Genomic DNA, 56,252 nt, shown 5'->3' with positions numbered 1-56,252 from the left:
AGATCAACACCACCGAGGGCCGCGCCGTGCTGCACACCGCGCTGCGCGCCCCGGAGTCCGCCGTCGTCAAGGTCGACGGCGAGAACGTGGTCCCGGCGGTCCACGCCGTGCTGCGCAAGATGCAGGTCTTCACCGACCGGGTGCGCAGCGGCGACTGGAAGGGCCACACCGGAAAGCGCGTCAAGAACATCGTCAACATCGGTATCGGCGGCTCCGACCTCGGTCCGGCGATGGCCTACGAGGCGCTGCGCGCCTACACCGCCCGCGACCTGACGTTCCGTTTCGTCTCCAACGTGGACGGCGCGGACCTGCACGAGGCCCTGCGTGACCTGGACGCCGCCGAGACGCTGTTCATCGTCGCCTCCAAGACGTTCACGACGATCGAGACCATCACCAACGCCACCTCCGCGCGGAACTGGCTGCTGGAGCGGCTGGGCGCCGGCGAGGAGGCCGTCGCCAAGCACTTCGTGGCCCTGTCGACGAACGAGGAGAAGGTCTCCGAGTTCGGCATCGACACGGCCAACATGTTCGAGTTCTGGGACTGGGTCGGCGGCCGCTACTCCTACGACTCGGCCATCGGGCTCTCCCTGATGCTCGCCGTCGGCCCGGACCACTTCCGCGAGATGCTCGCCGGCTTCCACCTCGTCGACGAGCACTTCCGCACCGCCCCGCCGGAGGAGAACGCCCCGCTGCTGCTCGGCCTCCTCGGCATCTGGTACGGCAACTTCCACGACGCGCAGTCGCACGCCGTGCTGCCCTACAGCCACTACCTGTCGAAGTTCGCGGCCTACCTGCAGCAGCTGGACATGGAGTCCAACGGCAAGTCCGTCGACCGCGAGGGACGGCCCGTCAACTGGCAGACCGGGCCCGTCGTGTGGGGCACGCCGGGCACCAACGGCCAGCATGCGTATTACCAGTTGATCCACCAGGGCACGAAGCTGATCCCCGCGGACCTCATCGGCTTCGCCAAGCCCGTGGACGACCTGGAGCCGGGGCTGGTGGCCCAGCACGACCTGCTGATGGCGAACCTGTTCGCCCAGGGGCAGGCGCTGGCCTTCGGCAAGACGCCGGAGGAGGTCGCGGCGGAGGGCGTGCCGGCCGAGCTCGTCGCGCACAAGACCTTCCGGGGGAACCGCCCCACGACGACGATCCTCGCGGGCGAGCTGAGCCCGTCCGTGCTCGGTCAGCTCATCGCGCTGTACGAGCACAAGGTCTTCGTCCAGGGCGCGATCTGGAACATCGACTCCTTCGACCAGTGGGGCGTCGAGCTCGGCAAGGTCCTCGCGAAGCGGGTGGAGCCGGCGCTCACGGAGGGCGCGGAGGTCGCGGGGCTGGACGCGTCCACGGCGGCGCTGGTCGCGCGCTACCGGGAGCTCCGGGGTCGCTGAGCCTTTGACTGAGGCGGGTCCGGCACCGCCGGATACGTCGGCTCGTGGTCACGCGCCGTTGCGGCGGGAGGGGAGGCCCCGGACCCACCCCTTCACCGTTTCCCCCTGCGGGGGGCTGGGGGCTTGCCCCCAGGAAACGGTGAGAGGGCGGGAGCGGGGCCCTGCCCGCCGCCGCAGCGGCGCGCAACCACCGCGGTGGTGTCCGGCGGTGCCGAACCACGCCGACACGGCAGTGGCCCGCTCCCTCACTGGAGGGAGCGGGCCACTGCCGTACAACGGGTCGCTTACGGCGAAGCCGGCGGGTACAGCCCCCGCGGCAGCCGTGCCGCCGCGGCCGCGTCCAGCAGCCACAGCGTGCGGCTGCGACCGTACGCACCCGCGGCGGGTGCCTGGATCTCGCCCGCACCGCTGAGCGCGAGTGCAACGGCGTTCGCCTTGTCCTCGCCCGCGGCGAGGAGCCAGACCTCCCGGGCCGCCCGGATCGCCGGCAGCGTCAGGGAGACACGGGTCGGCGGCGGCTTCGGCGCGCCGTGGACGCCCACGACCGTGCGCTCGGTCTCCCGGACGCCCGGGAGCTCCGGGAAGAGCGAGGCGACGTGCGTGTCCGGGCCGACGCCCAGCAGGAGGACGTCGAAGGACGGCACGGGGCCGTGGTCCTCCGGGCGCGCCGCCGCGGCCAGCTCCGCCGCGTACGCCTCGGCCGCCGCGTCCGCGTCGTCGTGCTTCCCGTCCGCCGCGGGCATGTAGTGCACCCGCGCCGGGTCGAGGTCCACGGCGTCCAGCAGGGCCTCGCGGGCCTGCGTGGCGTTGCGCTCGGCGTCGCCCTCGGGCAGGAAGCGCTCGTCTCCCCACCACAGGTCGAGCCGGGACCAGTCGACCGCGTCCCGGGCGGGCGCGGCGGCGAGGGCCGCGAGCAGCCCGTTGCCGTTGCGCCCGCCGGTGAGGACGACGGAGGCCGAGCCGCGGGCGGACTGGGCGTCCACGATCTTCGTGATCAGCCGGGCCGCCGCGGCGCGGGCCATCAGCTCCTTGTCCCGGTGGACGACGATCTGCGGGGTGCTCACTTGCCGGCCGCCTTCTTGCTGCCGGCCTTCTTGGCGGGGGCCGGGGCGGGCTTCTCCCCGGCTTCCGGAGCCTCGGCGGCGGCCGGAGCCTCGGCTTCCGGAGCTTCGGCGGCCTCGGCGGCCGGGGCCTGCGCAGCCGGCGTCGCAGCCGGTGCGTGCTTCAGCCGGTCCACGCCGTACTTCAGCGCCGACTCGTAGATGTCGTCCGGGTCGAGCCGCCGCAGCTCCTCCGCGAGGAGCTCCGCCGTCTCGCGCCGCTGGAGTGCGACGGCGCGGTCGGGCTGGCCGGGCATGGAGAGCGTGGCCAGGGAGCCGTCCGGGCGGTCCAGGACGACGGGGCCGTTCCTGGTCTCCAGGCGGACGGCCGTGAGGCCGGGGCCGTCGGAGACGGTGCGCCGCACCGGGACGCCGAGGCGGTCGGCGAGCCACAGGGCGAGGAGCTCGGCGCTGGGGTTGTAGCCCTCGCCCTCGACCTCCGCGGAGACGACGTCGGCGTGCTGCTGGTCCAGGGCGGCCGCGAGCATGGAGCGCCACGGCGTGATCCTGGCCCAGGCGAGGTCGGTGTCGCCGGGCGTGTAGTGCGCCGAGCGGGCCGAGATCTCCTTGACCGGGTCCTCGGCGGCGTACGCGTCGGTGACGCGGCGCTGGCCGAGCGCGCCGAGGGGGTCCTTGTCGGGGTCGACCGGGGAGCCGACCGGCCACCAGACCACCACGGGGGCGTCGGGCAGCAGCAGCGGCAGGACGACCGACTGGGCGTGGTCTATCACCTCGCCGTACAGGCGCAGCACGACGGTCTCGCCGGTGCCCGCGGAGGTGCCGACCCGGACCTCGGCGTCGAGGCGGGCCTTGGCGCGGTCGCGCGGGGAGCGGCTGACGCGCTTGATGACGACGAGCTTGCGCGAGGGGTGCTCGCGGGACGCCTCGTTGGCGGCCTTGAGCGCGTCGTAGGCGTGCTCCTCGTCGGTGACGATGACCAGGGTGAGGACCATGCCGATGGCGGGGGTGCCGATGGCGCGGCGGCCCTGGACCAGCGCGTTGTTGATCTTGCTGGAGGTGGTGTCCGTAAGGTCGATCTTCATGGCCGGCGCCAGCTCCGTCCGTCTCGTGCGAGCATCTCGTCCGCTTCGACCGGTCCCCAGGTGCCGGCCGGGTAGGACGCGGGCTTGCCGTTGCTCTCCCAGTACTGCTCGATCGGGTCGAGGATCTGCCAGGAGAGCTCGACCTCCTTCAGGCGCGGGAAGAGGTTGGCGTCACCCAGCAGCACATCGAGGATGAGCCGCTCGTAGGCCTCGGGGCTGGACTCGGTGAAGGACTCGCCGTAGGCGAAGTCCATCGACACGTCCCGGACCTCCATCTGGGTGCCGGGCACCTTGGAGCCGAACCGCATGGTGACGCCCTCGTCCGGCTGCACCCGGATGACCAGGGCGTTCTGCCCCAGCTCCTCGGTCGCGGTGTGGTCGAAGGGGGAGTGCGGGGCGCGCTGGAAGACGACCGCGATCTCGGTGACGCGGCGGCCCAGGCGCTTGCCGGTGCGCAGGTAGAAGGGGACGCCCGCCCAGCGGCGGTTGTCGATCTCCAGCTTGATCGCGGCGTAGGTGTCGGTCTTGGAGCCGGGGTCGATGCCCTCTTCCTCCAGGTAGCCGACGACCTCTTCGCCGCCCTGCCAGCCGTGCGCGTACTGGCCGCGGACGGTCTCCTTGCCGAGGTCCTTGGGCAGCCGGACGGCGCCCAGCACCTTGGTCTTCTCGGCGACCAGCGCGTCCGCGTCGAAGGAGGCGGGCTCCTCCATGGCGGTCAGCGCGAGCAGCTGGAGCAGGTGGTTCTGGATGACGTCACGGGCGGCGCCGATGCCGTCGTAGTAGCCGGCGCGGCCGCCGATGCCGATGTCCTCGGCCATGGTGATCTGCACGTGGTCGACGTAGGACCGGTTCCAGATCGGCTCGAAGAGGGTGTTGGCGAAGCGGAGCGCCAGGATGTTCTGGACGGTCTCCTTGCCCAGGTAGTGGTCGATCCGGAAGACCTCTTCGGTCGGGAAGACCTCGTGGACGACCTTGTTGAGCTCCTGGGCGCTGGCCAGGTCGTGGCCGAAGGGCTTCTCGATGACGGCGCGCCGCCAGGAGCCCTCCTTCTGGTCGGCCAGCCCGTGCTTCTTCAGCTGCTGGACGACCTTGGGGAACCACTTGGGCGGCACCGAGAGGTAGAAGGCGAAGTTGCCGCCGGTTCCCTGGGCCGCATCGAGCTCATGGATGGTGCTCTTGAGCGTCTCGAAGGCGGCGTCGTCGTCGAAGTCGCCCTGCACGAAGCGGCAGCCCTGCACCAGCTGCTGCCAGACCTCCTCGCGGAAGGGCGTGCGGGAGTGCTCCTTGACGGCGTCGTGGACGATCTGGGCGAAGTCCTCGTTCTCCCAGTCGCGGCGCGCGAAGCCGATGAGCGAGAAGCCCGGCGGCAGCAGCCCGCGGTTGGCGAGGTCGTAGACCGCCGGCATCAGCTTTTTCCTGGACAAATCGCCCGTGACGCCAAAGATGACCAGGCCCGACGGCCCCGCGATACGCGGGAGCCGTCGGTCCAGAGCGTCACGCAGCGGATTGCTGCTTGTGCTCAATTCACGCCTCCGGAGCGAGGCGCTTGAGCTCCGCCTCGGTGGACTTCAGCAGGTCGTTCCAGGACTGCTCGAACTTGTCGACGCCCTCGTCCTCCAGGAGCTGCACGACCTCGTCGTACGAGATCCCGGCCTTGGCGATCGCGTCGAGCTCGGCCTTGGCCTGCTCGTACGTGCCGCGCACCGTGTCACCGGTGATCCGCCCGTGGTCGGCCGTGGCCTCCAGGGTGGCCTCCGGCATGGTGTTGACCGTGTTCGGGGCGACCAGGTCGTCCACGTACAGCGTGTCCTTGTAGGCCGGGTCCTTGACGCCGGTCGAGGCCCACAGCGGACGCTGCTTGTTGGCGCCGGCCTTCTCCAGGGCGGCCCAGCGGTCCGAGGAGAAGACCTCCTCGTACGCCTGGTAGGCCAGGCGGGCGTTGGCCAGGGCGGCCTTGCCGCGCAGCGCCTTCGCCTCGTCGGTGCCCACGGCGTCCAGGCGCTTGTCGATCTCGGTGTCCACGCGGGAGACGAAGAAGGACGCGACCGAGTGGATCAGGGACAGGTCCAGGCCCGCGGCCTTGGCCTGCTCCAGACCGGTCAGGTAGGCGTCCATGACCGCGCGGTAGCGCTCGAGGGAGAAGATCAGCGTGACGTTGACGCTGATGCCCTTGCCGATCACGTCGGCGATGGCCGGCAGGCCCGCCTTGGTGGCCGGAATCTTGATCAGCGTGTTGGGGCGGTCCACCAGCCAGGCCAGCTGCTTGGCCTCGGCGACGGTGGCCGCGGTGTTGTGCGCGAGGCGCGGGTCGACCTCGATGGAGACCCGGCCGTCCTGGCCGTCCGTCGCGTCGAAGACCGGGCGCAGGATGTCGGCGGCGTCGCGGACGTCCGCCGTGGTGATCATGCGGATGGCCTCGTCCACGGTGACCTTGCGGGCCGCGAGGTCGGCGAGCTGCGCCTCGTAGCCGTCGCCGCCCGAGATCGCCTTCTGGAAGATCGACGGGTTGGTCGTGACGCCCACGACGTGGCTCTGGTCGATCAGCTCGGCCAGGTTGCCGGACGTGATGCGCTTGCGGGACAGGTCGTCCAGCCAGATCGCGACGCCTTCGTCGGAGAGGCGCTTGAGTGCGTCTGTCATGGGTTCTGCATCTCCTACTTGCTCGTAAAGGGGCGTCAGCGCCGGGCGGCGTCGGCGTGCTCGATCGACTCGCGCGCGGCCGCGACGACGGCCTCGGTGGTCAGACCGAACTCGCGGTAGAGCACCTTGTAGTCGGCGGAGGCGCCGAAGTGCTCCAGCGACACGATGCGGCCGGACTCGCCGACGTAGCGGTGCCAGGTCAGGCCGATGCCGGCCTCGACGGCCACGCGGGCCTTGACGTCCGGCAGCAGCACGCCGTCGCGGTACGCCTGGTCCTGCTCCTCGAACCACTCGACGGACGGCATGGAGACCACGCGGGTCGGGATGCCCTCGGCCTGGAGCTGCTCGCGGGCCTCGACGGCCAGCTGCACCTCGGAGCCGGTGCCGATCAGGATCACCTGCGGACGGCCGCCCTCGGCCTCGAACAGGACGTAGCCACCCTTGGCCGTGCCCTCGTTCGCCTCGTACGTCGGGACGTTCTGGCGGGTGAGGGCCAGACCGTGCGGCGCGGGCTTGACGGTGTGGCGCTTGGTGATCTCGCGCCAGGCGATCGCCGTCTCGTTGGCGTCGGCCGGGCGGACCATGTTCAGGCCCGGGATGGCGCGCAGGGCGGCCATGTGCTCGACCGGCTGGTGGGTCGGGCCGTCCTCGCCGAGGCCGATGGAGTCGTGCGTCCACACGTAGGTGACCGGCAGCTTCATCAGGGCGGCGAGACGCACGGCCGGGCGCATGTAGTCGGAGAACACCAGGAAGGTGCCGCCGTAGACGCGGGTGTTGCCGTGCAGCGCGATGCCGTTCATGGTCGAGCCCATGGCGTGCTCGCGGATGCCGAAGTGGATCGTGCGGCCGTAGGGGTTCGCCTCCGGCAGCGGGTTGCCCTTCGGGAGGAAGGACGACGACGGGTCGATCGTGGTGTTGTTCGAGCCGGCGAGGTCGGCGGAGCCGCCCCACAGCTCGGGGATCACGCCGCCCAGCGCCTTGAGGACCTCGCCCGACGCCTTGCGGGTCGCGACGTCCTTGCCGGCCGGGAAGACCGGGAGGGCCTTCTCCCAGCCGTCGGGCAGCTCGCCCGAGGCGATGCGGTCGAACTCCGCGGCGCGCTCCGGGTTGGCCTCGCGCCACTCCTGGATGCGCTTGTCCCACGTGGCGTGGGCCTCGCGGCCGCGGTCGACGACCTTGCGGACGTGGGTGAAGACCTCGTCCTCGACCTGGAAGTCCTGCTCCGGGTCGAAGCCCATGACGCGCTTGGTCGCGGCGACCTCCGCGGCGCCCAGCGCCGAGCCGTGCGAGGCCTCGGTGTTCTGGGCGTTCGGGGCCGGCCAGGCGATGATCGTGCGCGCGGCGATGAGCGAGGGACGCTCGGTCTCCTCCTGCGCGGCCTTCAGCGCGGCGTGCAGGGCGTGGACGTCGAAGTCGCCGTTGGCGGCCTGCTCGATGCGCTGGACGTGCCAGCCGTAGGCCTCGTAGCGCCCCAGGACGTCCTCGGAGAAGGCGGTCTCGGTGTCGCCCTCGATCGAGATGTGGTTGTCGTCGTAGAGCGCGACGATGTTGCCGAGCTTCTGGTGGCCGGCGAGCGAGGAGGCCTCCGCGGAGATGCCCTCCTCCAGGTCGCCGTCGGAGACGATCGCCCAGACGGTGTGGTCGAACGGGGAGGTGCCCTCGGGGGCCTCCGGGTCGAACAGGCCGCGCTCGTAGCGGGCGGCCATGGCCATGCCCACGGCGTTGGCGATGCCCTGGCCCAGCGGGCCGGTCGTCGTCTCGACGCCACGCGTGTGACCGTGCTCCGGGTGGCCGGGGGTCTTGCTGTCCCAGGTGCGGAAGGACTTCAGGTCCGACAGCTCCAGGCCGTAGCCCGCCATGAACAGCTGGACGTACAGCGTCAGGCTGGTGTGGCCCGGGGAGAGGACGAACCGGTCGCGGCCGGTCCAGTCGGCGTCACTGGGGTCGTGGCGCATCATCTTCTGGAACAGCAGATAGGCGGCGGGGGCCAGGCTCATGGCCGTGCCCGGATGGCCGTTGCCGACCTTCTGCACGGAGTCCATGGCCAGGACGCGGGCGGTATCGACGGCCCGCTGGTCCAGTTCGGTCCATTCGAGGTCTGTGGTGGTCGGCTTGGTGCTCACCCTTGGATCAGGGCTCCTCTCCACATGGTCTTATCTGCCGGGGGCGGTATGTTCCGCCACGACGCGGCGTGGTCGAGCCTACCCCTGTGGGGACGTGCATCTTTTCGACGTACAGTCGGCTGCCCGCTTACGGGCAGCCGAATCGCGGCGGCAGGGATTCCCGCCGCGGGTGCGGCGCCCTGTTCACAGCCTGCCGGGCAGGGCGGCCGCCCGCCTCCCGAACGCGACCGTTCCGTCATGTCCGGGGGCTCTGCGGTCGCGTCCGGGTGGTGCGGGGGCGCCTTCTTGATCCCTTCGGTGCGCCCTCAACACGACCCACCCCGGCGGAGGCCGCGCCATCCCCTGCGTCTAAAGTGGCGTGGTACGCGCAAGTCTTTACCGGGCTTTTCGTCCCGGATGTGCTTGCTGGCCTTATCTCTGTCAGGGGTGTGCGTGACGGCCGTCGAATCCCGTCCTGCGGATGGGGGTACCGCCCATGCCGTTCAGGCTATGGGGGAGCTCGTGGAGAGCCCCGGTCACCGGCCGTTCGGGGCCCGTGCCAAGGCGTTCGTGGCGCTGACCAAGCCGCGTGTCATCGAGCTGCTGCTGATGACGACGGTGCCGGTGATGTTCCTCGCGGCCGAGGGCGTGCCCGACCTGTGGCTGGTCCTGGCCACCTGCATCGGCGGCTACCTGTCCGCGGGCGGTGCCGGTGCGTTCAACATGTGGTACGACCGCGACATCGACGCCCTGATGGACCGCACGTCGCAGCGGCCGGTGGTGACCGGCATGGTCTCCCCGCGCGAGTGCCTGGTCTTCGCCTCCGCGCTGACCGTCGGCTCCACCTTGTGGTTCTGGTTCCTGGTCAACCCGCTGTCGGCGATGCTCTCCCTGGGCGCCAACGCCTTCTACGTCGTCGTCTACACGATGATCCTCAAGCGCCGCACCGCGCAGAACATCGTCTGGGGCGGCATCGCGGGCTGCATGCCGGTCGTCATCGGCTGGTCGGCCGTCACGAACTCCGTCTCCTGGGCCGCACTCGTCCTCTTCCTGGTCATCTTCTTCTGGACGCCGCCGCACTACTGGCCGCTGTCGATGAAGGTCAAGGACGACTACGAGCGCGTCGGCGTGCCGATGCTGCCCGTCATCGCGGGCAACAAGGCGGTCGCCAAGCAGATCGTCCTCTACAGCTGGGTGATGGTCGCCGTCTCGCTCGTGCTGCAGCCGCTCGGCTACACCGGCTGGTTCTACACGGTGGTGGCGGCCGCGCTCGGCGGCTTCTGGCTGAAGGAGGCCCACGCCCTGCAGGCCCGGGCCAAGGCCGGCATCACGGGCGCGAAGCTCAAGGAGATGCGGCTGTTCCACTGGTCCATCACCTACGTGTCGCTGCTGTTCGTGGCGGTGGCCGTGGACCCCTTCCTGCGCTGACCGCTTCTTCCTGCGCCGGTCCTTTCTTCCTGCGCCGGTCCCTTCCTTCGTTAATTACCGCTCGGTAGCATCTGGGTATGGCAGATGACACCACCCCGCAGGACGGCGCGGCCGAGAAGGCCGCGCCCTCCGACGCCCGGGCGGACCGCAAGGCCGCCCGGCTCGAACGCCGGCTCGCTCAGCAGATCAGGGCCTTCGCCAAGAGCCACGGCGGCTCCGCCGAGGGCCAGCTGGCCCACATCGCCCGTGGCAGCGCCCGCATCGCCCTGGTGGGCGCCAACGGCGAGTGGGGCAACCTCGTCGCCCCCTCCATGGACGTCGCCCGCAAGGCCGCCGACCAGGCCGGGATCACCCTCCACGACGACTTCGACGGCGAGCTCGCCGCCAAGGTCCGCACCGGCCCGTACGAGTGGTCGCGCATGGCAGGCATCCAGCTCGGCGGGCCGGCCAACCCCGCCGATAACTGACGCGCCCCTCGGCCGTTAGACCCGCGGGGAGCGGCCGCACACGCGCCGCTCGGGGGGTACGGCACGAGGGGGGCGGATGGACGGCTTGCCGCTGCTCGTCGACCAGCACAGCCACGGCGCGGTCCACGAAGAGCTGGGGCTCGGCGGGTTCGAGGCGCACCTGGCCGCGGCCGCGGGGGCCGCGGGCCCCGCGCCGCCCGGCACCACCTTCTTCGACAGCCGCGCCGGCCTCGCCCTGCGCCGCTGGTGCCCGCCGCTGCTGGGCCTGGACCCGCACTGCCCGCCCGTGCGCTACCTGGCCCGCCGCCGCGAGCTGGGCGCCTACCGCGCGGGGCGGCTGCTGCTGCGCGGCGCGGGTATCGGCACCTTCCTGCTGGAGACGGGGGAGCCGAGCGGCCTCACCTCGGCCGCCGAGCTCGCCGGGGCCGCGGACGGCAGGGCCTACGAGGTCGTCCGGCTCGAACCGCTCGCCGAGCAGGTCGCCGACACCTCCGGAAGCGCGGACTCCTTCACGGCCTACCTGGCCGAGGCGCTCTACGCGGCCGCCCTGAGCGCCACCGCGTTCGCCTGCGCCGTCCCCTTCTGCGACGGCAGCCCGCCGGGCCTCGCGGAAGTGCGCAAGGCCGCGGGCCGGTGGCTGAGGACGCGCCGCCCGGGCGGCAGGCTGGACGATCCGGTGCTCGCCCGCCATCTGCTGTGGAGCGCGCTCGCCGCCGGGCTGCCCGTCCAGCTGCACTGCCCCGACCCGCTGCGGCTCTCCCGCTTCCTGCGGGCCACCGCGGGCCTGGGTGCCGATCTGGTGCTGCTGCCGGACCCGTGGCACCACCGGGAGGCCGCGCAGCTCGCGGGGGCCTTCCCGCACGTGTACGCGGACGTGGGCGCCCGGCCCGAGGAGACGCTGCGCGAGGCGCCCTTCGGCAAGCTGCTGTTCTCCAGCGGCGCGCGCGGCCCGGCCGAGCTCTACGTGGTCGCCGCCCGGTCGTTCTCGCAGGCCATGAACGGGCTGATGAACGAGTGGGTCGCCGACGGCTGGTGCCGGTGGGCGGACGCGCGCAGGATCGCCTCGCTCGTCGCCGCCGGCACCGCCCGCAGGATCTACCGGCTGGACGCGGAGGCGGCGACCTGAAGGGCCTCGTGCTCGCCCGAGGGGGCGGGCAGGGTGGCCGCCTCGCCCCGCTCCCGCAGCGACAGGAACACCCGCAGCACGGCGATCCACACCAGGCAGGAGCCGAACATGTGGGCGCCGACGACCAGCTCCGGCTCGTCGTTGAAGTACTGCACGTAGCCGATGACGCCCTGGAACATGAGCACGGCGAACAGCTCGACCACGCGGCGGCGCGGCACGGCCGGCGCCTTCACGGCCCGCAGCACGAACCACAGGGCGACGGTCAGGCCGACCACGATGTAGACGAAGTCGACGTGCAGCTGGGCGACCTCGCGCCAGTCCAGCGGGATGCGGTGGACGTCCTTCGAGGCGTCACCCGCGTGCCGGCCGGAGCCGGTGACCACCGTGCCGGCCAGGATCAGCAGGACGGTCGCCCCGATCAGGACCCAGCTGAGCTGCCGCACCGGACGCGCCACCAGGTCGCGCGGCTCGTCGTCGCCCTCGGCCGAGCGGTGCCACATCACCACGGCCACCGTCAGCAGCGCGGTCGCCGCCAGGAAGTGGGTGGCCACGATGTACGGGTTGAGGCCCGTCAGCACGGTGATGCCGCCGATGATGCCGTTGCTCGCGATGAGCCAGAACTGGGCCCACCCCAGGCGCGTGAGGGAGCGGCGGCGCGGGGCACGCGCGCGTGCCGCCACGATCGCGACGCCGACGATCGCGCAGAGCACGTACGTCAGCATGCGGTTGGTGAACTCGATGACGCCGTTGATACCCATCTCCGGGGTCGGCGTCAGGCTGTCCTCGGTGCAGGTGGGCCACGTGGGGCAGCCGAGCCCCGACTGGGTGAGCCGGACCGCGCCGCCCGTGACCACGATGACCACGGCCATCACCACGCAGGCGAGGGCCGCCCGCCGGACGAAGCGCGCGGAGGGCTGCCAGCGGTCGGCGACGATCTGGAGGGGGTTCAGCGTTTTCGGCACGGGCTCATCGTAAAGGGGAGCTTGTGCACGGATTCACGAGGGGTGGGCAGTACGGCGGGTCCCGCCGTAGGCCTCCCTCGCGCTCACTCCCAGCGGAAGAGCTTCGCCGCCGCACCCAGGCCCAGCACCGCCCACACGGCGAGGATGCCGAGGTCGCCCCAGGGCATGCCCGCGCCGTGCTGCAGGACGTCCCGCAGGCCGTCCGAGAGCGCCGAGATCGGCAGCAGCTCCAGTGCCGCCCGCACCCCGCCGGGGAACTTCTCCATCGGCACGATCACCCCGCCGCCGACCAGCAGCAGGAGGAAGACGAGGTTCGCCGCGGCCAGCGTCACCTCGGCCTTGAGCGTGCCGGCCATCAGCAGCCCGAGCCCGGAGAAGGCCGCCGTGCCCAGGACGAGCAGCAGCAGGACCGCGACGGGGTTGCCCTGCGGCGACCAGCCCAGCGAGAAGGCAATCACCGTCAGCAGCACGATCTGCAGCACCTCGGTGACCAGCACTGAGCAGGTCTTCGCCGTCATCAGCGCCCAGCGCGGCAGCGGCGAGGCGCCGAGCCGCTTGAGCACGCCGTAGCGCCGCTCGAAGCCGGTGGCGATGGCCTGGCCGGTGAACGCCGTGGACATCACGGCCAGCGCCAGCACGCCCGGGGCCAGGAAGTCGACGGCCTTGCCTTCACCGCCCGCTGTCTCAGTAGGCACAGCGACGATGTCGACGGCGCTGAAGAGGACCAGCAGCAGGGTGGGGATGACGACCGTCAGCAGCAGCTGCTCGCCGTTGCGCAGCAGCATGCGGGTCTCCAGCGCGGCCTGCGCGCGGATCATCCGGGAGAGGCGTGCGGCGCCGGGCCGCGGGGCGAAGGCCCCGTTGCCCGTCAAGGTCACATCACTCATGCCCGCAGCTCCTTACCGGTCAGCTCCAAGAAGACGTCCTCCAGCGTGTGCCGCTCGACCGCGATGCGGTCCGGCATGACGCCGTTCTGCGCACACCACGTGGTCACCGTGGCGAGCAGCTGCGGGTCGATGCGGCCGCCGACGCGGTACGTGCCCGGGGTGAGCTCCGCCGCCGTCGAGTCGGCGGGCAGGGCCTTCAGGAGCGAGCCGAGGTCCAGGCCTGGCCGGCCGCTGAAGCGCAGGGTGTTCTCCGCGCCGCCCCGGCACAGCTCCTCGGGGCTGCCCTGGGCGATGACCCTGCCGCTGTCGATGATGGCGACGTCGTCGGCCAGGGCCTCGGCCTCGTCCATGTAGTGCGTGGTGAGGACGACGGTGACGCCGTCGGCGCGCAGCTCGCGCACCAGGTCCCAGGTGGCGTGCCGGGCCTGCGGGTCGAGGCCGGCCGTCGGCTCGTCGAGGAAGACCAGCTCGGGGCGGCCGACGACGGCCATGGCGAGCGCGAGGCGCTGCTGCTGGCCGCCGGACAGCCGCCGGTAGGCCGTCCGGCCGCAGCCGCCCAGGCCCAGCCGGTCTATGAGAGAGGGGACGTCGAGGGGGTGGGCGTGCAGGGAGGCGACGTGGCGCAGCATCTCCTCCGCGCGCGCCCCCGCGTACACCCCTCCGCTCTGCAGCATCACGCCGACGCGGGGCCGCAGGGCCGCGGAGTCGGCGACGGGGTCGAGCCCGAGGACGCGGACGGTGCCGGCGTCGGGGCGGCGGTAGCCCTCGCAGGTCTCGATCGTGGTGGTCTTGCCGGCCCCGTTGGGGCCGAGGACGGCGGTGAGGCCGCCGCGGGCGACGGACAGGTCGAGTCCGTCCACCGCGGCCTTGTGTCCGTACCGCTTCACCAGCCCGCGGACCTCGACCGCGGGCGGGCCGGGGGCCTCGGGGGTGTCCCCCGGGAAGACGCTGCGCATGGCGGGAAGTCTACGAAGCCCGGCGTGTCCCCGGATGCCCCGGGGTGGAACCCGTTTCCGGACGGGCGGCCGCGGGCCCGGGCAGACCAAGATCGACGGGTGGCGGTTAGGTAACCCTTAGTGATCGAGGACACCGCCGGGCGGACCGGACCGGGCTTGTCCGCCTCCACGTAATTACGCAACAATGGTGTTGTGAAATACGCGCGCGAGGTCCCGCAGGACCCCGCGGCCAGTCCGGAGGGATCCGTGGCCGCCGGGTCGCAGCAGGCTGCGCCCGTGCCCCCCCGCGCCGACGAGCGCGGTCACGACGAGCAGCGCGGCACCCGCAATCGCGTCGCCCGTTCCATCCTCGACCACGGTCCGTCCACCGCGGGTGAGCTGGCCGTGCGCCTGGAGCTCACCCAGGCCGCCGTCCGCCGCCACCTCGACACCCTCGTCGCCGAGGGTGTCGTCGAGCCCCGCGAGAAGCGGGTCTACGGCGCGCGCGGCCGCGGCCGCCCCGCCAAGGCCTTCGCCCTGACCGACTGCGGCCGGGACGCCTTCGACCAGGCCTACGACCAGCTCGCCGGGGACGCCCTGCGCTGGATCGCGCAGGCCGCCGGGGGCGGGGAGATGGGCGAGGCCGCCGTCGCCGCCTTCGCCCGGGCCCGCATGGCCGCCCAGGCCGAGGGCTACCGCAAGGCGCTCGAGGCCACCGCACCCGAGTCGCGTACCGAGGCCCTTGCCAGGGCATTGACCGCGGACGGGTACGCTGCTACGGCGCGTAGCGCGCCGGTCGGCGAACAGCTTTGCCAGCACCACTGCCCGGTCGCCCATGTCGCCGAGCAGTTCCCGCAGCTGTGCGAGGCGGAGACCGAGGTCTTCTCCCGCCTGCTCGGGACTCATGTGCAGCGTCTTGCCACCATCGCCCACGGCGACGGGGTGTGCACGACGTTCATCCCGAAGAGCAAGACCAAGACCACCACAGCATCCGCCAGCACGGCCGGGAGGAACCCCGCATGACTCTCCCCACGGAGACTGCCCACCCTGAGCTCGAAGGCCTGGGCACGTACGAATACGGCTGGGCCGACTCCGACGTGGCCGGTGCCGCAGCCAAGCGCGGCCTCTCCGAGGAAGTCGTCCGCGACATCTCGGCCAAGAAGTCCGAGCCGGAGTGGATGCTCAAGCTGCGTCTGAAGGGCCTGAAGCTCTTCGACAAGAAGCCCATGCCGACCTGGGGCTCCGACCTCTCCGGCATCGACTTCGACAACATCAAGTACTTCGTCCGCTCCACCGAGAAGCAGGCCGCCACCTGGGAGGACCTGCCGGAGGACATCAAGAACACCTACGACAAGCTGGGCATCCCGGAGGCCGAGAAGCAGCGCCTCGTCGCCGGTGTCGCCGCGCAGTACGAGTCGGAGGTCGTCTACCACCAGATCCGTGAGGACCTGGAGGCCCAGGGCGTCATCTTCCTGGACACCGACACGGCCCTGAAGGAGCACCCCGAGCTCTTCCAGGAGTACTTCGGCACGGTCATCCCCGTCGGCGACAACAAGTTCGCCTCGCTGAACACCGCCGTGTGGTCCGGCGGCTCCTTCATCTACGTCCCGAAGGGTGTCCACGTCGACATCCCGCTGCAGGCCTACTTCCGTATCAACACGGAGAACATGGGCCAGTTCGAGCGGACGCTGATCATCGTCGACGAGGACGCCTACGTCCACTACGTCGAGGGCTGCACCGCCCCGATCTACTCCTCGGACTCGCTGCACAGCGCCGTCGTGGAGATCATCGTCAAGAAGGGCGGCCGCTGCCGCTACACGACCATCCAGAACTGGTCGAACAACGTCTACAACCTGGTCACCAAGCGCGCCGTGGCCTACGAGGGCGCGACCATGGAGTGGGTCGACGGCAACATCGGCTCCAAGGTGACGATGAAGTACCCGGCCGTCTACCTGATGGGCGAGCACGCCAAGGGCGAGACGCTCTCCATCGCCTTCTCCGGCGAGGGCCAGCACCAGGACGCCGGCGCCAAGATGGTCCACATGGCGCCGAACACCTCCTCCAACATCGTCTCCAAGTCGGTGGCGCGAGGCGGCGGCCGCACCTCCTACCGCGGTCTGATCGAGATCGGCGAGGGCGCCCACGGCTCCAAGTCGAACGTGCTCTGCGACGCCCTGCTCGTGGACACCATCTCCCGCTCGGACACCTACCCCTACGTCGACGTCCGCGAGGACGACGTCTCCATGGGCCACGAGGCGACCGTCTCCAAGGTCAGCGACGACCAGCTCTTCTACCTGATGAGCCGCGGCCTGTCCGAGGACGAGGCGATGGCGATGATCGTGCGCGGCTTCGTCGAGCCGATCGCCCGGGAGCTGCCCATGGAGTACGCGCTGGAGCTCAACCGGCTGATCGAGCTGCAGATGGAAGGCGCCGTCGGCTGATCCTCCCCCGCCCCCGACGGCAGGGGAGGGGCACGGACGCCCCGACCGCAGCAGCGAACCCTTTGTGACAGGAAGAGAGCACGACGACAGCCATGGCTGACAACACCCCCGCCGGCAGCACGACCGACGGCGCCATCCAGGTGGGCGGGCCCCGGCAGCCCATCGACGCGCGCGTGAGCGCCCCCGCCTCGTACGACGTGGCGGACTTCCCCGTGCCGCACGGCCGCGAGGAGGAGTGGCGCTTCACTCCGCTGGAGCGCCTGCGCGGTCTGCACGACGGCACCGCCGTTGCGAACGGCGGCGGCGTCAAGGTCGAGGTCAGCGCCCCCGCGGGCGTCACCGTCGAGACCGTCGGCCGTGACGACGCCCGCCTCGGCCGCTCCGGCAAGCCGGTCGACCGCGTCGCCGCCCAGGCCTACACCTCCTTCGAGAAGGCCTCGGTCGTCTCGATCCCCAAGGACACCGTGCTCACCGAGCCCGTCACGATCTCCGTGCAGGGCGAGGGCGGCGTGGCCTTCGGCCACCAGGTGATCGAGGTCGGCGCCTTCGCCGAGGCCGTCGTCGTCCTCGACCACACCGGTGACACCACGCTCGCCGCCAACGTCGAGTTCCTCGTCGGCGACGGCGCCAAGCTCACCGTCGTCTCCGTCCAGGACTGGGACGCCACCGCGGTGCACGCCGCCCAGCACACCGCGCTGGTCGGCCGCGACGCCTCCTTCAAGTCCGTGATCGTCACCTTCGGCGGCGACCTGGTCCGCCTCCACCCCCGGGTCGTCTACGGCGCCCCCGGCGGCGAGGCCGAGCTCTACGGTCTGTACTTCACGGACAAGGGCCAGCACCAGGAGCACCGCCTCTTCGTCGACCACGACACCCCGCACTGCCGCAGCAACGTCGCCTACAAGGGCGCGCTGCAGGGCAAGGACGCCCACGCCGTCTGGATCGGCGACGTCCTCATCCGCGCGGAGGCCGAGGGCACCGACACCTACGAGCTCAACCGCAACCTCGTCCTCACCGACGGTGCCCGCGTCGACTCCGTGCCCAACCTGGAGATCGAGACCGGCGAGATCGTCGGCGCCGGCCACGCCTCGGCGACCGGCCGCTTCGACGACGAGCAGCTGTTCTACCTGATGGCCCGCGGCATCCCGGCCGAGGAGGCCCGCCGTCTGGTGGTCCGCGGCTTCTTCGCCGAGCTGGTCCAGCAGATCGGCATCCCGGAACTCGAGGAGCGCCTCATCGCCAAGATCGAGGCCGAGCTGGAGGCGTCGGTGGCATGAGCGAGAGCCCGTACATCCGCGCGGCCGCGCTGAGCGAGCTGGAGGAGGACACTCCCAAGCGGGTCGAGATCGACGGCGTCCCCGTCTCCCTCGTCCGCACGGAGGGAGAGGTCTTCGCCATCAACGACATCTGCTCGCACGCGAACGTCTCGCTCTCCGAGGGCGAGGTGGAGGACTGCGCCATCGAGTGCTGGCTGCACGGCTCCAGCTTCGACCTGCGCACCGGCAAGCCCTCCGGCCTGCCCGCCACGCGCCCCGTCCCCGTATACCCCGTCAAGATCGAAGGGGACGACGTGCTCGTCTCCGTCACCCAGGAGTCCTGAGTTCCCCATGGCAACGCTTGAGATCCACGACCTGCACGTCTCCGTCGAAGCCGAGAACGGCCCGCGCGAGATCCTCAAGGGCGTCGACCTGACCGTGAAGCAGGGCGAGACCCACGCCATCATGGGCCCCAACGGCTCCGGCAAGTCGACCCTGGCGTACTCCCTCGCGGGTCACCCCAAGTACACGATCACCGGCGGCACCGTCACCCTCGACGGCGAGGACGTCCTGGAGATGTCCGTCGACGAGCGCGCCCGCGCCGGCGTCTTCCTCGCCATGCAGTACCCCGTCGAGGTGCCCGGCGTCTCGGTCTCCAACTTCCTGCGCACCTCCGCCACCGCCATCCGCGGCGAGGCCCCCAAGCTGCGCACCTGGGTGAAGGAGGTCAAGGAGGCCATGGAGCGCCTCAACATGGACCCCGCCTTCGCCGAGCGCAACGTCAACGAGGGCTTCTCCGGCGGTGAGAAGAAGCGTCACGAGATCCTCCAGCTCGAGCTCCTCAAGCCGAAGATCGCGATCCTCGACGAGACCGACTCCGGCCTCGACGTCGACGCCCTGCGCCAGGTCTCCGAGGGCGTCAACCGCGTCCGCGAGACCGGTGAGGTCGGCACCCTGCTGATCACGCACTACACGCGCATCCTGCGCTACATCAAGCCGGACTTCGTCCACGTCTTCTCGGCCGGCCGCATCGTCGAGTCCGGCGGCGCCGAGCTCGCCGACAAGCTCGAGGCCGAGGGCTACGAGGCCTACCAGACGAAGGGTGGCGTAACCGCGTGACCATACTGCCGGGCCTCCTCGACACCGAGGCGATTCGCAAGGACTTCCCCATCCTGGACCGCACGGTCCACGACGGTAAGAAGATCGTCTACCTGGACTCCGCGGCCACCTCCCAGAAGCCGCGCCAGGTGCTCGACGCGCTCAACGCGTACTACGAGCGGCACAACGCCAACGTCCACCGCGGCGTCTACACCATCGCCGAGGAGGCCACGGCGCTGTACGAGGGCGCGCGCGACAAGGTCGCCGCCTTCATCAACGCCCCCAGCCGCGACGAGGTGATCTTCACCAAGAACGCCTCCGAGTCGCTCAACCTCGTGGCCAACATGCTCGGCTGGGCCGACGAGCCCTACCGGGTCGACCACGACACCGAGATCGTCATCACCGAGATGGAGCACCACTCCAACATCGTTCCGTGGCAGCTGCTCTCGCAGCGCACCGGCGCGAAGCTGAAGTGGTTCGGCCTCACCGACGACGGCCGGCTCGACCTGTCCGACATCGACGAGATCATCACCGAGAAGACCAAGGTCGTCTCGTTCGTGCTGGTCTCCAACATCATGGGCACCGTCAACCCCGTCGAGACCATCGTCCGGCGCGCCCAGGAGGTCGGTGCGCTCGTCGTGATCGACGCCTCCCAGGCCGCCCCGCACATGGTGCTGGACGTCCAGGCCCTCCAGGCCGACTTCGTGGCCTTCACCGGCCACAAGATGTGCGGCCCGACGGGCATCGGCGTCCTGTGGGGCCGCCAGGAGCTGCTGGAGGACCTCCCGCCGTTCCTCGGCGGCGGCGAGATGATCGAGACCGTCTCGATGCACTCCTCCACCTACGCCCCCGCGCCGCACAAGTTCGAGGCCGGTACGCCCCCGATCGCCCAGGCCGTCGGCCTCGGCGCCGCGGTGGACTACCTGTCGGCGATCGGCATGGAGAACATCGCCCGGCACGAGCACGCCATCACGCAGTACGCCGTCCGCCGCCTCCAGGAGGTGCCGGACCTGCGCATCATCGGCCCCACCACGGCCGAGGACCGCGGCGCCACGATCTCCTTCACACTCGGTGACATCCACCCGCACGACGTGGGCCAGGTCCTCGACGAGCAGGGCATCGCGGTGCGCGTCGGCCACCACTGCGCCCGGCCCGTCTGCCTGCGGTACGGAATTCCTGCCACCACGCGGGCGTCGTTCTATCTGTACTCCACCCCCGGTGAGGTCGACGCCTTGATCGAGGGTCTGGAGCACGTCCGGAACTTCTTCGGCTGAGAGCTGCTGACTGTGAAGCTTGATTCGATGTACCAGGACGTCATCCTGGACCACTACAAGCACCCGCACGGCCGGGGCTTGCGGGACGGCGACGCCGAGGTGCACCACGTCAACCCGACCTGTGGCGACGAGATCACGCTGCGGGTGCGCATGGCCGGCGAAACCATCGAGGACGTCTCGTACGAGGGCCAGGGCTGCTCCATCAGCCAGGCCAGCGCCTCCGTGCTCAACGAGCTGCTGGTCGGCAAGGAGCTGGAGCAGGCGCAGAAGATCCAGGAGACCTTCCTGGAGCTGATGCAGTCCAAGGGCCGCATCGAGCCGGACGACGCGATGGAGGAGGTGCTGGAGGACGCGGTCGCGTTCGCCGGCGTCTCCAAGTATCCGGCGCGCGTGAAATGTGCTCTGCTGAGCTGGATGGCGTGGAAGGACGCGACCGCCCAGGCAATGGGCGAAGGCCGCGAAAACACAGCAAGGAAGACCGCATGAGTGACAACGCAGAGGTGACCACCAAGCCGGCCACGGAGGAAGAGGTTCGCGAGGCCCTCTACGACGTGGTCGACCCCGAGCTGGGCATCGACGTCGTCAACCTCGGCCTGATCTACGGCATCCACATCGACGACGCCAACATCGCCACCCTCGACATGACCTTGACGTCCGCGGCCTGCCCGCTGACCGACGTCATCGAGGACCAGGCGAAGTCGGCCACCGAGGGCATCGTCAACGAGCTCCGGATCAACTGGGTCTGGATGCCGCCGTGGGGCCCGGACAAGATCACGGACGAGGGCCGCGAGCAGCTCCGGGCACTCGGCTTCAACGTCTGAGCCGCACCCCGTACCAGCTGTACGACCCCGTACGACAGCAGCAGCCCGCTCCCTGACCCCCGGTCAGAGGGCGGGCTGCTGCTGTGTGGCGCAGTGGATGCCGCCGCCGCCCTCCGCCAGGTCGTGGATCTCGACCTGGCGGACGGTGCGGCCGGGGTGGAGGTCGCGCAGGAGGGACGCCGCGTGGTCGTCGGCGCGGCGGTCGCCGAAGCGGGGGACGATCACGGCGCCGTTCGCCACGTAGTAATTGGCGTAGCAGCCGAGGAAGTCCGCGCCGCGCTTGCCCAGGGCGGCCGGGTCCGGTTCGGGGAGGTCCACGATCTCCAGGGGCCGGCCTGCGGCGTCCGTGGCCGCTTCCAGGGCGGCGCGCGCCTGCTCGTACACGCGCGTCCAGACGTCCGGCTGCGCCCCGGGCGGCGGGCTGCTCAGCAGGACCGTGCCGGGGGCGGCGAAGCGGGCGAGGGCGTCGACGTGGCAGTCGGTGACGTCCTCGCCGCGGACGCCCTCCAGCCAGATCACCTTGCGGGCGCCGAGCAGCTCCACGAGGGCCTTTTCGATGTCGTCGCGCGAGCGCCCCGGGTTGCGGTTGTCGTTCACCAGCGAGCTCTCGGTGACCAGGAGCGTGCCCGCGCCGTCGGTCTCCAGCGAGCCGCCCTCGGCGACGATCGGCGCCTCGATGCGGGGCACCCCGAAGGCCTCCAGCACCCGGCGCGCGACCAGGCCGTCCCGGGGGTGCTCCTGCTTGCCGCCCCAGCCGTTGAAGCCGAAGTCGACGCCCGCGGCCGCCCCGTCGGGGCCGGTGACGAAGACGGGGCCGGAGTCGCGCAGCCAGAGGTCGTCGACGGGCAGCGGCACGACCTCGACGCCCCCGCCGCACGCCTGCCGCGCCGCCGCGGCGTCCCCGGGCGCCGCGAGCAGCACCACGGGCTCGTACTCCGCGATCGTCCGGGCGATCGCGGCGACGTCCTCGCGGACCGCGGCGGTGTACGGGCCCCAGACGGGACCGGCCGGCGGCCAGCCCATGAAGGTGCGCAGATGGGGCTGCGATTCGGCGGACATCTGATGCATCGTCGGGATTCCTCGGAGTTGCTCGGAGTTGCTCGGACAGGCTGCGGCCATGGCTTCTTCGCTCACGGCTTCTTCGGTCTACATCATGCGGTCCCTCGTGGTCCGGACCTCCGTGCCGGACATCGATGCGTACGACCGTACGCATCCTCGCCGCCTGGGAGCGGGCCGTCGACCCCGGCCTGCCCCTCGCCGAGGAGCTGGGTCGGCTGGTCGGCGAGTCGCTCACCGGGGACCGCAGGCGCCTGGAGCTGGAGTACGAGCTTTACCTTGCCGCGTTGCGCCGCCCGGCCGTGCGGCCCATCGCCGCGGAGTGCGTGGACGAGATGCTGGCGGTCCGGGCGCCGGCCGCGGTGACCGGCGGGCCGGCCCGGTGACCGGTAAGGGCTGTCACGGCCGGTGACCGGCAGCGGCCGTCCGGCCCGGCGCGCGGCCGCCGCGGGCGCGACCGGTTCGCCTTGAGAGGGCCGGTCCGGTTAGGTTTTCGAGCATGACCGATGCTGTTGCCTCCCGTACCACCGGCGCCGTCGCCGCCGGCCTTGCCACGATCACCGAGGACGGGACCGTCCTCGACACCTGGTTCCCCGCCCCGGAGCTCACCGAGGACGCCGGCCCGGCCGGCACCGAGCGGCTGAGCGCCGAGCGCGCCGCCGAGCTGCTCGGCGCGAACGCCCTCAAGGCCGTCGGCCCGGACCCGCGCCGGGGCGTCGAGGTCGTGGCCGTCCGTACGGTCATCGCCTCGCTGGACGACAAGCCGCTCGACGCGCACGATGCCTACCTGCGCCTGCACCTGCTCTCCCACCGCCTGGTCAAGCCGCACGGCCAGAACCTGGACGGCATCTTCGGCCTGCTCGCCAACGTCGCCTGGACCTCGCTCGGCCCCGTCGCCGTCGGCCGCGTCGAGACCACGCGCCTGGCCGCCCGCGCCGAGGGCCTGCACCTGCAGGTGACCAGCATCGACAAGTTCCCGCGGATGACGGACTACGTCGCCCCGTCCGGCGTGCGCATCGCCGACGCCGACCGCGTCCGCCTCGGCGCCTACATCGGCTCCGGCACCACCGTCATGCACGAGGGCTTCGTCAACTTCAACGCCGGCACGCTGGGCACCTCCATGGTCGAGGGCCGCATCAGCGCGGGCGTCGTCGTCGGCGACGGCACCGACATCGGCGGCGGCGCCTCCACCATGGGCACGCTCTCCGGCGGCGGCAAGCAGATCATCTCCATCGGCGAGCGCTGCCTGCTCGGCGCCGAGTCGGGCATCGGCATCGCGCTCGGCGACGAGTGCGTCGTCGAGGCCGGTCTGTACGTCACGGCCGGCACCCGCGTGACCCTGCCGGACGGCGAGATCGTCAAGGCGCTGACCCTGTCGGGCGCGGACAACATCCTCTTCCGCCGCAACTCCACGACGGGCGCCGTCGAGGCCCGCCCCTACAAGAGCACCTGGGGCGGCCTGAACGAGATCCTGCACAGCCACAACTGATCCCCGCGCGGCGGCCGCACTCGCGGCCTTGCCCGCGCACGCACGAGCGCCCTCCCCAGGCACGACCGGCCGGGCCCGCTAGAGGCCCAGTTCCGCGTACGCCTTGAGGAGGGCCTCGGTGCGTTCGGGGCTTGCCGTGCGCAGCGGCGGGCGGACCGGGCCGGCGGGGTGGCCGAGCGCGTTCAGCAGGGCCTTCGCCGTGACCGTGCCGGGGAGGCCGGAGGCCATCATCAGTTCGGTCAGGGGCAGTACCCGCTGGTGCAGACGGGTGGCCTCCGCCGGGGTGCCGCGGTCGAAGGCGTCCAGGGCCGCGGCCAGCAGCGGGCCCGCGACGTTGGCGACCGTGCTGACGTAGCCGGTCGCGCCCACGGCGCGCAGCGGAAGGTTGAGCTCCTCGGAGCCCGAGTAGTACGCCAGGTCCGTGGCCGCGATGACCTTCGCGCTGCCCAGCAGGTCGTAGGCGCAGTCCTTGACCCCGGCGATGCGCGGGTGCTCGGCCAGGCGCAGCATGGTGCCGGGCTCGATGCGGGTGGCGGTGCGGCCCGGGATGTCGTAGAGCATCACGGGCAGTCCGGTCCCGTCGGCCACGGTCAGGAAGTGCTCGGCGATGTCCTCCTGCGGCGGCCGGCTGTAGTAGGGGGTCACTACGAGCACCCCGTGCGCGCCTGCCGCCTCGGCGGCCCGGGCCAGCTCCACGGTGTGCCGGGTGTCGGCCGAGCCGACGCCCGCCGTGATGCGCGCCCGGTCGCCGACGGCCTCGGCCACGGCCCGCACGAGCGCGCTCTTCTCCGCGTCGCCGGTGGTCGGCGACTCCCCGGTGGTGCCGTTGAGGACGAGGCCGTCGCAGCCGCCGTCCCCGACGAGGCGGTCGGCGAGGGCCTGGGCGCCGTCGAGGTCGAGCTCTCCCTCCGGGGTGAAGGGGGTGACCATCGCGCAGACGGTACGGCCGAAGGGGCTGGTGGGAATGGGCGTCATGGACGCGATTCTCGGCCCCTCCGACCGTACAGGTCTATTTAATTGTTCTCGTCCCTACCGGTAAGGATCGCTACGGCTTCCAGCGCAGCACCTGCGGGTCGTGGTCACTCGCCTGGTCGGCGAACTCCGCGTTGATGTGCACGATGTCGTAGTCCACGCGGCGCACGTGAGGGCTGGTCAGGATGTGGTCCAGCACCTGGGAGTTGCCCTGGTAGACGTAGCCGTAGCGCTCGTTGCGCGGCAGCCGGTCGACCTGGTCGGTCAGCGCCTTGCCCGCGGTGAGGGTCTTCACGGCGGACGAGAACTGGAAGTCGTTCAGGTCGCCAGCGACGATGACGTTCGCGTGCCGGTCGGCCGCCAGCAGCTGCTTGACGAAGGCGTTCACCGCCTTGGCCTGCTCGTGGCGCTGCACCTCCGACGGGCGGGCCGGGGGCTGGAAGCGGCTGTCGACGCCCTGGTCGCCGCCCTTGGAGTTGAAGTGGTTCGCGATGACGAAGACCCGCTCGCCCCGGAAGGTGAACTGGCCCGCGAGGGGCTTGCGGCTGTTCGCCCACGCGGCGTTGCCGGGGTCGATGCGGCCGGGCGAGGCGGTCAGCGCGGCCTTGCCGCCTGCGCGGACGGCCTTGACGGCGGTGGTGGAGTCGCCGCCGGGGGTGTCGGTGAAGGAGACCCGGGCGGGGTTGAAGAGGAAAGCGGTGCGGATGTTGCCGCCCGGCTGGCCGCCGTCCTGACCGTTGACGGGGCTGATCTGCCGCCACTCGTACGCCGGGCCGCCGGCCGCCTTGATGGCGTCCGTGAGCTTCCGCAGCGTGTGGCCGGCGTCCACGGTGCCGTCGTCGGTGGTGCCGTTGTCGTCCTGGACCTCCTCCAGGGCGACGATGTCGGGCGCGGCGAGGTTGGCGACCAGTGCGGCCGCCAGCCGGTCGAACTTCGCCTGCGGCGTCTTGGGGGAGAGGTTCTCCACGTTGTACGTGGCGACCGCGAGCTCGTCGCTGCGCTGCTTGCGCGTCGTCTCGCGCTTCAGGCCGCGGTCGGTGAGCTTGCCGAGCTCGGTGGCCTGCAGCGTGTAGCCGCCGAAGTTGTCGTAGTCCAGCGGGCCGGCCGTGGTGCCGGTCAGCTCGTCGCCGACGTTCGCGACGGGGAAGGGGCGCTGGGCGAAGGGGATCAGCGAGACCACCTTGACCCGGCCGGCGTTCGGGTCGGCGTAGGAGCCGTAGAGGGTGCCGCCGCGGGCGGTGCGGTTGTGGCGCGGCTCGGCGGTGACCCACAGGTCCTTGTGCTCGCTGGTCGCGCCGACGACGGGGGCGTCCTGCACGGAGACGCGCATGCCCTCCAGCGACTCGTAGCGGTCCAGGGCGTACGAGCCCGGCCGCAGCGCGAGCTTCTCGACGGAGCCGCCGCGCGCGTCCGGGGCGTAGCGTCCGGGGATCTGCGACGGGCGCAGCTTGACCGGGGCGGGCAGGGCGTTGCCGGACGAGCGCACCGTCCACGTGGCCTTGGTGAGCTGGGTGACCGACTGCAGGCCGGCCTTCTCGCCGCCCGGGTAGTACTCGGTGACGGTGGCGGAGACGGTCACGGCGTCGCCCACGGCGACGGACGGCGCGGTGGAGCCGGTGAAGACGAAGACGCCCTCGCTCGTCGCGTCGTTGCGGTCCGGGCGCGTGTCCTGGATCCAGAAGCCGCGGGAGGAGCCGAAGGCGCGCACGGCCGTGACGACGCCGGGTACGTCCGACACCTGCTGTCCGGCGAGCGGGGACACCCGGGTGGTGCCCTGGATGTCGTGGATGCGCAGGCCCTCGGCGTTCGCCTGCTGCGGGGCGGCGAGCAGCCCCGCGGCGAGCGCGGCGGCGACGAGGGAGCCGAGGGCCGCGGGTCTGCGCAGGGAGCGGCGGGCGGACGGGCGAGCGGGCACGGGTGCCTCCGGTGGGAATACGAGGGGGGTATGACGTGGAGGAATCGTCGTTGACGCGATCCTGACGATCTCTACGCGCGTCAATGTCTTGCGAGCCCGGGGAAGTTGTCAAGGTTCCGTGGGTAACCGTCAGCCGAATGTCCGCCGGCGGTTCGGCGAACCGGGCGGCAAGGCGGAAATCCCGTCTACGCTTGGGCACCGCGCCCGGTCTGCGGCGCTGCCTGCCACACCGCGCATCGCTGCACGTCACCGTACGTGCCACGACGCATGTCACGACGAGGAGAGACCCCCCTGATGTCCGGAGACCGTCCGACCATGCCGCCGGTGCGGCTCCCCTCCGACGCGGAGCTCGCGCGCGACGCGCTGTCCGCGCCGCTGCTCGCCCGCGCCGCGAAGCTCGCGCGCTGGGCCGGCGAGGAGGGCATCCCGGTCGGGGTCGGCGGCGAGCTGCTCGCGGAGCAGCTGCGGGCGGCCACGGAGCTGCTCGGGCTCGCGGGCGAGGAGGACGGCGACGCGTACGCCATGGACGCGTGGCAGCACGCGCTCGACACCGGGCTCGTGGACTTCGAGGAGAACGAAGAGGACGAGGAAGGGGACGAGGAGCCGGAAGCGGGCGAGGACGAGCCCCGGGGCACCGCCGTCGCCGGCGAGGAGCTCCCCACGCTCGCCTCCGGCAGCCCTGCCGACGTCCTCGAACTGTTCCTCGGCGGCTTCGAGAGCGTCCTCGCCGACGCCGCCGCGCCCGACCTCGGCGACATCGCCGACCGGATCGCCGAGGGCGAGGACCTCGACCTCGACTCCCTCGACTGGGACCCCGAGGGCGAGGCCGACTTCCTCGACGGCGTCCTCGGCAACCTCTACCTGCTGACCGCGCTGGAGCAGAGCGACGCGCAGCACCCCGTACCGCTGCCGGCGCTCGCCGCGTCCATGATCGTGCCCGACGACATGGACGAGCCCACGGACGACATCCTCGAAGAGGTCTCCGACGCGATGATGCGCCTGGACGACCAGTTCCGGCTGCTCGCGCCCACCGGGATCATCGACTACCGGCCCGTCGACGAGTCCCTCATCGAGGAGGTCGACGGCGAGGGCCACATCCGCGAGTCCGTCGACGGCGTCGCCTCCGACACCCCCGAGGACGAGGACGTCAGCCGCTACGGCATGGTCTCCCTCACCCCCCTCGGCCTCTTCGCCGTCCGCACCCGCATGGTGGAAGCGGGCATCGACGCCCCCGCCGTCGGCGACCTCGCCGACAAGGGCGCCGACGCGCTCCTGGCCGCCCTGCCCGGCCACCCGGAGACGGCCGCCCGCGCGGAGGCCGCCCTGTGGCTCGCCCGCCGCACGCCGCAGGACGCCGCCCGCGAGCTGCTCGCCGCCGGGCGCGGCAACGACGTGGACGCGCCCTCGCGCCGCCTCGCCTGCCAGGAGACGCTCTCCCTCCTCGGCGCCGGGGCCGAGCCGGCCGTGCGCGAGGTCCTCGACGACCGCGAGCTGGGCGGGCTCGCCCGCGTGTGGCTCGCCGAGCACGGGGCGGCGGACGTGCCCGAGCCGGGCGAGGACATGGTCTTCTGGCTGACGATCGACACGATCGCCGCACAGCTGGCCGCCTCCGGCGACACCGACGAGCTGCGCGGGCTCGTGGAGGGCCTGGTCGGTCAGCACGGCGGGTTCTTCGAGACGGCGTGGCGGGTGGACCACCCGGCGACGGCGGAGGTCCTGGAGGCCATGGGCCGCCTCCACCCGGAGAAGAAGATCGCCAAGGAAGCCCGCAAGGCGGCCTTCAAGGCCCGCTCCCAGCGGTGACGCTGCGCTGAGCTTTACGGAGACAGGGTGCCCCCCGCGCCGCGTGCTGTGGCCGGACGGGGGTCCGGCGCCGCCGGGGCCGCGCCGCGGGGGTTGCTCGCCGCTGCGGCGGATTTTCTTGCCTGCGGCAAAGGGGCGGGGGCCGGGTAGTGCGGCGTCACCGTGGTGTCCGGCCCTGCCGGACGAGCCCGAGCGGGGTTCGGCACCGCTGGGACGCGCCGTCGGGGCCGATCGCCGTGGCGGCGGAAGTGAGTGGCTGGGCCCGGTCCTGTCGTTACGGTGCAGCCGGGAATCTTTCGCCGCGACGGCCCGATGTCGTGGGCAACGTGCGGGAGCGTTCTCGCGCTCCCGCGGCGCTCGGGGTTCCGTCCCGTGCGCTTCGTGTGGTGTTCATACCGCATTCGGCGGGGAACGGGAATGTAGGCGCGTGAGCCCGCGGACCCTGGAGATCAGATGAGCCTCAGCCGAAGAGACTTTGCGAAGCGATCCGCCGTCGCCGGTGCAGGGGTGGCGCTGACCGGCAGTGTCGGCGTGCTCGCCAGCGCCCCCGGAGCCCTGGCGGGCGCCGCGCCGGAGCAGTCCGGCGCCCGCCCCCGCCCCCGGCCCGGCTACGGGCCCCTCGTGCCGGATCCGAAGGGCCTGCTGGCCCTGCCCGCCGGGTTCTCCTACCGCGTCGTGACCCGGGCCGGCGTCACCAAGCTGGAGTCCGGCGAGCACACGCCCTCGCACCACGACGGCACCGCCGCCTTCGCAGGCCCCCGCGGCGCCACCGTCCTCGTCAACAACCACGAGCTCAAGGGCCCCCGGGCCGGCTGGAAGCACCCGGTGCCCCTCGCGGAGGGCCTCGTCTACGACCCCGCCGCGTCCGGCGGCTGCACGGTCGTCGAGGTCTCCCACGACGGCTCGCACGTCGCCGAGCGGGTCGGCATCGCGGGCACGTCCACCAACTGCGCCGGCGGCACCACCCCGTGGGGCACCTGGCTGACCTGCGAGGAGACCGAGGACAAGGCCGGTCAGAACGGCATGACGAAAGATCACGGCTACGTCTTCGAGGTCGACCCGCTCGACCGCCGCGCCAACCGCGCCCCCAAGCCCGTCAAGGCGCTGGGCCGCTACGCCCACGAGGCCGTCGTCACCGACCCCTCCCGCGGACACCTCTACCTCACGGAGGACGCCTCGGGCCCCAACGGCCTGCTCTACCGCTGGACCCCGCCGAAGGGCTTCCGGCACGGCCGCAGCAGGCTGCGCACCCTCGCCGACGACGCGGGCGCCCTCCAGGCCTTCAAGTGCTTCGACTCCGGCGGCCGCTTCGTCGACGACCTCTCCCGCGCCACCCGCACGGGCACGGTCTACGGCGTGGACTGGGTGGGCGTGCCCGACCGCGACGCCCGCTCGGTGCCGGTGCGCAAGCAGTTCAAGGACGGCCAGGTCACCCGGGCCCGCAAGCTCGAGGGCATGTGGTGGGCGGACGGGGGCGCGTACATCGTCGCGTCCTTCGCCCGGGAGGAGAGCCCCGTCCAGCACGACGGCCAGGTGTGGTTCTACAACCCCGGCCGCCGCACCCTCACCCTGAAGGTGCGCCTCGGCGTCAACAAGGACCCGGGCCGGGACGGCGCCTTCGACGGCCCGGACAACATCACCGTCTCACCGCACGGCGGCCTGGTGGTGGCCGAGGACGGCGAGGGGATCCAGCATCTCTTCGGCGCCCTCGACGACGGCCGCACCTACCCCATCGCCCGCAACGAACTGAACATCGGCACCGCGCAGAAGCCTGAGTACAGCGAGTTCACCGGCGTCACCTTCTCGCCGGACGGCAGGACGCTCTTCGCCAACCTCCAGGATCCCGGCATCATGCTGGCGATCACCGGCCCCTGGCGCCGTCAGGGCAGGTGACAGGGCAGGTGACAGGGCGGATGACAGGCGGACGAGCAGCCGGGAATCATGACCGTTCGCCTTTGTTGAAGGAGAGGTGACGATCCGGCTCTCCGTACTCGACCGCTCCCGCACCCGCCGGGACCACCCGCAGGGCGAGGCGCTGCGCGACACCGTGCGGTTCGCGCAGCAGGCCGAGGCGCTCGGCTACCACCGCTTCTGGGTCTCGGAGCACCACAGCGTGCCCGGCGTGGCGGGCTCGGCCCCGACCGTGCTCGCCGCGGCGGTGGCGGCCGCGACCTCGCGGATCAGGGTGGGCACGGGCGGAGTGATGCTGCCCAACCACCGCACGCTCGTCGTCGCCGAGCAGTTCGGGGTGCTGGAATCCCTCTTCCCGGGCCGCATCGACATGGGCCTGGGCCGCTCGGTCGGCTTCACGGACGGCATCCGCAGGGCCCTGGGCACGGACAAGGACGCCATGGGGGACTTCGCCGGGCAGCTCGCCGAGCTGGAGGGCTGGTTCACCGGGGGTACGCGCCCGCACGAGGGGGTGCACGCCCGCCCGGCGGAGGGCCTGCGGATCCCGGCGTTCGTCCTCGCCAACGAGACGGGCGCGGACCTGGCGGCCGCCGCCGGGGCGGCCCTGGTGATCGGCGGCCTGAGCGGCGAGGAGCGGATGCTCGCCGCCGTCGCCCGCTACCGGGAGGCCTTCCGGCCCTCGGCGTGGTGGCGGCACCCGTACGTCGTGGTGGCGGGGAACGTGGCCGTCGCCGCCACCCGCGAGGAGGCCCGCAGGCTGCTCGTGCCCGAGGCGTGGGCGCTGGCGCACGCGCGGACGCACGGCGCCTTCCCGCCGCTGGAGCCCGCGGAGGAGACCGAGGCGCGGGCGATGAGCGAGCGGGAGCGCCGGCTGTACGAGGACGGGCTGCGCGGGCACGTCCACGGCACGGAGGACGAGGTGTCCGCCGCGCTCGGGGCGCTGGTCGAGCGCAGCGGCGCCGACGAGGTGCTCGTCACCACGTCCTCGTACGACCGGGAGGCGCTCCTGGACTCCTACCGCAGGCTGGCCCGGCTGGCAGGGCTCTCCGCACAGCCGTCGCGGCAGCTCACAGGGGCGTCGCAGCTCACAGGGCCTGCGCGGAGGGCTTGACCAGATCGCGCACGGTGCGCGACTTCACGAACTCGCCCAGGGCGGTCATCTCCCACTCGCCCGAGTACTGCCGGATGAACTTCGCCATCAGCACACCGGTCTTGGGCTGCGCGCCGGTCAGGTCGAAGCGCACCAGCTCCTCGCCCGTGCGGGCGTCGAGCAGGCGGCAGTAGGCCTTGGCGACCTGGTTGAACTTCTGGCCGTTGAAGGAGCTGACGGTGAAGACCAGGCCGGTCACCTCGGGCGGCAGGCCCTCCATGTGCACGGTGATGGTCTCGTCGTCGCCGGAGCCCTCGCCGGTGAGGTTGTCACCGGAGTGCTGGATCGCGCCGTTGAGGATCTGCAGCTTGCCGAAGTAGCAGGCGTCGATCATGTTGCGGTCGGGGCCGTAGGCGATGACGGAGGCGTCCAGGTCGATGGCCCGGGTGCCCCAGGCGGGCTCCCAGCCCAGGCCCATCTTCACCGACTGCGTCAGCGGCCGGCCGCCCTTGACCAGGGACACCGTCTGGTTCTTCTGCAGGCTGACCCGGCCCTTGTCCAGGTTGATCTTCCCGGTGCCGGTGCCGGTGCCGGTGCCGGGGGCGGGCGGTGCCGGGGGAGCGGCGGGCGCGGCCGGGGCGGCCACGGGCATCGGCGGCACGGGGGCGGCCGGCTGCACGGGAGCGGGGGCCGCAGGGGCAGGCACGGAGGCGGGGGCCGCGGGCTCCTCCACGCTCACGCCGAAGTCGGTGGCGATGCCCGCCAGGCCGTTCGCGTACCCCTGGCCGACCGCGCGCACCTTCCAGGCGCCCGCCCGCCGGTAGACCTCCACGACCACCAGGGCGGTCTCGGAACCCAGCCGGGGCGGCGTGAACGTGGCGAGGACCGAGCCGTCGTCGGTGCTGCGGACGGTGGCGGTCGGTTCGGCGCCGGCGAAGCTCGCGCCCTGGGCGTCGGGGCTGGCGGTCACCACGATCTTTTCGATGCCGGCCGGGACGGCGGCGGTGTCCACCACGATGGCGTCGGGCGAGCCGGCGGACGCGGCGCGGTGGGTCACGCCCGGCCCGGAGGGCTGGTTGTAGAAGACGAAGTCGTCGTCGGAGCGCACCTTGCCGTCGGCGGTGAGCAGCAGGCCCGATACGTCGAGCCGCACCGGGGCGGTGACGTCCACCGTCACGCGGGCGACGGAGAGAGGGATGTTCGAGCCGGGTGTCATAGCGGTCATGCTCCGGGTAACGAGTGGCCGCTCTTTGCGGTTCCATTACCGAGCCGTCGGTTCTGCCCGGTTCCGCCCGGTTCAGCCTGATGGCGGACGGGTCCGCAGGGCGGCCGCAGCCCGGCCGCGGACTGGCCGGTGTGCCGTCGCCGCAGGTCAGCCCGGGTTCCAGCGAGGCGGCTCGGCCGCGCAGAACTCGCCGCCGATGAGGCCGTGGCCCTCCCGCGGGGTTCCGCTCTCCGCGGCGAGCAGGGCGGCCGCGTACGGCTCGGAGTCGTCCTGGGGCTCGTAGCCGAGGGCGCGGGCGGTCGACAGGTCCCACCACAGTCCGGTGTTCGCGGAGCTGCCGTAGGCGACGGTGTGGCCGACGCCGTCGGCCGTCAGCGCGGCGTGCACGAGCCGGGCGCAGTCGCCGGGACTCAGCCACACCGACAGCATGCGCACCGACGTGGGCTCGGGGAAGCAGGCGCCGATGCGCAGGGACACGGTCTCGATGCCGTGCCGGTCCCGGTAGAGGGAGGCCAGGTCCTCGCCGAAGCACTTGGAGAGGCCGTAGAAGGTGTCCGGGCGGTGCGCGGTCTCCACGGGCAGGAGCGGGGCGCCCTCCGCGGGGACGGGCGCGAAGCCGACGACGTGGTTGCTGGAGGCGAGGACCACGCGCCGGACGCCCGCCTCCCGTACGGCCTCGTACAGGCGGTACGTGCCCTCGACGTTGGCGCGCAGGATGTCCTCGAAGGACGCCTCCAGGGGGATGGCCGCCAGGTGGACGACCGCGTCCACGCCGTCGACGGCCTTCCGCAGCGCCTCGCGGTCGGCGAGGTCCGCGGTGACCGCGTCCGGCTCGCCCGGCACCGGCCGGACGTCGAACAGGCGCAGCCGGTGGCCGTGGGCGGGCAGCAGGGTGCGCAGGTGGGTGCCGATGCGGCCGGCCGCGCCGGTGAGGAGGACCGTGCGGGATGAGGGCATGACGCCTGGGCCTCCTGAGGCGGTCCGGAAGGGGAAGCGCACACGCTAAGGAGCCGGTGCGGGGCGGTCAAGGAGGCACGGACGGCTTTCGGCGGGTGGTGTCCTTCCAGGTATATCCAGGCGCATCCAGGTGGTCTCCCAGGTGCTCTTTCAGGAGACCATCAGGCCGGAATAAGCCAATCCGTTTATGCCGTCGGCGAGATGACGATCGTCACGAAATAACGACGGGCCCCGCTCTGCTGCACCCACCGGAGTCATCACTGATCACAGGGAGCACAGACATGCCGAGCCCCACCACCGCGCAGGGGACCGTCGTCCAGGGAACCGTCGCCAAGGGATACGAGGGCGTACGCGAGGAGTTCGAGGCCACCTTCGCCGAGGAGCGGGCCGGGCACTCCGCCCAGCTCGCCGCCTACGTCGACGGCGAGCAGGTCGTCGACCTGTGGGGCGGCCCCGGCATGGAGGGCGACTCGCTCACCGGCGTGTTCTCCTCCACCAAGGGCGCGGCCCACCTCGTCGTCGCCCTCCTCGTCCAGGAAGGCGTGCTCGACCTCGACCGCGAGGTCGCCCACTACTGGCCCGAATTCGCCGCCGCGGGCAAGGAATCCATCACCCTGCGCGACCTCCTCGCCCACCGGGCCGGAGTCGTCGGAGCCGAGGGCGGCTTCACCACGGAGGAACTCGCGGACGACCGCGCCATAGCCGAGAAGCTGGCCGGCCAGCGGCCCCACTGGCGCCCCGGTGCCGCCTTCGGCTACCACGCACTCGTCATCGGCGCCCTGACCGGCGAAGTCGTCCGCCGCGCCACCGGACGCACCATGCAGGAGCTCTACGAGGAGCGCGTCCGCGCCCCCTACGGCATCGACTTCTACATGGGCCTGCCCGAGGAGCACGAGCACCGCGTCCTCGACATCCAGCCCATGGACCCGACGCCCGGCCAGAAGCGCGCCCTGCTGGAGGGCGCCTCGGGCCCGCAGAGCCTGATGGGCATCGCCTTCAACCTCAACCACCCGCAGCCCACGGTTCTGGAGGATCTGCCGAACCACCGCGTCATCCGCGCGGGCGGCCCCGCCTCCGTCGGCGGCATGGCCTCCGCGCGCGGCCTGGCCCGCATGTACGCGGCCGCCATCAGCGGCGTCGACGGCAAGGAGGCGCTGCTGACGCCCGCCACCGCCGCCGACTTCGCCCAGATCCACTCCATCGGCCACGACGCGGTCCTGCGCCAGCACATGGCCTTCGGCCTGGGCTTCGGTGCCATGGGGGACAAGTACCCCTTCCTCGGCGCCCGCGCCTTCGGCCACGGCGGCGCCGCCGGCTCCCAGGCCTTCGCCGACCCGTCCAACGGCCTGGCCTTCGGCTTCAACCGCCGCCGGTACGGCTTCCGCGAGGACAACGACGCGCAGGTCACGCGCCTGGTGAGGACGGTCGGCGAGGCGGTGGGCCGCTGACCCCGCCGGGCCCTTCCTTCCGCCGCAGCGGCAAAAGTAAGGGCCCGGGTGCCCGCCCGCGCTCTCAGCGCGGGGACACGAAACCGCATTCGTAGGCCGCGATGACCGCTTGAGTGCGGTTGCGGACGCCCAGTTTCGCCAGGGCGCCTGCCACGTGGGTCTTCACCGTCGCCGCGCCCAGGACGAGCTGTTCGGCGATCTCGGCGTTCGACAGGCCCCGGGCCATCAGGCGGAGCACCTCCGCCTCCCGGTCCGACAGCTGCGCGCGCAGCTTGCCCGCGGCCGCCCTCGCCCGGCGGGCCTCCGCGTGTTCCGCCGCGAGGGCGCGCACGGCGGCGGGGAAGAGCAGCGAGTCCGTGCGGGCCACGAGCCGGACGGCCTGGACGAGTTCGTCGGCGCCCGCCCGTTTGAGGAGGAAGCCGCTCGCCCCGGCGCGCAGCGCGTCGTACACGTAGCTGTCGTTCTCGAACGTGGTGACGACGATGACGCGCGGCGGGGAGTCCATGCCGCCGAGCAGCTGCTCGGTGGCCCGGATCCCGTCGACCTCGGGCATCCGTACGTCCATCAGGACGACGTCGGGGCGCAGTTCGCGGACGACGGAGACCGCTTCCGCGCCGGTCGTGGCCTCGCCGACGACCTCCAGGTCCTCCTCGGCGCCCAGGATCGCCCGCAGGGCGGTCCGCACCATGCGCTCGTCGTCGGCGAGCACGATCCGCAGGGGCGCCGTCACCGGCCCGCACCCCCGCTCAGCGGCAGGCGGACGGCGAGCCGCCACACCCCGTCCCGCTCGCCGGAGCTGCTGCTGCCGCGCAGCAGCCGGGCCCGTTCGGCTATGCCCGTCAGACCGCGGCCGCCGCCGGTGCGGCGGTGCGCGCGGCCGGGGGCCTTGTCGGGGTTGACCGGATTCTCCAAGGCGACCTCCACGGCGTCGTCGTGCACGGTGATCCGCAGCAGCACGGGCACCCGGCCCGCGTGCCGCAAGGCATTGGTGAGGCCCTCCTGCACGATCCGGTACGCCTCGCGGGAGACGACCGGCGGCACGCCGTCCAGGGCCGGAGATGCGGCGAGGGTGACGGTGCCGCCCGCGGCGCGGGTGCGCTCCAGCAGCCCGTCGAGGTCGGCGAGGGTCGGCGCCGGCGCGGCGGACGCGGCGCCGTCCTCGCGCAGCAGCCCCAGGACGGTGTCCAGTTCGCCGACCGCCTCGCGCGTCGTCTCCTCGATCGCGGCCAGCGCCTGCCGCGCGAACTCCGGGTCGGCGTCGAGGACCTTGCGCGCCGCGCTCGCCTGCAGGGTGACCGCGCTCAGCGCGTGCCCCACGGAGTCGTGCAGTTCGCGCGCCAGCCGGTTGCGCAGGGCCAGCCGCATGGCGTGCTGCTCGGCCTCGGCCAGCCGGTCGGCGGCCGTCGGGCCGAGGAGGACGGGCGCGCAGCGCGCGAGGAGCGCGCCCGCGCCCCCCGACACCCCGGCGAGCAGGACCAGCACCGCCAAGCCGGCGGGCACCGACAGCAGTGTCCACGGGAAGGCCAGGTTTCCCAGCCCGTACGGGGCGTCCTCGCCGCCGGGGACGCCGGTGAACGGCAGGGCGATGAGCATCAGCGCGAACGGGGGCGTGGCCAGCGACATGCCGCTCACGATGCCGCCGGCCAGCAGGTGCAGGGTGTACCAGACGGCGGTCCGCCCGCGCGCGGCCCGCGACTCGCCCGGGCCCGTCGCGAGCGCCTCCTCCGGCACCCCGCACAGGGCGCGTGCCGCCGCCGACTCCAGCGTCCGCACGAAGGGCACCAGCGCGGTCACCGCCGCCGGCACCAGCGCCAGCGCGAAGACGCCGAACTGCCGGCCGAGCGAGGAGGGGAAGAGGATGTTCGTGTCGCTGACGAAGACCGCCGTCAGCGTGCTCGCCAGCAGGTAGTACGGCATGAGCAGCGCCCCGCCGAGCAGCAGGTGCACCCACCGCAGCCGGGCGCGGCCACCCACCAGGGCGACCGCACCGCGCCGGAGGAGAGCCGTCACAGCGCGGCGGCCCGGGCGGAGCGCCGGACGAAGAAGCGTGCGCCGCCGGCGGCGAGGACGAGCGGACCGATGATCACTTGCACAGCGTAGGCGAGAGCCGTCGCCGCGGCGTCCGTCAGGATGGCCGCCGCGCGGAGCACGCGGCGCTTGGTGGCGTGGTCGTCCGGGACGGTCGTCGTACTGGTCATGTGACCAGCGTTCCGTCCGGCGGGCGCCGGCGCGTCGCTCTGACCGGCGGACTTCCTCCGCCGAGAGGGGGAGGGGCGGCTAGTTCTCAGGCAGGGGACGGGAGGCCCGCATGGACAGACCGGTGGATGGACCACCGGTAGGGACGACCGGACGGACTGGTGGAACGGGCTGATGGCCGGACTGATGGGCGGACTGGTGGACGGGTCGATCGCCGGACGCGCATAGTGGGTGGGCATGGAGAGCCTGGCCCCCGCACACTTCGCGCCCGAGACCGTCTACCTCAACACCGCCGCCACCGGGCTCGTGCCCGCGCCCGCCGTCGCCGCCATGACCGAGGCCGCCACCGCGTTCTCGCTGGGCCGCCCTGGTGCGGAGGACCACTACCCGGTCGTGGAGGCCGTCCGCGCCGCCTTCGCCCGGCTCGTCGGCGTGCCCGCCCGGCAGGTCGCCACCGGGGGTTCGGCCGCCGTCTTCTGCGGGCTCGTCGCCCAGTCGTTGCCCGAGGGATCGGAAGTCCTCTGCGCGGAGGGGGACTTCAGCTCCCTCGTCAACCCCTTTCACGTGCGGCCCGGGCTCCGCGTCCGCACCGTTCCCCTGGAGAAGATCGCGGACGCGGTGGGGCCCGGGACCGCGCTCGTCGCCGTCAGTGCCGTCCAGTCGGCCGACGGCCGCCTCGCCGGCCTCGGGGCGATCGGCGAGGCCGCCCGCGCCCACGGCGCCCGTACGCTCGTCGACGTCAGCCAGGCCGCGGGCTGGCTGCCCGTCGACGCGGGCGCGCACGACTTCACCGTCTGCGTCGGCTACAAGTGGCTGATGGGGCCCCGCGGGACGGCCTACCTCACCGTCCCCGAGGACCTCGGCGGCCTCACCCCCGTCTTCGCCGGGTGGGTGGCGGGGGAGGACCCCTGGAACAGCACCTACGGGCAGGTCTCGCTCGCCCGCTCGGCCCGCCGCTACGACGAGAACCCCGCCCTCCTGCCCTACACCGGTGCCCTGGCCGGCCTCCGGCTCGTCGAGGAACTCGGGACGGACCGGATCGCCGCGCACGACCGGGCCCTCGCCGGCCGCTTCCGCACGGGGCTCGCCGCGCTCGGGCACCGGCCCGCTCCGGCGGAGGACTCCGCCGTCGTCTCGGTCCCCGGCCTCGGCCACGCGGCGGAGCGCCTCGCCGCGGCAGGCGTACGCGTCAGCGCCCGCGCCGGAGGGCTGCGGGCGTCCTTCCACCTCTACAACAGCTCGTCCGACGTGGACCGCGTCCTGGAGGCGCTGGTCTGACCGAGCGGTGACGCGGCGGCCCCGCCGCGTCACCGCCCGGACCGGTTACCCCACCGGCGTGAAGTCCCGCGCCCCCACGAAGTCCGGGCGGCGGGACGGGGCCGCGAACGGCTCGACCGCCGTGTTCTCCACGCTGTTGAAGACGATGAAGACGTTGCTGCGCGGGAAGGGCGTGATGTTGTCGCCGGACCCGTGCATGCAGTTGCAGTCGAACCACGTCGCGGAACCGGCCGCGCCCGTGAAGAGCCGGATGCCGTGCCGCCCGGCCAGCGCGGCGAGCGCGCTGTCCGACGGCGTGCCGGCCTCCTGCATCCGCAGGGACCGCTTGTAGTTGTCCCGCGGCGTCACGCCCGCGCAGCCCAGGAACGTCCGGTGCGACCCCGGCATGATCATCAAGCTGCCGTTGGTGTCGAGGTTCTCCGTCAGCGCGATCGACACCGACACCGTCCGCATCCGCGGCAGCCCGTCCTCCGCGTGCCAGGTCTCGAAGTCCGAGTGCCAGTAGAACCCGGAGGCCCCGAAGCCCGGCTTGACGTTGACCCGCGACTGGTGGACGTAGACGTCCGAGCCGAGGATCTGCCGCGCCCGCCCCACCACGCGCGGATCGCGCACGAGCCGTGCGAACACCTCGCTGATCCGGTGCACTTCGAACACCGACCGCACGTCCTGCGAGTGCGGTTCCACGACCGCTCTCTCGTCGGCCCGCACCGCCGGGTCGGCGATCAGCCGGTCGAGCTCGGCGCGCAGGACCTGCACCTCGTCCGGTGCGAGCATCTCGTCGACGGTGAGGAACCCGTCGCGTTCGTAGCCCGCGAGACCGGCCGCGTCGATGGGCCCGGGCGTGCCGGTGCCGATGCCGATGCCGGCACCGGAGGCGGGTGCGGACCCGGGCCACACCACGGGGTCACGGCGCGGGACGGCCACCTCGTGCGTGCCGCGCGTGGGGTAGAGGTCGGTGACCGCGGCCATGCTTCAGCCCTCCTCCGTCAGCAGCGGGTAGACGCCGTTCTCGTCGTGGTCCTCCCGTCCCGTGACCGGCGGGTTGAAGACGCACACGCAGCGGAAGTCGGTCTTGGGGCGCAGGGTGTGCCGCTCGTGGCCGTCGAGCAGGTACATCGTGCCGGGGGAGATCCAGTGCTTCTCGCCGGTCTCGTCGTCGGTGAGCTCGGCCTCGCCCTCCACGCACAGCACGGCCTCGATGTGATTGGCGTACCACATGGAGGTTTCCGTGCCGGCGTAGAGGACCGTCTCGTGCAGGGAGAAGCCGACCCGCTCCTTGGCGAGCACGATCCGCTTGCTCTCCCACGTACCGGACTTGGCCTTGACGTGGCGGTCGGTGTTCTCGATGTCCTGGAGGGAACGGACGATCACGGGTTGTTCCTTTCTTTCGGTACTTGCGGTGGTCAGGGCCGTCAGGCCGTCTCGCGGACCGCGCGGGCGACGATCCGCAGGCCCTCGTCCAGCTCCTCGGGGGAGATCGTCAGGGCGGGCAGCAGCTTGAGGACCTCGCCCTCGGGGCCCGATGTCTCCACGAGCAGGCCGAGCTCGAACGCCCGCCGGGCGACCGCCGAGGCCCGGGTCTTGTCGGCGAACTCCAGTCCCCACACGAGCCCGCGGCCCCGGTAGTGCGCGCCCAGCTCCGGGTGTTCGGCGCAGATCGCGCGCAGCGCCTCCTCGGCCTGCTCGCCGCGGGCGAGGGTCTGCTTCTCCATCTGCCCGTCGGTCCAGTACGCGTCGAGCGCCGCGGCGGCGGTGACGAAGGAGGGGTTGTTGCCGCGGAACGTGCCGTTGTGCTCGCCGGGCTCCCAGACGTCGAGCTCCGGGCGGAAGAGAGTGAGCGACATGGGCAGGCCGTAGCCGCCGATGGACTTCGAGAGCGTCACGATGTCCGGGGTGATGCCCGCCTCCTCGAACGAGAAGAAGGCGCCGGTGCGGCCGCAGCCCATCTGGATGTCGTCCACGATCAGCAGCATGTCGTGGCGCTCGCACAGCGCGGCGAGCCCGCGCAGCCACTCGGGGCGGGCCACGTTGATGCCGCCCTCGCCCTGCACCGTCTCGACGATGACGGCGGCGGGGGTGTTCAGGCCCGAGCCCTGGTCTCCCAGCAGCCGCTCGAACCACAGGAAGTCCGGCACCTGGTCGTCGAGGTAGTGGTCGAACGGCATCGGCGTGCCGTGCACCAGGGGGATGCCCGCGCCGGCCCGCTTGAAGGCGTTGCCGGTGACGGCGAGCGAGCCCAGCGACATGCCGTGGAAGGCGTTGGTGAAGGACACGATCGCCTCGCGGCCCTTGACCTTGCGGGCCAGCTTCAGCGCGGCCTCCACGGCGTTGGTGCCCGTCGGGCCGGGGAACATCACCTTGTACGGCAGGTCGCGCGGGCGCAGCACGACGTCCTGGAAGGCCTCCAGGAAGGCGCGCTTGGCGGTGGTGCCCATGTCCAGGCCGTGGGTGACGCCGTCGCGTTCGATGTAATCGATCAGGGCGCGTTTGAGGACCGGGTTGTTGTGCCCGTAGTTGAGCGCCCCGGCGCCGGCGAAGAAGTCGAGGTAGGTGTGGCCGTCCTCGTCGTACATCCGGCTGCCCTGGGCCCGGTCGAAGACCGCGGGCCAGCTGCGGCAGTAGCTGCGCACCTCCGACTCCAGGGCCTCGAAGACGCTGAGTGCGGGCGGGGTGATGGTCATGGGGGTGCTCCTGTCGGTGCGTGAGGGTTCTCAGTGGGCGAGATGTCTCAGTGCGCGAGGGGGCCGATGCGGTGCAGGACCTCGGGGTCGTGCCCCGTCTCGGGGAACAGCCCGCCGTGGAAGAGGACTTCACGCTCCACGGGGGCGCGGTGCCGCTCGGCGAAGGAGGCGAACAGGCGGTTGGAGGCGGTGTTGCCGGGCGTGACGGTGGTCTCGATCCCGTCGATGCCGCTCTCGCTCTCGCGGGCGACCCGTGTGACGAGGCCCTCCAGCAGCGCGGCGGCCAGGCCGCGGCCCCGGTGCGGGCGGTCCACGGCGACCTGCCACACCACGAGGGTGCGGGGGCGGGCGGGCCGGACGTAGCCGGTGATGAAGCCGGCGGGCTCCCCGTCGCCGGTGCGGCGGGCCACGGCCGAGGTGGCCGCGAAGTCGCGGCACCACAGCAGGTAGCTGTACGAGGAGTTGAGGTCCAGGGTTCCCGAGTCGCGGGCGATGCGCCAGATCGCGGCTCCGTCCTCGACGCGCGGGACGTCGAGCGTGAGGTCCTCCGGCATTTCCGGGAATTCCCGGAGGGAGGCGGGACGGGCACGTGCAAGGTCTGCTTGTGCTGCGGTCATGCGGAGGGAATTTACCGATGCGGATCGGAAATCGCACCGGGGGTCCGGGTTACCCGGAGGCAGGTGGTTGTGTTATCGCGCGGAGGCGCGGGGGCGCGCAAAGCGGGTGGGGGATGGGATAGTTTGCCCGTTAATATCCGGGCAAATCGCGGGCTGTGTGGAGTGCGTCACAGGCGATCGCGGGGGTCGTGAATTCGCTTGCTGAAGCGTAAGGAAAATGCTGCGTTTAGGGTGCGGGAAAGCGGGCATGAGAATGCGCGGAGAGTTGTCTCCGGAATTACTGGAGAGGAGTTCCGGGGAATTGCCCTACGCGGCTGGACGCCACCCCGGCAGCGCCCCGGCGACGGCCCCTTGGCGGGCGGGAGGAGCGGGCTCGTACAGTGCGGTCCATGAGCGACAGTGGGGTGCTGCACATCAAGGGGCGGGTGCTCGTCGGCGCGGACCCGGACGGCGGGGTGCGCGACGAGCTGTGGGCCGTCGACGGCCGGATCACCTTCGAACGGCCGGTGGGGGCGCGGGACGTCACCACCGTCGAGGGCTGGGCGCTGCCCGGCCTCGTGGACGCGCACTGCCACGTGGGCCTCGACGCCCACGGTCCGGTCGACGAATCCACCGCCGAGAAGCAGGCGCTCACCGACCGGGACGCGGGAGCGCTGCTGCTGCGCGACGCAGGCTCCCCCTCGGACACGCGCTGGATCGATGACCGCGAGGACCTGCCGCGCATCATCCGTGCCGGGCGCCACATCGCGCGCACCCGCCGGTACATCCGCAACTACGCGCACGAGATCGAGCCGGACGACCTCGTCGCGTACGTGGCGCGGGAGGCGCGGCGCGGGGACGGGTGGGTCAAGCTCGTCGGGGACTGGATCGACCGCGAGACGGGCGACCTGTCCTTCTGCTGGCCGCGCGGGGAGGTCGCGGCCGCGATCGCCGAGGCGCACCGCCTCGGGGCGCGCGTGACCGCGCACTGCTTCGCGGAGGAGTCGCTGGCGCCGCTCGTGGAAGCGGGCATCGACTGCATCGAGCACGCCACCGGGCTCACCGAGGAGACCATTCCGCTGTTCGCCGAGCGCGGGGTCGCCATCGTGCCGACCCTCGTCAACATCGCGACGTTTCCGCGGCTCGCGGACGGCGGCGAAGGGAAGTTCCCGCGCTGGGCGGACCACATGCGGCGCCTGCACGCCCGGCGCTACGAGACGGTGCGGGCGGCGTACGACGCGGGCATCCCGGTCTTCGTCGGCACGGACGCGGGCGGCTCTCTTGCGCACGGCCTGGTAGGCCAGGAGGTAGACGAACTGGTCAAAGCCGGCCTGCCCCCGCTCGCGGCCCTGTCGGCCACCACGTGGTCGGCCCGGTCCTGGCTCGGCCGCCCGGGCCTGGAGGAGGGCGCCCCGGCCGACATCGTCGTCTACGAGACGGACCCGAGGGCGGACGTGAGAGTCCTGGGCTCGCCGAAGCGGGTGATTCTGCGGGGGAGGGTGATCCGCTAGCCACGGGGTGACCTGCGGTCGGCTTGGCCCGGGGCCCGGGGTTCAGTGTGTGTCGCCGGGGTCGGCGTCTTCCTCCGCCGCGGTGGTGTTCCGCCACGGTGATGGTTTCCGGCGGTGCCTGGCCTGCCTGGGGTCGGCTGGGCACCGCCGGGTGCGTTTGGTGGGGGTTGCGCGCCGTGGCGGCGGGGAAGAGGGGCGTGGCCCGGGTGGTGTGGCGGGTTGCTTCCGGTGTGGCTGCGGGCCGGGCAACTTCCTCCGCCGCGGCGGTGATCGGCCACGGTGGTGGTGTCCGGCGGTGCCTGGCCTGCCTGGGGCCGGCCGGGCACCCGCCGGGGGCGGTGAGCCGCACCGGTCGGTGTGCGGGCCTGAGGCCGGCGTCTTCCTCCGCCGCGGCGACGATGCGCCACGATGGTGGTTCGCGGCGGTGCCTGACGGCCTGCGGTCGGCTCGGCGACGCCGGGGGGCGTGTCATGGCGGTGCAGACCGCTAGGGGTGGGGGCGCCTTGACATCCAGGCTGCTAGCGCCGCGCCCGAGACGTTGTGCCATACCGAGAAGATCGCCGCCGGCAGCGCCGCCGCCGGGCTGAAGTGGGCCGTGGCCAGTGACGCCGCCAGGCCCGAGTTCTGCATGCCGACCTCGAAGGCCATCGCCCGGCTCGACGGGCGGCCGAGCCGGGCCAGCCGGCCCGCCGCGTAGCCGAGGGCCAGGCCGAGGCCGTTGTGGAGGACGACGGCGAGGAGGACCAGCGCGGCGGCGTCCTTGATGCGGGACGCGCTGCCCGAGACCACGATGAGGACGAGGACGGCGATCGTCAGCGCCGAGAGCACCGGCAGGGCGCGCAGCACCTTGGCGACCCACCGCCCCGCGGCCATCCGCACGAGCGTCCCGCCGAGCACCGGCACGAGCACGGTCTTGAGGATGTCGGTGAGCATCGCGCCCGCGTCCACGTCCAGGAACCGGTCCGCCAGCAGCAGCGTCAACGGCGGGGTGACGAGCGGCGCGACGAGCGTGGAGACGGTGGCGACGGACACGGACAGGGCGACGTCCCCGCGCGCGAGGTACGTGACGACGTTGGACGCCGTGCCGCTCGGCGCGCAGCCGACGAGGATCACCCCGGCGGCCAGCTGCGGCGGCAGCCCGAGCACCGTGGCGATCAGCCAGCCCAGCCCCGGCATGATCACGTAGTGGGCGGCGAGGCCGAGCCCGACCGCCCAGGGCCGCTTGGCGACGGCGCGGAAGTCCTCGCCGGTGAGCGTGAGGCCCATCGTGAACATCACGACGCCCAGCAGCCAGGGCACGGCCGGCGCCCAGCCGGTGAAGTGGGAGGGGGCGGCGAGCCCCACCCCTCCGGCGGCGACGACGAGCAGGGGGAACACGGTGACAGCCAGCCGCGCCGTCCGGTCGGCGGCTGTCGGGGCTATCCGCGGGGTCGGCATACGTCGGCACCTTAGCGATCAAGCCCGCCTCCCGAACAGGGGTGACGCCAGTGACAAGGATCAACTCCCGCGCCCAGCGAATCGAAAGCCGTTGCGGAAACAACCCGTTGGGGTGAACTGACCTCAGGAGGGCGCCCCTTCACCCTCCGGGGGTCAAATATGGCGGGGTCCCAGCCGCCGGCGCGAGCTGTCCCCCCTACGTCGCGGGCGGCGCGGCCCTCCTCGTCGCCGCAGGGGCGGGCGCCCTCGTCGTCACCCGCCGCCGCTCGGCGGCCCGCCGCGGCGACTGAACGAAGGGCAGCCCCTCGCCCTCAGCCCTCGGCCAGCGCCTTGCCGAGGGCCTCCGCGAAGCGGTCCGTGGTCGCCCGGTCCCGGACCGCGAGGCGCAGGTAGTCCGGCCCGAGCCCCGGGAACGTGTCGCCGCGGCGCACCGCGAACCCCAGCCCCCGCAGCCTGCCCCGCACGGCCGCGGCGCCCCGCACCCGGATCAGCAGGAACGGCCCGGCCGCCGGCCCGTGGACCCGGACCCCCTCGAACTGGCCCACGGCCGCTGCGAGATAGGTCCGGTCCTCGGCGAGGCGGTCCGCGGCGCGCGCGGCCTCCGCGAGGGCCGGGGGAGCGCTGCACACCTCCGCCGCGGCCAGCGCCGGCGACGACACCGGCCACAGCGGCTGGGCCCGCTCCAGCCTGGCTATGGTGCCGGGCGACGCGAGCACGTAGCCGATCCGCAGCCCCGCCAGCCCCCAGGTCTTGGTGAGGCTGCGCAGCACGATCAGCCCGGGCAGGTCCGTGACGGACGCCAGCGACTCCGCCTCGCCCGGCACCGCGTCCATGAACGCCTCGTCGACCACCAGCGTCCGCCCCGGCCGGGCGAGCCGCGCCAGGTCCCGCGCCGGGTGGAGGACGGACGTGGGGTTGGTCGGATTGCCGACGACGACCAGGTCCGCGTCGCCCGGCACCGCACGCGGATCCAGCCGGAACCCGTCCGCCTCGTCGAGCAGCACCCGCTCCACCCGGTGCCCGGCGTCCCGCAGCGCCGCCTCCGGCTCCGTGAACTGAGGGTGCACCACCACCGGCCGCCGCACCCGCAGCGCCCGCGCGAGCAGGACGAACGCCTCCGCGGCCCCCGCCGTCAGCAGCACGCGCTCCTCCGGCAGCCCGTGCCGCTCCGCCACCGCCCGCCGGGCGGCCCGCCCGTCCGGATAGGCGGCGAGGCCGTCGAGCGACGCGGCGATGTGCTCGCGCAGCCACACCGGGGGCGTGCCCGCCCGTACGTTCACCGCGAGGTCCGTCAGCTCCGCGCCGGCACCCCGCACTTCGGCGTCACCGTGGTGGCGCAGGTCGGGTTCGCTGGGAGTGTGCATGGCCGCGGGCCGCCTTCTCTCGTCCGTTTGCTGCTGGTCGTCGTTCACACGTCTTGCGGGCGTGGAAATCGCCCGCCCCAAGACCGTACTGACGGCTGCGGAACGACCGTCAAGCGGGTCCGTACGCCACCGCACACGTCACCCGCGCAGACTTCCGCTTCCCCACGGCCAGTACCCCGCCCTCCCCGGCCGCCAGCAGCGCCGCCGCCTCCGCCACCGCGGGCGTCCCCACGGCGGCCAGCGCGGCGGCCGAAGGGTCCGGCACCGCGACGCCGGCCAGCGCACCGGCCCCGTACACCCGCAGTGGCACGCCCAGCTCGGCCGCCGCCTCCACCAGGCCGCCCTCGCCCGCCTTCGCCTCGGCCGTCGCCAGCGCCGCCGGCCGCAGCCCGCGCACCCCGGCCTCCGTCAGCGTCCGCTCCACCAGCTCCAGCACCTCCGCGGCCGCCACGCCGCGCCGGGCGCCCACCCCCACGTACACGGCGCGTGCGGCGAGTACGGGTGCGAGGGCCGGACCGGCGGGAGATACTGCAGCCGCGAGAGGGGTGGAAGCGTGCCGGTCGTGATCGCCATGGGCGCGTTCCTGATGACGCTGCTCGGCGGCTGGGCCGCGCACCGCATCACCGACCGCAGACACCTCGTCCTGGGGTTCGCGGGCGGGCTGATGCTCGGCGTCGTCGGCCTCGACCTGCTGCCCGAGGCCCTGGAGGCCGCCGGCCACGACGTCTTCGGCGTGCCGGCCGCCCTGCTGTGCTTCGTCGCCGGCTTCCTCGCCGCCCACATGGTCGAGCGGCTCCTCGCCGTCCGCAAGGCCGCCCACGGCGTCAGCGCCGCCGAACGCACCCCGCAGGTCGGCCTCACCGCGGCCGCCGCCCTCGTCGGTCACAGCGCCATGGACGGCGTCGCCATCGGCGCGGCCTTCCAGGTCGACCACGGCGTGGCGGTCGCCGTCGCCGTGGCCGTCATCGCGCACGACTTCGCGGACGGCTTCAACACGTACACGATCACCGACCTGTACGGGAACGACCGGCACCGCGCCCTCCTGATGCTCACCGCGGACGCCGTCGCCCCCCTCATCGGCGCGGCGTCCACCCTGCTGTTCACCCTTCCGGCCGGATTCCTCGGCGTCTACCTCGGCTTCTTCGGCGGCGTCCTGCTCTACCTGGCCACGTCCGACATCCTCCCCGAGGCCCACCACACCCACCCGGCCGTCTCCACCCTCGCCTGCACGGCGGCCGGGGCGGGCTTCATCTGGCTGGTCGTGGGCCTCGCTCACTGACACCGCCCGCGCGGGCGCCTGCGCCCGCCACCAGCCGGGCGGCCGTGCCCGGGGCGCCCGCCCAGTGCACGTGCAGGTACGAGGCGTGCACCCCGTCGCGTACGAAGCCCTCCGTGCGGCGCTCCGGGTGGGTGAACCCCCAGGCGGGGGCCCCGCCCGCGCCCGGCTCGGTCACCGTGCGGTGGAACTCGTGCCCCCGCACGCGCGTGCCCGCCTGCGCCAGCACGTTGTCCGCGATGGCCACCGCCTCGCGGTAGCCGAGGGTGAGGCGGCCGGACATGCGGGCGTCCGCGGGGAGCACGCCGCACATAGGCTTGCCGTCCAGGGAACGGGAGAGGTAGAGCAGGCCCGCGCACTCGGCGACGACCGGGGCGCCGGTCGCCGCGAGGGCCGCGACCTCCTTGCGGAGGGGTTCGTTCGCGGAGAGTTCGGGGGCGTAGACCTCGGGGAATCCGCCGCCTATGACGAGGGCGGCGGTGCCTTCTGGGAGGGCCTCGTCGCGGAGGGGATCGAAGGTGACGACCTCCGCGCCTGCGGCCTTCAGGAGTTCCGTGTGCTCCGCGTACGAGAAGGTGAAGGCCGGGCCGCCGGCTACGGCGATCACTGGTTTGTTCTTCGGGTGCGGCCCGGTAGGGGTGGGGTGGGAAGCCGGGGCGCCTGCCCGCAAACCATGGGGAGCCCATGGCTCGTCAACCAGTGGCGGCGCGCTGCGCGCCAAGGCCAGCAGCCCCTCCAGGTCGCAGCCCTCCCTGACCCTCGCGGCCTGGGCCGCCACCGCGTCCGTCGCTTCGGTGCTGCGTTCGGCCACCGGCACCAGGCCCAGGTGGCGCGAGGGCGTGTGGACCTGCTCGGCGCGGCGCACCGCGCCCAGGACCGGCACGCCCGACTCCGTCAGCGCCTCCCGCAGCAGCGCCTCGTGCCGGTCCGAGCCGACCTTGTTGAGGATGACGCCCGCGACCCGTACCTCCGGGTCCCAGGACGCGAAGCCGTGCACCAGCGCGGCCACCGACCGCGACTGCGACGACGCGTCGACGACCAGGACGACCGGGGCCTTGAGCAGCTTGGCCACGTGTGCCGTCGACGCCAGCTCGCCCTGCCCGCTCGCCCCGTCGTAGAGGCCCATCACGCCCTCGACGACCGCGACGTCGCAGCCCGCGGCCCCGTGCAGGAACAGCGGGGCGATCCGGTCCGGGCCGCACATGTACGCGTCCAGGTTGCGGCCGGGACGGCCCGTCGCGAGCGCGTGGTAGCCCGGGTCGATGTAGTCCGGGCCGACCTTGTGCGGCGACACGGCGAGCCCCGCGTCCGCGAAGGCCCGCATCAGGCCGGTGGCCACCGTGGTCTTGCCGCTGCCGGAGGCCGGGGCGGCGATGACCAGGCGGGGGATGTGCGTACTCACCACTCGATGCCCCGCTGGCCCTTCTGCCCGGTGTCCATCGGGTGCTTGACCTTGGACATGTCGGTGACCAGGTCGGCGAAGTCGACGAGCGCCTGCGGGGCGTTGCGGCCCGTGATCACCACGTGCTGGGTGCCGGGGCGGTCGCGCAGCACCTCGATCACCTCGTCCGTGTCGATCCACCCCCAGTGCAGGGGGTAGGCGAACTCGTCCAGCACGTAGAGCTTGTACGTCTCGGCCGCCAGGTCGCGCTTGACCTGCTCCCAGCCCTCGCGCGCCTTGTCCTCGTTGCTCTGCTCGCCGTCCTTGGGGTCCCGCTGGATCCACGACCAGCCCTCGCCCATCTTGTGCCAGGCGACCGTGCCGCCCTCGCCCGACGCACCGAGCACCCGCAGCGCGTTCTCCTCGCCGACCTTCCACTTCGCCGACTTCACGAACTGGAACACCCCGACCGGCCAGCCCTGGTTCCACGCCCGCAGCGCCAGGCCGAAGGCCGCCGTGGACTTGCCCTTGCCGAGGCCGGTGTGGACGAAGACCAGCGGCCGGTTGCGGCGCTGACGCGTGGTGAGTCCGTCGTCGGGAACGACGGTCGGCTGTCCCTTGGGCATTACGCGGCCTTCCTGGTGTGTGCGGTCCGTACGGTACGTACGAGCGCGGAGACGCTGTCCGCGCGCAGCTCGTCCAGCGTCACGACCGGGCCGCGCAGCTCCCGGCCCAGCTCGGCGGCGAGCCCGAGCCGCACCGGCCCCTGCTCGCAGTCCACGACCACCGACGCCGTGCCCTCGCCGGCCAGCAGCCGGGCGGCGCGCGCCGCCCTCGCCAGCGGCTCCGGGCCGCCGGTGGCCCGGCCGTCGGTGACGACGACCAGCAGCGGGCGCCGGGACGGGTCGCGCAGCCGCTCCACCCGCAGCACCTCGTGCGCCTGCAGGAGGCCCGCCGCCAGGGGCGTGCGCCCGCCGGTCGGCAGCTTCTCCAGCCGTGCCGCGCCCGTGTCCACCGAGGACGTCGGCGGCAGCGCCACGTCCGCGCCGGCGCCCCGGAACGTCACCATGCCGATCTTGTCCCGGCGCTGGTACGCGTCCAGCAGCAGGGACAGCACCGCGCCCTTGACGGCGCTCATCCGCTTGCGGGCGGCCATGGAGCCGGAGGCGTCCACGACGAACAGCACGAGGTTGCCCTCGCGGCCCTCGCGCACCGCCTCCCGCAGGTCGTCGCGGCGGACGACGAGCCCGGCGCCGCTGCGCCCGCGCGCCCGCTGGTGCGGGGCGGCGGCCTGCACCGTGGCGGCCAGGTGGAGCTTGGACAGGGCGCCGCGGGGGCGGCGGGCCCCGGTCGTCCGGCCGTGGGCCGTCCGGGCCCGCGACCGGCGGCCGTCGGCGCCCTCCCCGAGCCCGGGGACGTCGAACTTGCGGGTGCGGAAGGGGTCGGCCGCGGCGACGGCCGGGGCCTCGGGGGCCTCCCCGCGGGCGGGGGCGCCCTCGGGGGCGTCCGGGCTCTCCGGGGAGGCGGGCTCGGGGCCGGCGGGCTCCGGCTCCTGGCGCTGCTGCGGGACGTCGGGCGTGCCGTCGGGGCCCGTGCCGTCCTGCGGGGGCTGCCCGCCGCCGTCGGGGCCGCCGCCCTCGGGGCCGCCGTCGGGCCCGTCGTCGTCCGGGCCCTCGGGCTCCGGCTCCGGCTCGGGCTCCGGCTCGTCGTCCTCGAACCGGCCGAGGATCTCGTCGAGCTTGTCCTCGTCCAGGCCCGGCGCGTCGAAGGGGTTGCGCCGGCGCCGGTGCGGCAGCGACAGCAGTGCCGCCTGCCGTACGTCCGCCGTCGTCACGTCCGTGCGGCCCGCCCACGCGGCGAGGGCCGTCGCGGTGCGCGCGGTCACGATGTCCGCGCGCATGCCGTCCACCTCGAAGCCCGCGCACACGGCGGCGATGCGGCGCAGCGCGCCGTCGCCCAGGCGTACGGACGGCAGCAGCGCGCGGGCGGCGGCGATCCGCTCCCGCAGCGTCTCCTCCTCGGCGGCCCACTTGGCGGCGAACGCGGCCGGGTCCTCGTCGTAGGCCAGGCGGCGGCGCACGACCTCGACGCGCTCGTCGGGCTCGCGCGAGGCCGCGACCTCGACGGTCAGGCCGAAGCGGTCGAGGAGCTGCGGGCGCAGCTCGCCCTCCTCGGGGTTCATGGTGCCGACGAGGAGGAAGCGGGAGGCGTGACGTACGGAGACGCCTTCGCGCTCGACGTAGGAGGCGCCGGTGGCGGCCGCGTCGAGGAGGGCGTCGACCAGATGGTCGCCCAAGAGGTTGACCTCGTCGACGTACAGCACGCCCCGGTGCGCGTCGGCCAGCAGACCCGGCTCGAAAGCCTTCACGCCCTCGCCCAGCGCCCGTTCGATGTCGAGCGCCCCCACGAGCCGGTCCTCGGAGGCGCCGACGGGCAGTTCGACCATGCGGGCGGGACGGGCGGCGTGCGCCGCCCCGTCCTCGTGCGGGCCGTCCGGGCAGGAGGGGTCGGGGGACGCCGGGTCGCACGAGAACCGGCATCCGGCGATGGCGTCGATCCACGGCAGCAGCGTGGACAGGGCGCGCACGGTCGTCGTCTTCGCCGTGCCCTTCTCACCCCGTACGAGCACCCCGCCGATGGACGGCGAGATGGCGTTGAGGAGCAGGCCCAGCCGCATGTCGTCCATGCCGACGACCGCGGTGAACGGGTAGGTGGCCGAGGCCGTCAACGGGTACCCCCTGTGTTGTCGTTCCGCGCGAGCGGAGCCGGTGCGCCCGGCGGTATGAACGGGACCCCCGGGGGAACCCCGTCCTCGATCAGCCGCAGCAGCGCATCCGTGTCCGCGTGTTCCTCGATCAGATCGCCCAGCCGGTCCAGCTGTTCCTCGCGCAGCGCCGCGAAGCTCGTGTCCGGCGCCGGGACGAACGCCCGGCCCGCGGCCTCCGCGACGCGCCGCAGGAACGCCCGCCGGAAGCCGTCGCTCTCCAGCGAGCCGTGCCAGTGCGTGCCCCACACGGCACCCACGCGGCAGCCGTCCAGGCTGTTTCCTTGGTCATCGGAGATGAACGCCTCGTCCCCGCCGCGGACGTCGGCCACACCGTGGTGGATCTCGTAGCCCTCGACGGGCTCGCCCAGGGCCGTGCCCACGGGCCGGGCCAGGGTCTTCTCCACGGCGAAGCGGATGCGCACGGGCAGCAGGCCCAGGCCCTCGACGGTCCCCGCCCGGGACTCCACCTCGTCCTCGATGCGCTCGCCCAGCAGCTGGAAGCCGCCGCAGATGCCGAGGACGGGGCGGCCCTCGGCGGCGCGCCGGGCCAGCGCGTCCGCGAGACCGCGCTCGCGCAGCCAGTTCAGGGCCCGCACGGTGCCGCGGGTGCCCGGCACCACGACCAGGTCCGCGTCGGCGAGCTCCTCGGGGCGGTCCACGAAGCGGACGACCACGCCCGGCTCGGCCGCCAGCGCGTCCACGTCCGTGAAGTTGGACATCAGCGGCACCGCACACACCGCGACCCGCAGCACGTCCGCCCCGTGCGGCGGGGCCACCACCGACTCCCGCACGGCGCCGCGCAGCGAGACGCGCAGGCCGTCCTCCTCGTCGATGCCGAGGCCGTGCGCGAACGGCAGGACGCCGAACGTCCGCCGGCCCGTCAGCTCGTAGAGCATGTCCAGGCCGGGCTCCAGCAGCGTCACGTCGCCCCGGAACTTGTTGACGACGTAACCCGCTATCAGCTCCTGGTCCTCGGGCGAGAGCAGGGCGGTCGTGCCGAAGAACGACGCGAAGACGCCGCCGCGGTCGATGTCGCCGACCACGACCACGGGCAGCCGGGCCGCCCGGGCGATGCCCATGTTGACGATGTCGCTGCGCCGCAGGTTGATCTCGGCCGGGCTGCCGGCGCCCTCGCAGATCACCGCGTCGTGCGTGCGCCGCAACTCCTCCAGGCACTCCGTCACCGTGCCGAACAGCTGCTCCTGACGGCCCGCGTGATAGCCGCGCGCACTGAGCTCGCCCACCGGCTTGCCCATCAGCACGACCTGGCTGCTGCGGTCGCCGCCCGGCTTGAGCAGCACAGGGTTCATGAGGGCGCTGGGCTCCACGCGGGCCGCGGCCGCCTGCATGGCCTGGGCCCGGCCTATCTCCGCGCCCTCACGCGTCACGAACGAGTTGAGCGACATGTTCTGCGCCTTGAACGGCGCGACCTTGACGCCCTTGCGGGACAGCCAGCGGCAGATGCCGGCCGTCACCACGCTCTTGCCCGCGTCCGAGGTGGTGCCGGCCACCAGCAGGCCCCCGCCCAGCGGGCCCGCGGGCCCGCTCCTGTCAGCCGTCACCGGCTCCTCCTCCGTGCGTACCGTGCGAAGCTTCCGACAGAGAGCCTGCCCACCACGGCCGTTCCCAGGGCCAGCAGGGAGATCCGGTGCGAGAGGCGTACGGCGCGCTCGATGTCGTCCGTGGCCACCGGGCGGTTCTCCGCCCCCAGCACGGGACGGTGCTCGACGCGGCCCGCGTACGCGAGGGTGCCGCCCAGGCGCACACCGAGGGCGCCCGCGAACGCGGCCTCCACGGGGCCCGCGTTGGGGCTGGGGTGGCGGGACGCGTCCCGCCGGGCCACCCGCCAGGCGCCGCGCGGATCCGGGCCCGCGAGGACGGCGAGGGCCGCGGTGAGACGGGCGCCGGGCCAGCCGGCGACGTCGTCGAGACGGGCCGAGGCCCAGCCGAAGCGGCGGTAGCGGGGGGACTTGTGGCCCACCATCGCGTCCAGCGTGTTCACCGCCCGGAAGCCCACCAGCCCCGGCACGCCCCCCAGGGCGCCCCACACCAGCGCGCCGACGACGGCGTCGGAGGTGTTCTCGGCGACGGACTCCACGACGGCGCGCGCGATCTGCTGCCCGTCCAGGGCCTGCGGGTCGCGCCCGCACAGGTGCGGCAGGCGCTCGCGGGCGACGTCCACGTCGCCGGCGGCGAGCGCGCCGCCGATGGCGCGGGCCTCGCGGCCCAGGGAGGTGCCCCCGAGCACGGCCCAGGTGGCCGCGGCGGTCAGGGCGACGCCGGCGGGGCGGGAAGAGCGCGCGGCGCGCGCCAGCAGCGCGGCACCGGCGGCGGCGCCGCCCGCGCACAGCAGGGCGTGCACGGCGCCGTGGCCGCGGTGGTCGCGCCACAGGCGCTGCTCGACGGCCTGGGCGGCGCGGCCGAACGCGGCCACGGGGTGGCCGCGGCGGGGGTCGCCCAGGACGCGGTCACCGAGGAAGCCGAGGGCGGCGCCGCACGCGAAACCGATCGGATCGGCACGCATCGGCTCAGACCGCCGTCACGCCTCGGCGGGGGGAGGGGAGTGTGCGGGGCGTTCGGTGGCGGGCGCCGGGCATGACGATGTGTCCTCACTCAGGGTCCGCGCCCTGGCTCGACGTGACCGGCGACCAGAGTCTCCTGGCTCCCGGATCCGCGCCGCCCCGGCCTTCCGGCTCGCCGCCGTGGCATCGCGTGGGGGAGACGCTCCCCGGTGACAGTGGCGGGACCGCGCCGGATTCACACCGGCTTCCTCTGCTGTCGCCGTTTGGCTCCGGAAGTCCACCATGTGCCGCGGGCGCCGTCAACTCACCTCTGACCTGGCCCGACCTGCCGTCCCCGGCTACGCCGAGCGGCCCGGGGCTGCCTGCGGCCCCCGGGAGGGAAACGCAGCGGCCGGGGCCCCCGGTGGGGAGCCCCGGCCGTCGAAGCGGGTCCGGCGGTCAGGCCACGATCAGGTAGATGCCGTACCCCACGGCCGCGGCGCACAGTGCGAAGCAGGCGTACGCGCCGGTGCGCGCCACCACGCCCGGGCCGGCCGCCGGGGCGGTGGCGGTGGGCCCGGCCTTGCGGGACGTGCCCACGATGCCGAGGGTGAAGACGGCCACGAGGCCGAGGGTGGCCACGAGGCTGACGCCGAAGACCTGGCCGAGTGCTGCCCAGTCGATGTTCATGGTGGTTCTCCTCCGTTGCCCGGCGGTCAGCCGGCCGTCGCGGGGGCGGGGGTGGCGGCGGCCGGGGCGGCGGTGGGGCCGGCCGGCGGCGGCGACACGGCCTGGAGGGCCGCGGTGACCACGCCGACGGGCTCCGCCGGGGCCGGGACGACGCCCTGCGGCTCGTTGAGGTCGTTGACGTTGTCGTGCGTGACCGGCTTGCGGCGCGAGGCCACCCAGATCGCGCCGCAGGCGACCAGCGCGAGGACGGCGACCGCGGTCACGCCCCAGTCGCCCTGGTCCGCCAGGAGCGCGGCGCCGGCGCCGACGAGGCCGGCGGCCGGGAGGGTCAGGCCCCAGGCGGCGATCATGCGGCCGGCGGTGGACCAGCGCACCACGCCGCCCTTGCGGCCCATGCCCGCGCCCATGACGGCGCCGGAGCAGACCTGGGTCGTGGAGAGCGCGAAGCCGATGTGGGAGGAGGCCAGGATGGTGACGGCGGCGCCGGTCTGGGCGGCGAAGCCCTGCGGCGGCTGGATGTCGGCCAGGCCCTTGCCGAGGGTGCGGATGATGCGCCAGCCGCCGAGGTAGGTGCCGAGCGCGATGGCGATGCCGGCGGAGGCGATGACCCACATCGGCGGGTCGGCGTCCACGCCCAGGGCGCCGCCGGAGATCAGCGCGAGGGTGATGACGCCCATGGTCTTCTGGGCGTCGTTGGTGCCGTGGGCGAGGGAGACCAGGGCGGCCGAGGCGATCTGCCCGGCGCGGTAGCCCTTGGCGCTGGCCTCGGGGTCGGCGTTGCGCGCCAGGCGGTAGGTCATGCGGGTGGCCAGCACGGTCGCCAGGCCGGCCACGACCGGGGCGACGACGGCGGGGATGAGGACCTTCATGACGACGGCGTCACCGTGGACGGCGCCGGTGCCCACCGAGGCGATGGTCGCGCCGATCAGGCCGCCGAACAGCGCGTGCGAGGAACTGGAGGGCAGGCCCGCGAGCCAGGTGAGCAGGTTCCAGACGATCGCGCCGACCAGTCCGGCGAAGATGATCTCCGGCCGGATTCCTGATTCGTCGACGATGCCCTTGGAGATCGTCGCCGCGACCTCCACGGACAGGAAGGCGCCTACGAGATTGAGCACGGCCGACATGGCCACCGCGACCTTGGGCTTGAGCGCCCCGGTGGAGATGGTGGTGGCCATGGCGTTGGCCGTGTCGTGGAAGCCGTTCGTAAAGTCGAACACCAAGGCCGTGACGATCACGATCCCGATGAGAAGCGTGATGTGTTCCATTCACCCAGGCAATCAGCTCGATGGTCAGTACAGCGTGGACCGTAAAGACCCTGGGTGAACGGAAGGTGAACTGGGTCGGACTGATCAGTGACGCGAGCCGGAGGCGGGGGACGGATGGACGGGTGGACGGACGGATGGAGGGACGGACGGATGGAGGGACGGATGAAAGAGAGCGAACAGATCCGCCGGGCATGGGCCGACGTCGTGGCCACGGCCCGGCGCACCACGGCCGACGGCCTCGTGGTGGGCACCTCGGGCAACGTCTCCGCACGGGTCGGGGAGGCCGTCGTCGTCACCCCGAGCGGCATCCCCTACGACCGGCTGACCCCGCGCGACCTGGTCGCCGTCGACCTGGAGGGCCGCCCGCTCCTGGGCGATCTGGCCCCCACCAGCGAGCTTCCCCTGCACCTCGCGGTCTACCGCGCCACCGGCGCCGTCGCGATCGTGCACACCCACGCCGTGCACGCCACGGCCGTCT

Annotated in this window: 52 protein-coding genes, 1 pseudogene and 1 riboswitch (2 of these 54 only partly in view); of the genes and pseudogenes, 23 read left to right on the top strand and 30 right to left on the bottom strand. The window is 72.9% G+C overall.

Annotated features, from left to right (window positions below; genetic code table 11):
- Positions 1-1,388, top strand: the 3' portion of a protein-coding gene (gene pgi / locus FGW37_RS07980) for a glucose-6-phosphate isomerase (protein ID WP_179084571.1). The gene continues 265 nt to the left of window position 1, outside the view; only the last 1,388 of its 1,653 coding nucleotides appear in the window; its start codon lies off the left edge, out of view; its stop codon occupies positions 1,386-1,388.
- A gap of 284 nt (positions 1,389-1,672) precedes the next feature.
- On the opposite strand, the gene pgl is transcribed toward pgi, so the two are convergent.
- From pgl to tkt, 5 genes are read right to left on the bottom strand one after another with little or no spacing between them, the layout of a single operon-like run.
- Positions 1,673-2,452: a 6-phosphogluconolactonase gene (gene pgl / locus FGW37_RS07975; protein WP_179080424.1), complete on the bottom strand. Its 780-nt coding sequence runs from the start codon at positions 2,450-2,452 to the stop codon at positions 1,673-1,675.
- Entirely contained in the window at positions 2,449-3,531 is a 1,083-nt protein-coding gene (gene opcA / locus FGW37_RS07970; protein WP_179080423.1) for a glucose-6-phosphate dehydrogenase assembly protein OpcA, read from the bottom strand. The genes pgl and opcA overlap by 4 nt, the downstream gene beginning before the upstream one ends.
- Positions 3,528-5,054, bottom strand: coding sequence for a glucose-6-phosphate dehydrogenase (gene zwf / locus FGW37_RS07965; protein WP_179080422.1), 1,527 nt, complete (start codon positions 5,052-5,054; stop codon positions 3,528-3,530). The genes opcA and zwf overlap by 4 nt, the downstream gene beginning before the upstream one ends.
- Before the next feature lies 1 nt (position 5,055).
- Positions 5,056-6,171 (bottom strand): transaldolase, encoded by a 1,116-nt coding sequence (gene tal / locus FGW37_RS07960; protein WP_179080421.1) that lies wholly within the window; start codon positions 6,169-6,171, stop codon positions 5,056-5,058.
- Positions 6,172-6,206: 35 nt separating this feature from the next.
- Positions 6,207-8,294, bottom strand: a complete 2,088-nt coding sequence (tkt, locus tag FGW37_RS07955) for a transketolase (protein ID WP_179080420.1) — start codon at positions 8,292-8,294, stop codon at positions 6,207-6,209.
- A 432-nt stretch (positions 8,295-8,726) separates the two neighbouring features.
- On the opposite strand from tkt, the gene FGW37_RS07950 reads away from it, so the two are divergent.
- From FGW37_RS07950 to FGW37_RS07940, 3 genes are all read left to right on the top strand, one after another.
- Entirely contained in the window at positions 8,727-9,701 is a 975-nt protein-coding gene (locus FGW37_RS07950) for a heme o synthase (RefSeq protein WP_425506489.1), read from the top strand.
- Between the two features lie 77 nt (positions 9,702-9,778).
- Positions 9,779-10,168: a hypothetical protein gene (locus FGW37_RS07945; RefSeq protein ID WP_179080418.1), complete on the top strand. Its 390-nt coding sequence runs from the start codon at positions 9,779-9,781 to the stop codon at positions 10,166-10,168.
- Between the two features lie 76 nt (positions 10,169-10,244).
- Positions 10,245-11,294 (top strand): amidohydrolase family protein, encoded by a 1,050-nt coding sequence (locus tag FGW37_RS07940; protein WP_179080417.1) that lies wholly within the window; start codon positions 10,245-10,247, stop codon positions 11,292-11,294.
- Here FGW37_RS07940 and FGW37_RS07935 read toward each other — a convergent pair.
- From FGW37_RS07935 to FGW37_RS07925, 3 genes are all read right to left on the bottom strand, one after another.
- Positions 11,264-12,256 (bottom strand): COX15/CtaA family protein, encoded by a 993-nt coding sequence (locus FGW37_RS07935; protein ID WP_179080416.1) that lies wholly within the window; start codon positions 12,254-12,256, stop codon positions 11,264-11,266. The genes FGW37_RS07940 and FGW37_RS07935 overlap by 31 nt on opposite strands.
- Positions 12,257-12,339: 83 nt before the next feature.
- On the bottom strand, positions 12,340-13,143 hold the full coding sequence (locus tag FGW37_RS07930; RefSeq protein ID WP_179080415.1) for an ABC transporter permease: 804 nt from the start codon (positions 13,141-13,143) through the stop codon (positions 12,340-12,342).
- Positions 13,140-14,099: an ABC transporter ATP-binding protein gene (locus FGW37_RS07925; RefSeq protein ID WP_179080414.1), complete on the bottom strand. Its 960-nt coding sequence runs from the start codon at positions 14,097-14,099 to the stop codon at positions 13,140-13,142. Before FGW37_RS07925 ends, FGW37_RS07930 begins: the two co-directional genes overlap by 4 nt.
- A 192-nt stretch (positions 14,100-14,291) precedes the next feature.
- Here FGW37_RS07925 and FGW37_RS07920 point away from each other — a divergent pair, with 192 nt between their 5' ends.
- The 8 genes from FGW37_RS07920 (at position 14,292) to FGW37_RS07885 (ending at position 20,965) form a co-directional block, all read left to right on the top strand.
- Entirely contained in the window at positions 14,292-15,101 is an 810-nt protein-coding gene (locus FGW37_RS07920) for a helix-turn-helix transcriptional regulator (RefSeq protein ID WP_179080413.1), read from the top strand.
- A complete protein-coding gene (gene sufB, locus FGW37_RS07915; protein ID WP_179080412.1) occupies positions 15,098-16,519 on the top strand; it encodes a Fe-S cluster assembly protein SufB in 1,422 nt (473 codons plus the stop codon). The genes FGW37_RS07920 and sufB overlap by 4 nt, the downstream gene beginning before the upstream one ends.
- Before the next feature lie 92 nt (positions 16,520-16,611).
- Positions 16,612-17,793: a Fe-S cluster assembly protein SufD gene (gene sufD / locus FGW37_RS07910; RefSeq protein ID WP_179080411.1), complete on the top strand. Its 1,182-nt coding sequence runs from the start codon at positions 16,612-16,614 to the stop codon at positions 17,791-17,793.
- A complete protein-coding gene (locus FGW37_RS07905; RefSeq protein ID WP_179080410.1) occupies positions 17,790-18,116 on the top strand; it encodes a non-heme iron oxygenase ferredoxin subunit in 327 nt (108 codons plus the stop codon). The genes sufD and FGW37_RS07905 overlap by 4 nt, the downstream gene beginning before the upstream one ends.
- A 7-nt stretch (positions 18,117-18,123) precedes the next feature.
- A complete protein-coding gene (gene sufC, locus FGW37_RS07900) occupies positions 18,124-18,891 on the top strand; it encodes a Fe-S cluster assembly ATPase SufC (RefSeq protein WP_179080409.1) in 768 nt (255 codons plus the stop codon).
- The gene (locus FGW37_RS07895; protein ID WP_179080408.1) at positions 18,888-20,144 is read left to right on the top strand and encodes a cysteine desulfurase; all 1,257 of its coding nucleotides are present in this window, start codon (positions 18,888-18,890) and stop codon (positions 20,142-20,144) included. The genes sufC and FGW37_RS07895 overlap by 4 nt, the downstream gene beginning before the upstream one ends.
- A gap of 12 nt (positions 20,145-20,156) precedes the next feature.
- Positions 20,157-20,630, top strand: coding sequence for a Fe-S cluster assembly sulfur transfer protein SufU (gene sufU / locus FGW37_RS07890; RefSeq protein WP_179080407.1), 474 nt, complete (start codon positions 20,157-20,159; stop codon positions 20,628-20,630).
- A complete protein-coding gene (locus tag FGW37_RS07885) occupies positions 20,627-20,965 on the top strand; it encodes a metal-sulfur cluster assembly factor (RefSeq protein WP_058044949.1) in 339 nt (112 codons plus the stop codon). Before sufU ends, FGW37_RS07885 begins: the two co-directional genes overlap by 4 nt.
- A gap of 63 nt (positions 20,966-21,028) precedes the next feature.
- Here the strand turns inward: FGW37_RS07885 and FGW37_RS07880 are convergent, their stop codons facing one another.
- Complete coding sequence (locus FGW37_RS07880) at positions 21,029-22,024, bottom strand: agmatine deiminase family protein (RefSeq protein ID WP_246430307.1); 996 nt, start codon at positions 22,022-22,024, stop codon at positions 21,029-21,031.
- A 134-nt stretch (positions 22,025-22,158) separates the two neighbouring features.
- Here FGW37_RS07880 and FGW37_RS07875 point away from each other — a divergent pair, with 134 nt between their 5' ends.
- Positions 22,159-22,407, top strand: a complete 249-nt coding sequence (locus tag FGW37_RS07875; protein WP_425506488.1) for a TetR/AcrR family transcriptional regulator — start codon at positions 22,159-22,161, stop codon at positions 22,405-22,407.
- A 113-nt stretch (positions 22,408-22,520) separates the two neighbouring features.
- On the top strand, positions 22,521-23,510 hold the full coding sequence (gene dapD / locus FGW37_RS07870; protein ID WP_179080406.1) for a 2,3,4,5-tetrahydropyridine-2,6-dicarboxylate N-succinyltransferase: 990 nt from the start codon (positions 22,521-22,523) through the stop codon (positions 23,508-23,510).
- Between the two features lie 78 nt (positions 23,511-23,588).
- Here the strand turns inward: dapD and dapA are convergent, their stop codons facing one another.
- Both dapA and FGW37_RS07860 read right to left on the bottom strand, forming a co-directional pair.
- Positions 23,589-24,485 carry a 4-hydroxy-tetrahydrodipicolinate synthase gene (gene dapA, locus FGW37_RS07865; protein WP_179080405.1) on the bottom strand — a complete coding sequence of 299 codons (897 nt, stop codon included), beginning with the start codon at positions 24,483-24,485 and terminating at the stop codon, positions 23,589-23,591.
- Positions 24,486-24,555: 70 nt separating this feature from the next.
- The gene (locus tag FGW37_RS07860) at positions 24,556-26,397 is read right to left on the bottom strand and encodes an endonuclease/exonuclease/phosphatase family protein (protein ID WP_179080404.1); all 1,842 of its coding nucleotides are present in this window, start codon (positions 26,395-26,397) and stop codon (positions 24,556-24,558) included.
- Positions 26,398-26,691: 294 nt separating this feature from the next.
- Between FGW37_RS07860 and FGW37_RS07855 the strand changes: the two genes are divergently transcribed.
- The 3 genes from FGW37_RS07855 to FGW37_RS07845 all read left to right on the top strand — a co-directional run bounded on the left by FGW37_RS07855 (position 26,692) and on the right by FGW37_RS07845 (position 31,222).
- The gene (locus FGW37_RS07855; protein ID WP_179080403.1) at positions 26,692-28,200 is read left to right on the top strand and encodes a hypothetical protein; all 1,509 of its coding nucleotides are present in this window, start codon (positions 26,692-26,694) and stop codon (positions 28,198-28,200) included.
- A gap of 453 nt (positions 28,201-28,653) precedes the next feature.
- Positions 28,654-30,093: an alkaline phosphatase PhoX gene (locus FGW37_RS07850; RefSeq protein WP_179080402.1), complete on the top strand. Its 1,440-nt coding sequence runs from the start codon at positions 28,654-28,656 to the stop codon at positions 30,091-30,093.
- A 76-nt stretch (positions 30,094-30,169) separates the two neighbouring features.
- On the top strand, positions 30,170-31,222 hold the full coding sequence (locus tag FGW37_RS07845; RefSeq protein ID WP_179080401.1) for an MsnO8 family LLM class oxidoreductase: 1,053 nt from the start codon (positions 30,170-30,172) through the stop codon (positions 31,220-31,222).
- Here the strand turns inward: FGW37_RS07845 and FGW37_RS07840 are convergent.
- Both FGW37_RS07840 and FGW37_RS07835 read right to left on the bottom strand, forming a co-directional pair.
- Positions 31,197-32,426, bottom strand: a complete 1,230-nt coding sequence (locus tag FGW37_RS07840) for a TerD family protein (protein WP_179080400.1) — start codon at positions 32,424-32,426, stop codon at positions 31,197-31,199. The genes FGW37_RS07845 and FGW37_RS07840 overlap by 26 nt on opposite strands.
- 147 nt (positions 32,427-32,573) lie before the next feature.
- Entirely contained in the window at positions 32,574-33,383 is an 810-nt protein-coding gene (locus tag FGW37_RS07835) for an NAD-dependent epimerase/dehydratase family protein (RefSeq protein ID WP_179080399.1), read from the bottom strand.
- Between the two features lie 281 nt (positions 33,384-33,664).
- Here FGW37_RS07835 and FGW37_RS07830 point away from each other — a divergent pair, with 281 nt between their 5' ends.
- Positions 33,665-34,831 carry a serine hydrolase domain-containing protein gene (locus FGW37_RS07830; protein ID WP_179080398.1) on the top strand — a complete coding sequence of 389 codons (1,167 nt, stop codon included), beginning with the start codon at positions 33,665-33,667 and terminating at the stop codon, positions 34,829-34,831.
- 64 nt (positions 34,832-34,895) lie between these two features.
- Here FGW37_RS07830 and FGW37_RS07825 read toward each other — a convergent pair whose 3' ends face one another.
- Genes FGW37_RS07825 through FGW37_RS07815 form a run of 3 tightly spaced genes read right to left on the bottom strand, consistent with a single transcriptional unit; the run spans position 34,896 to position 37,029 of the window.
- Positions 34,896-35,519: a response regulator gene (locus FGW37_RS07825; protein ID WP_246430738.1), complete on the bottom strand. Its 624-nt coding sequence runs from the start codon at positions 35,517-35,519 to the stop codon at positions 34,896-34,898.
- A gap of 38 nt (positions 35,520-35,557) precedes the next feature.
- A complete protein-coding gene (locus tag FGW37_RS07820) occupies positions 35,558-36,841 on the bottom strand; it encodes a sensor histidine kinase (protein WP_246430306.1) in 1,284 nt (427 codons plus the stop codon).
- Positions 36,838-37,029, bottom strand: coding sequence for a hypothetical protein (locus FGW37_RS07815; protein WP_179080396.1), 192 nt, complete (start codon positions 37,027-37,029; stop codon positions 36,838-36,840). The genes FGW37_RS07820 and FGW37_RS07815 overlap by 4 nt, the downstream gene beginning before the upstream one ends.
- A gap of 235 nt (positions 37,030-37,264) precedes the next feature.
- On the opposite strand from FGW37_RS07815, the gene FGW37_RS07810 reads away from it, so the two are divergent.
- On the top strand, positions 37,265-38,305 hold the full coding sequence (locus tag FGW37_RS07810) for an aminotransferase class V-fold PLP-dependent enzyme (RefSeq protein WP_179080395.1): 1,041 nt from the start codon (positions 37,265-37,267) through the stop codon (positions 38,303-38,305).
- 45 nt (positions 38,306-38,350) lie between these two features.
- Here FGW37_RS07810 and thpD read toward each other — a convergent pair whose 3' ends face one another.
- Genes thpD through ectA form a run of 4 tightly spaced genes read right to left on the bottom strand, consistent with a single transcriptional unit; the run spans position 38,351 to position 41,603 of the window.
- The gene (gene thpD, locus FGW37_RS07805) at positions 38,351-39,274 is read right to left on the bottom strand and encodes an ectoine hydroxylase (RefSeq protein WP_179080394.1); all 924 of its coding nucleotides are present in this window, start codon (positions 39,272-39,274) and stop codon (positions 38,351-38,353) included.
- A gap of 3 nt (positions 39,275-39,277) precedes the next feature.
- Positions 39,278-39,676: an ectoine synthase gene (locus tag FGW37_RS07800; protein ID WP_058044967.1), complete on the bottom strand. Its 399-nt coding sequence runs from the start codon at positions 39,674-39,676 to the stop codon at positions 39,278-39,280.
- A 41-nt stretch (positions 39,677-39,717) separates the two neighbouring features.
- Positions 39,718-40,986 carry a diaminobutyrate--2-oxoglutarate transaminase gene (ectB, locus tag FGW37_RS07795; RefSeq protein WP_179080393.1) on the bottom strand — a complete coding sequence of 423 codons (1,269 nt, stop codon included), beginning with the start codon at positions 40,984-40,986 and terminating at the stop codon, positions 39,718-39,720.
- A gap of 47 nt (positions 40,987-41,033) precedes the next feature.
- Complete coding sequence (gene ectA / locus FGW37_RS07790) at positions 41,034-41,603, bottom strand: diaminobutyrate acetyltransferase (RefSeq protein WP_179080392.1); 570 nt, start codon at positions 41,601-41,603, stop codon at positions 41,034-41,036.
- A 389-nt stretch (positions 41,604-41,992) separates the two neighbouring features.
- Here ectA and FGW37_RS07785 point away from each other — a divergent pair, with 389 nt between their 5' ends.
- The gene (locus FGW37_RS07785) at positions 41,993-43,093 is read left to right on the top strand and encodes an amidohydrolase family protein (RefSeq protein WP_179080391.1); all 1,101 of its coding nucleotides are present in this window, start codon (positions 41,993-41,995) and stop codon (positions 43,091-43,093) included.
- Between the two features lie 486 nt (positions 43,094-43,579).
- On the opposite strand, the gene FGW37_RS07780 is transcribed toward FGW37_RS07785, so the two are convergent.
- Positions 43,580-44,530: a bile acid:sodium symporter family protein gene (locus FGW37_RS07780; RefSeq protein WP_179080390.1), complete on the bottom strand. Its 951-nt coding sequence runs from the start codon at positions 44,528-44,530 to the stop codon at positions 43,580-43,582.
- Positions 44,531-44,727: 197 nt separating this feature from the next.
- Here FGW37_RS07780 and FGW37_RS33840 point away from each other — a divergent pair.
- Positions 44,728-44,820 (top strand): annotated as a pseudogene (locus FGW37_RS33840) (LAETG motif-containing sortase-dependent surface protein); the annotation flags it as partial.
- A gap of 21 nt (positions 44,821-44,841) precedes the next feature.
- On the opposite strand, the gene cobC reads toward FGW37_RS33840, so the two are convergent.
- Complete coding sequence (gene cobC, locus FGW37_RS07775) at positions 44,842-45,894, bottom strand: Rv2231c family histidinol phosphate aminotransferase CobC (RefSeq protein WP_179080389.1); 1,053 nt, start codon at positions 45,892-45,894, stop codon at positions 44,842-44,844.
- Between the two features lie 109 nt (positions 45,895-46,003).
- Positions 46,004-46,375, bottom strand: coding sequence for a cobalamin biosynthesis protein (locus FGW37_RS07770; protein WP_179080388.1), 372 nt, complete (start codon positions 46,373-46,375; stop codon positions 46,004-46,006).
- A 90-nt stretch (positions 46,376-46,465) separates the two neighbouring features.
- On the opposite strand from FGW37_RS07770, the gene FGW37_RS07765 reads away from it, so the two are divergent.
- Positions 46,466-47,173: a ZIP family metal transporter gene (locus tag FGW37_RS07765; protein ID WP_425506639.1), complete on the top strand. Its 708-nt coding sequence runs from the start codon at positions 46,466-46,468 to the stop codon at positions 47,171-47,173.
- Here the strand turns inward: FGW37_RS07765 and FGW37_RS07760 are convergent.
- From FGW37_RS07760 to FGW37_RS07730, 7 genes are all read right to left on the bottom strand, one after another.
- Entirely contained in the window at positions 47,142-48,575 is a 1,434-nt protein-coding gene (locus tag FGW37_RS07760) for a cobyrinic acid a,c-diamide synthase CobB (RefSeq protein ID WP_425506487.1), read from the bottom strand. The two genes, FGW37_RS07765 and FGW37_RS07760, sit on opposite strands and share 32 nt — an antisense overlap.
- A complete protein-coding gene (gene cobO / locus FGW37_RS07755; protein ID WP_179080385.1) occupies positions 48,569-49,177 on the bottom strand; it encodes a cob(I)yrinic acid a,c-diamide adenosyltransferase in 609 nt (202 codons plus the stop codon). Before cobO ends, FGW37_RS07760 begins: the two co-directional genes overlap by 7 nt.
- Positions 49,177-51,237 (bottom strand): putative cobaltochelatase, encoded by a 2,061-nt coding sequence (locus FGW37_RS07750; RefSeq protein ID WP_246430737.1) that lies wholly within the window; start codon positions 51,235-51,237, stop codon positions 49,177-49,179. The genes cobO and FGW37_RS07750 overlap by 1 nt, the downstream gene beginning before the upstream one ends.
- 38 nt (positions 51,238-51,275) lie before the next feature.
- A complete protein-coding gene (locus FGW37_RS07745) occupies positions 51,276-52,847 on the bottom strand; it encodes a cobyric acid synthase (RefSeq protein ID WP_179084568.1) in 1,572 nt (523 codons plus the stop codon).
- Positions 52,848-52,876: 29 nt separating this feature from the next.
- A complete protein-coding gene (locus FGW37_RS07740) occupies positions 52,877-53,842 on the bottom strand; it encodes a cobalamin biosynthesis protein (RefSeq protein ID WP_179080383.1) in 966 nt (321 codons plus the stop codon).
- 128 nt (positions 53,843-53,970) lie between these two features.
- A riboswitch (cobalamin riboswitch) is annotated at positions 53,971-54,090 on the bottom strand.
- A gap of 188 nt (positions 54,091-54,278) precedes the next feature.
- Positions 54,279-54,509 (bottom strand): hypothetical protein, encoded by a 231-nt coding sequence (locus FGW37_RS07735; protein ID WP_179080382.1) that lies wholly within the window; start codon positions 54,507-54,509, stop codon positions 54,279-54,281.
- Between the two features lie 26 nt (positions 54,510-54,535).
- A complete protein-coding gene (locus FGW37_RS07730; protein ID WP_179080381.1) occupies positions 54,536-55,774 on the bottom strand; it encodes an inorganic phosphate transporter in 1,239 nt (412 codons plus the stop codon).
- A 162-nt stretch (positions 55,775-55,936) separates the two neighbouring features.
- On the opposite strand from FGW37_RS07730, the gene FGW37_RS07725 reads away from it, so the two are divergent.
- A protein-coding gene (locus FGW37_RS07725) for a class II aldolase/adducin family protein (protein ID WP_179080380.1) crosses the window boundary here: on the top strand, positions 55,937-56,252 show its beginning. It continues 335 nt past the right edge of the window; 316 of the gene's 651 nt are visible here — the first part of the coding sequence; the start codon lies at positions 55,937-55,939; its stop codon lies off the right edge, out of view.

It is taken from the genome of Streptomyces rectiverticillatus (assembly GCF_013394065.1).
Classification (GTDB): Bacteria; Actinomycetota; Actinomycetes; order Streptomycetales; family Streptomycetaceae; genus Streptomyces; species Streptomyces rectiverticillatus.
The sequence above is the reverse complement of the archived record's forward strand: the minus strand, read 5'-3'. Positions and strand labels throughout refer to the sequence as shown.

Coding starts and splice junctions, on each gene's coding strand:
- opcA (WP_179080423.1), bottom strand. CDS start 3,531: ATGAAGATCGACCTTACGGACACCACCTCCAGCAAGATCAACAACGCG.
- tal (WP_179080421.1), bottom strand. CDS start 6,171: ATGACAGACGCACTCAAGCGCCTCTCCGACGAAGGCGTCGCGATCTGG.
- FGW37_RS07945 (WP_179080418.1), top strand. CDS start 9,779: ATGGCAGATGACACCACCCCGCAGGACGGCGCGGCCGAGAAGGCCGCG.
- FGW37_RS07940 (WP_179080417.1), top strand. CDS start 10,245: ATGGACGGCTTGCCGCTGCTCGTCGACCAGCACAGCCACGGCGCGGTC.
- FGW37_RS07930 (WP_179080415.1), bottom strand. CDS start 13,143: ATGAGTGATGTGACCTTGACGGGCAACGGGGCCTTCGCCCCGCGGCCC.
- FGW37_RS07925 (WP_179080414.1), bottom strand. CDS start 14,099: ATGCGCAGCGTCTTCCCGGGGGACACCCCCGAGGCCCCCGGCCCGCCC.
- sufB (WP_179080412.1), top strand. CDS start 15,098: ATGACTCTCCCCACGGAGACTGCCCACCCTGAGCTCGAAGGCCTGGGC.
- sufD (WP_179080411.1), top strand. CDS start 16,612: ATGGCTGACAACACCCCCGCCGGCAGCACGACCGACGGCGCCATCCAG.
- FGW37_RS07905 (WP_179080410.1), top strand. CDS start 17,790: ATGAGCGAGAGCCCGTACATCCGCGCGGCCGCGCTGAGCGAGCTGGAG.
- sufC (WP_179080409.1), top strand. CDS start 18,124: ATGGCAACGCTTGAGATCCACGACCTGCACGTCTCCGTCGAAGCCGAG.
- FGW37_RS07885 (WP_058044949.1), top strand. CDS start 20,627: ATGAGTGACAACGCAGAGGTGACCACCAAGCCGGCCACGGAGGAAGAG.
- FGW37_RS07880 (WP_246430307.1), bottom strand. CDS start 22,024: ATGTCCGCCGAATCGCAGCCCCATCTGCGCACCTTCATGGGCTGGCCG.
- FGW37_RS07875 (WP_425506488.1), top strand. CDS start 22,159: ATGCGTACGACCGTACGCATCCTCGCCGCCTGGGAGCGGGCCGTCGAC.
- dapD (WP_179080406.1), top strand. CDS start 22,521: ATGACCGATGCTGTTGCCTCCCGTACCACCGGCGCCGTCGCCGCCGGC.
- dapA (WP_179080405.1), bottom strand. CDS start 24,485: ATGACGCCCATTCCCACCAGCCCCTTCGGCCGTACCGTCTGCGCGATG.
- FGW37_RS07855 (WP_179080403.1), top strand. CDS start 26,692: ATGTCCGGAGACCGTCCGACCATGCCGCCGGTGCGGCTCCCCTCCGAC.
- FGW37_RS07850 (WP_179080402.1), top strand. CDS start 28,654: ATGAGCCTCAGCCGAAGAGACTTTGCGAAGCGATCCGCCGTCGCCGGT.
- FGW37_RS07840 (WP_179080400.1), bottom strand. CDS start 32,426: ATGACCGCTATGACACCCGGCTCGAACATCCCTCTCTCCGTCGCCCGC.
- FGW37_RS07835 (WP_179080399.1), bottom strand. CDS start 33,383: ATGCCCTCATCCCGCACGGTCCTCCTCACCGGCGCGGCCGGCCGCATC.
- FGW37_RS07830 (WP_179080398.1), top strand. CDS start 33,665: ATGCCGAGCCCCACCACCGCGCAGGGGACCGTCGTCCAGGGAACCGTC.
- FGW37_RS07825 (WP_246430738.1), bottom strand. CDS start 35,519: ATGGTGCGGACCGCCCTGCGGGCGATCCTGGGCGCCGAGGAGGACCTG.
- FGW37_RS07815 (WP_179080396.1), bottom strand. CDS start 37,029: ATGACCAGTACGACGACCGTCCCGGACGACCACGCCACCAAGCGCCGC.
- FGW37_RS07810 (WP_179080395.1), top strand. CDS start 37,265: ATGGAGAGCCTGGCCCCCGCACACTTCGCGCCCGAGACCGTCTACCTC.
- thpD (WP_179080394.1), bottom strand. CDS start 39,274: ATGGCCGCGGTCACCGACCTCTACCCCACGCGCGGCACGCACGAGGTG.
- ectB (WP_179080393.1), bottom strand. CDS start 40,986: ATGACCATCACCCCGCCCGCACTCAGCGTCTTCGAGGCCCTGGAGTCG.
- ectA (WP_179080392.1), bottom strand. CDS start 41,603: ATGACCGCAGCACAAGCAGACCTTGCACGTGCCCGTCCCGCCTCCCTC.
- FGW37_RS07785 (WP_179080391.1), top strand. CDS start 41,993: ATGAGCGACAGTGGGGTGCTGCACATCAAGGGGCGGGTGCTCGTCGGC.
- FGW37_RS07780 (WP_179080390.1), bottom strand. CDS start 44,530: ATGCCGACCCCGCGGATAGCCCCGACAGCCGCCGACCGGACGGCGCGG.
- cobC (WP_179080389.1), bottom strand. CDS start 45,894: ATGCACACTCCCAGCGAACCCGACCTGCGCCACCACGGTGACGCCGAA.
- FGW37_RS07765 (WP_425506639.1), top strand. CDS start 46,466: ATGGGCGCGTTCCTGATGACGCTGCTCGGCGGCTGGGCCGCGCACCGC.
- cobO (WP_179080385.1), bottom strand. CDS start 49,177: ATGCCCAAGGGACAGCCGACCGTCGTTCCCGACGACGGACTCACCACG.
- FGW37_RS07750 (WP_246430737.1), bottom strand. CDS start 51,237: ATGGACGACATGCGGCTGGGCCTGCTCCTCAACGCCATCTCGCCGTCC.
- FGW37_RS07740 (WP_179080383.1), bottom strand. CDS start 53,842: ATGCGTGCCGATCCGATCGGTTTCGCGTGCGGCGCCGCCCTCGGCTTC.
- FGW37_RS07735 (WP_179080382.1), bottom strand. CDS start 54,509: ATGAACATCGACTGGGCAGCACTCGGCCAGGTCTTCGGCGTCAGCCTC.
- FGW37_RS07730 (WP_179080381.1), bottom strand. CDS start 55,774: ATGGAACACATCACGCTTCTCATCGGGATCGTGATCGTCACGGCCTTG.